The organism is Streptosporangium sp. NPDC050148 (genome assembly GCF_055586505.1).
Genome location: NZ_JBVJIA010000045.1, coordinates 1 through 54300 on the forward strand (window position 1 = coordinate 1; position 54300 = coordinate 54300).

At 74.1% G+C, this 54300-nt stretch carries 56 protein-coding genes and 1 pseudogene (1 of these 57 only partly in view); 32 read left to right on the forward strand and 25 right to left on the reverse strand.

Annotation, left to right across the window (positions count from 1 at the left end; all coding sequences use genetic code 11):
- Window positions 1-1805 (reverse strand): annotated as a pseudogene (locus ACZ6RT_RS33525) (DNA-directed RNA polymerase subunit beta); the annotation flags it as partial.
- 412 nt (window positions 1806-2217) lie between these two features.
- On the reverse strand, window positions 2218-3000 hold the full coding sequence (locus ACZ6RT_RS33530) for an alpha/beta fold hydrolase (RefSeq protein ID WP_399192627.1): 783 nt from the start codon (window positions 2998-3000) through the stop codon (window positions 2218-2220).
- 60 nt (window positions 3001-3060) lie between these two features.
- Between ACZ6RT_RS33530 and ACZ6RT_RS33535 the strand changes: the two genes are divergently transcribed.
- The 4 genes from ACZ6RT_RS33535 to ACZ6RT_RS33550 all read left to right on the forward strand — a co-directional run bounded on the left by ACZ6RT_RS33535 (window position 3061) and on the right by ACZ6RT_RS33550 (window position 5786).
- Window positions 3061-3417, forward strand: coding sequence for a MerR family transcriptional regulator (locus ACZ6RT_RS33535; RefSeq protein ID WP_470157939.1), 357 nt, complete (start codon window positions 3061-3063; stop codon window positions 3415-3417).
- Window positions 3418-3511: 94 nt separating this feature from the next.
- A complete protein-coding gene (locus tag ACZ6RT_RS33540) occupies window positions 3512-4786 on the forward strand; it encodes a cytochrome P450 (RefSeq protein WP_470158019.1) in 1275 nt (424 codons plus the stop codon).
- Entirely contained in the window at window positions 4780-5574 is a 795-nt protein-coding gene (locus ACZ6RT_RS33545; RefSeq protein ID WP_470157941.1) for a TetR/AcrR family transcriptional regulator, read from the forward strand. Before ACZ6RT_RS33540 ends, ACZ6RT_RS33545 begins: the two co-directional genes overlap by 7 nt.
- Window positions 5575-5585: 11 nt before the next feature.
- Window positions 5586-5786 carry a ferredoxin gene (locus ACZ6RT_RS33550; RefSeq protein ID WP_399192631.1) on the forward strand — a complete coding sequence of 67 codons (201 nt, stop codon included), beginning with the start codon at window positions 5586-5588 and terminating at the stop codon, window positions 5784-5786.
- A 75-nt stretch (window positions 5787-5861) separates the two neighbouring features.
- Here ACZ6RT_RS33550 and ACZ6RT_RS33555 read toward each other — a convergent pair whose 3' ends face one another.
- Window positions 5862-6764, reverse strand: coding sequence for an NAD(P)H-binding protein (locus tag ACZ6RT_RS33555; protein ID WP_470157943.1), 903 nt, complete (start codon window positions 6762-6764; stop codon window positions 5862-5864).
- 136 nt (window positions 6765-6900) lie between these two features.
- A complete protein-coding gene (locus tag ACZ6RT_RS33560; RefSeq protein ID WP_470157945.1) occupies window positions 6901-7461 on the reverse strand; it encodes a TetR/AcrR family transcriptional regulator in 561 nt (186 codons plus the stop codon).
- Between the two features lie 56 nt (window positions 7462-7517).
- On the opposite strand from ACZ6RT_RS33560, the gene ACZ6RT_RS33565 reads away from it, so the two are divergent.
- The 4 genes from ACZ6RT_RS33565 to ACZ6RT_RS33580 all read left to right on the forward strand — a co-directional run bounded on the left by ACZ6RT_RS33565 (window position 7518) and on the right by ACZ6RT_RS33580 (window position 11518).
- Window positions 7518-7910, forward strand: a complete 393-nt coding sequence (locus ACZ6RT_RS33565) for a nuclear transport factor 2 family protein (protein ID WP_470157947.1) — start codon at window positions 7518-7520, stop codon at window positions 7908-7910.
- Window positions 7911-8125: 215 nt separating this feature from the next.
- Window positions 8126-9601, forward strand: coding sequence for an ankyrin repeat domain-containing protein (locus ACZ6RT_RS33570; protein WP_470157951.1), 1476 nt, complete (start codon window positions 8126-8128; stop codon window positions 9599-9601).
- A gap of 18 nt (window positions 9602-9619) precedes the next feature.
- A complete protein-coding gene (locus ACZ6RT_RS33575) occupies window positions 9620-10258 on the forward strand; it encodes a CG0192-related protein (protein ID WP_470157953.1) in 639 nt (212 codons plus the stop codon).
- A 111-nt stretch (window positions 10259-10369) separates the two neighbouring features.
- Complete coding sequence (locus ACZ6RT_RS33580; protein WP_399192643.1) at window positions 10370-11518, forward strand: AI-2E family transporter; 1149 nt, start codon at window positions 10370-10372, stop codon at window positions 11516-11518.
- A gap of 48 nt (window positions 11519-11566) precedes the next feature.
- Here the strand turns inward: ACZ6RT_RS33580 and ACZ6RT_RS33585 are convergent, their stop codons facing one another.
- Window positions 11567-12169: a CGNR zinc finger domain-containing protein gene (locus ACZ6RT_RS33585; protein WP_470157955.1), complete on the reverse strand. Its 603-nt coding sequence runs from the start codon at window positions 12167-12169 to the stop codon at window positions 11567-11569.
- A 172-nt stretch (window positions 12170-12341) separates the two neighbouring features.
- Window positions 12342-12719 carry a winged helix-turn-helix transcriptional regulator gene (locus ACZ6RT_RS33590; protein ID WP_470157957.1) on the reverse strand — a complete coding sequence of 126 codons (378 nt, stop codon included), beginning with the start codon at window positions 12717-12719 and terminating at the stop codon, window positions 12342-12344.
- A gap of 130 nt (window positions 12720-12849) precedes the next feature.
- Here ACZ6RT_RS33590 and ACZ6RT_RS33595 point away from each other — a divergent pair, with 130 nt between their 5' ends.
- Window positions 12850-13209 carry a DoxX family protein gene (locus ACZ6RT_RS33595; protein ID WP_470157959.1) on the forward strand — a complete coding sequence of 120 codons (360 nt, stop codon included), beginning with the start codon at window positions 12850-12852 and terminating at the stop codon, window positions 13207-13209.
- Window positions 13210-13256: 47 nt separating this feature from the next.
- On the opposite strand, the gene ACZ6RT_RS33600 is transcribed toward ACZ6RT_RS33595, so the two are convergent.
- Window positions 13257-13814 (reverse strand): TetR/AcrR family transcriptional regulator, encoded by a 558-nt coding sequence (locus ACZ6RT_RS33600; RefSeq protein ID WP_470157961.1) that lies wholly within the window; start codon window positions 13812-13814, stop codon window positions 13257-13259.
- A gap of 111 nt (window positions 13815-13925) precedes the next feature.
- Here ACZ6RT_RS33600 and ACZ6RT_RS33605 point away from each other — a divergent pair, with 111 nt between their 5' ends.
- On the forward strand, window positions 13926-14579 hold the full coding sequence (locus ACZ6RT_RS33605) for a class I SAM-dependent methyltransferase (protein ID WP_470157963.1): 654 nt from the start codon (window positions 13926-13928) through the stop codon (window positions 14577-14579).
- 157 nt (window positions 14580-14736) lie between these two features.
- Window positions 14737-15459, forward strand: coding sequence for a MerR family transcriptional regulator (locus ACZ6RT_RS33610; RefSeq protein ID WP_470157965.1), 723 nt, complete (start codon window positions 14737-14739; stop codon window positions 15457-15459).
- 168 nt (window positions 15460-15627) lie between these two features.
- Here the strand turns inward: ACZ6RT_RS33610 and trpS are convergent, their stop codons facing one another.
- Window positions 15628-16608 (reverse strand): tryptophan--tRNA ligase, encoded by a 981-nt coding sequence (gene trpS, locus ACZ6RT_RS33615; protein WP_470157967.1) that lies wholly within the window; start codon window positions 16606-16608, stop codon window positions 15628-15630.
- A 296-nt stretch (window positions 16609-16904) separates the two neighbouring features.
- On the opposite strand from trpS, the gene ACZ6RT_RS33620 reads away from it, so the two are divergent.
- The gene (locus ACZ6RT_RS33620) at window positions 16905-17726 is read left to right on the forward strand and encodes a GNAT family N-acetyltransferase (RefSeq protein ID WP_470157968.1); all 822 of its coding nucleotides are present in this window, start codon (window positions 16905-16907) and stop codon (window positions 17724-17726) included.
- Between the two features lie 37 nt (window positions 17727-17763).
- Here ACZ6RT_RS33620 and ACZ6RT_RS33625 read toward each other — a convergent pair whose 3' ends face one another.
- The 4 genes from ACZ6RT_RS33625 to ACZ6RT_RS33640 form a co-directional block, all read right to left on the reverse strand.
- The gene (locus ACZ6RT_RS33625) at window positions 17764-18897 is read right to left on the reverse strand and encodes a DUF917 domain-containing protein (RefSeq protein WP_470157970.1); all 1134 of its coding nucleotides are present in this window, start codon (window positions 18895-18897) and stop codon (window positions 17764-17766) included.
- Window positions 18894-20525, reverse strand: coding sequence for a hydantoinase/oxoprolinase N-terminal domain-containing protein (locus tag ACZ6RT_RS33630; RefSeq protein WP_470157971.1), 1632 nt, complete (start codon window positions 20523-20525; stop codon window positions 18894-18896). Before ACZ6RT_RS33630 ends, ACZ6RT_RS33625 begins: the two co-directional genes overlap by 4 nt.
- 73 nt (window positions 20526-20598) lie before the next feature.
- The gene (locus ACZ6RT_RS33635) at window positions 20599-21936 is read right to left on the reverse strand and encodes a purine-cytosine permease family protein (RefSeq protein WP_470157973.1); all 1338 of its coding nucleotides are present in this window, start codon (window positions 21934-21936) and stop codon (window positions 20599-20601) included.
- Window positions 21937-22024: 88 nt separating this feature from the next.
- Entirely contained in the window at window positions 22025-22618 is a 594-nt protein-coding gene (locus ACZ6RT_RS33640) for a TetR/AcrR family transcriptional regulator (RefSeq protein ID WP_470157975.1), read from the reverse strand.
- Between the two features lie 75 nt (window positions 22619-22693).
- Between ACZ6RT_RS33640 and ACZ6RT_RS33645 the strand changes: the two genes are divergently transcribed.
- Entirely contained in the window at window positions 22694-23518 is an 825-nt protein-coding gene (locus tag ACZ6RT_RS33645) for a class I SAM-dependent methyltransferase (protein ID WP_470157977.1), read from the forward strand.
- 131 nt (window positions 23519-23649) lie between these two features.
- On the opposite strand, the gene chrA is transcribed toward ACZ6RT_RS33645, so the two are convergent.
- From chrA to ACZ6RT_RS33660, 3 genes are read right to left on the reverse strand one after another with little or no spacing between them, the layout of a single operon-like run.
- On the reverse strand, window positions 23650-25101 hold the full coding sequence (gene chrA / locus ACZ6RT_RS33650; RefSeq protein WP_470157978.1) for a chromate efflux transporter: 1452 nt from the start codon (window positions 25099-25101) through the stop codon (window positions 23650-23652).
- A 12-nt stretch (window positions 25102-25113) separates the two neighbouring features.
- Complete coding sequence (locus tag ACZ6RT_RS33655; protein ID WP_399192673.1) at window positions 25114-25545, reverse strand: chromate resistance protein ChrB domain-containing protein; 432 nt, start codon at window positions 25543-25545, stop codon at window positions 25114-25116.
- Window positions 25542-26174, reverse strand: a complete 633-nt coding sequence (locus ACZ6RT_RS33660; RefSeq protein ID WP_470157979.1) for a Chromate resistance protein ChrB — start codon at window positions 26172-26174, stop codon at window positions 25542-25544. Before ACZ6RT_RS33660 ends, ACZ6RT_RS33655 begins: the two co-directional genes overlap by 4 nt.
- Before the next feature lie 161 nt (window positions 26175-26335).
- Between ACZ6RT_RS33660 and ACZ6RT_RS33665 the strand changes: the two genes are divergently transcribed.
- The 4 genes from ACZ6RT_RS33665 to ACZ6RT_RS33680 all read left to right on the forward strand — a co-directional run bounded on the left by ACZ6RT_RS33665 (window position 26336) and on the right by ACZ6RT_RS33680 (window position 30790).
- Window positions 26336-27010, forward strand: a complete 675-nt coding sequence (locus tag ACZ6RT_RS33665; protein WP_399192677.1) for an ABC transporter ATP-binding protein — start codon at window positions 26336-26338, stop codon at window positions 27008-27010.
- Window positions 27007-27807 carry an ABC transporter permease gene (locus tag ACZ6RT_RS33670; protein ID WP_470157981.1) on the forward strand — a complete coding sequence of 267 codons (801 nt, stop codon included), beginning with the start codon at window positions 27007-27009 and terminating at the stop codon, window positions 27805-27807. Before ACZ6RT_RS33665 ends, ACZ6RT_RS33670 begins: the two co-directional genes overlap by 4 nt.
- Before the next feature lie 1166 nt (window positions 27808-28973).
- Complete coding sequence (locus tag ACZ6RT_RS33675; RefSeq protein ID WP_470157982.1) at window positions 28974-30128, forward strand: sensor histidine kinase; 1155 nt, start codon at window positions 28974-28976, stop codon at window positions 30126-30128.
- Window positions 30101-30790, forward strand: a complete 690-nt coding sequence (locus ACZ6RT_RS33680; protein WP_470157984.1) for a response regulator transcription factor — start codon at window positions 30101-30103, stop codon at window positions 30788-30790. The genes ACZ6RT_RS33675 and ACZ6RT_RS33680 overlap by 28 nt, the downstream gene beginning before the upstream one ends.
- On the opposite strand, the gene ACZ6RT_RS33685 is transcribed toward ACZ6RT_RS33680, so the two are convergent.
- The gene (locus ACZ6RT_RS33685) at window positions 30769-31197 is read right to left on the reverse strand and encodes a winged helix-turn-helix transcriptional regulator (RefSeq protein WP_470157986.1); all 429 of its coding nucleotides are present in this window, start codon (window positions 31195-31197) and stop codon (window positions 30769-30771) included. The two genes, ACZ6RT_RS33680 and ACZ6RT_RS33685, sit on opposite strands and share 22 nt — an antisense overlap.
- A gap of 92 nt (window positions 31198-31289) precedes the next feature.
- On the opposite strand from ACZ6RT_RS33685, the gene ACZ6RT_RS33690 reads away from it, so the two are divergent.
- Window positions 31290-32147 (forward strand): SDR family oxidoreductase, encoded by an 858-nt coding sequence (locus ACZ6RT_RS33690; protein ID WP_470157987.1) that lies wholly within the window; start codon window positions 31290-31292, stop codon window positions 32145-32147.
- Window positions 32148-32488: 341 nt separating this feature from the next.
- Window positions 32489-33001, forward strand: a complete 513-nt coding sequence (locus ACZ6RT_RS33695) for a hypothetical protein (protein ID WP_399192691.1) — start codon at window positions 32489-32491, stop codon at window positions 32999-33001.
- A 105-nt stretch (window positions 33002-33106) separates the two neighbouring features.
- Here ACZ6RT_RS33695 and ACZ6RT_RS33700 read toward each other — a convergent pair whose 3' ends face one another.
- The gene (locus ACZ6RT_RS33700; protein WP_470157989.1) at window positions 33107-33577 is read right to left on the reverse strand and encodes an STAS domain-containing protein; all 471 of its coding nucleotides are present in this window, start codon (window positions 33575-33577) and stop codon (window positions 33107-33109) included.
- Between the two features lie 377 nt (window positions 33578-33954).
- Here ACZ6RT_RS33700 and ACZ6RT_RS33705 point away from each other — a divergent pair, with 377 nt between their 5' ends.
- Complete coding sequence (locus ACZ6RT_RS33705) at window positions 33955-34518, forward strand: hypothetical protein (protein WP_470157991.1); 564 nt, start codon at window positions 33955-33957, stop codon at window positions 34516-34518.
- Between the two features lie 117 nt (window positions 34519-34635).
- Here the strand turns inward: ACZ6RT_RS33705 and ACZ6RT_RS33710 are convergent, their stop codons facing one another.
- Together ACZ6RT_RS33710 and ACZ6RT_RS33715 are read right to left on the reverse strand one after the other, a co-directional pair.
- Window positions 34636-35859, reverse strand: a complete 1224-nt coding sequence (locus tag ACZ6RT_RS33710) for a sensor histidine kinase (RefSeq protein WP_399192697.1) — start codon at window positions 35857-35859, stop codon at window positions 34636-34638.
- Window positions 35860-35987: 128 nt separating this feature from the next.
- A complete protein-coding gene (locus ACZ6RT_RS33715; RefSeq protein ID WP_470157993.1) occupies window positions 35988-36641 on the reverse strand; it encodes a response regulator transcription factor in 654 nt (217 codons plus the stop codon).
- Between the two features lie 310 nt (window positions 36642-36951).
- On the opposite strand from ACZ6RT_RS33715, the gene ACZ6RT_RS33720 reads away from it, so the two are divergent.
- The 5 genes from ACZ6RT_RS33720 (at window position 36952) to ACZ6RT_RS33740 (ending at window position 42019) form a co-directional block, all read left to right on the forward strand.
- The gene (locus tag ACZ6RT_RS33720) at window positions 36952-38022 is read left to right on the forward strand and encodes a peptidoglycan-binding protein (RefSeq protein WP_470157995.1); all 1071 of its coding nucleotides are present in this window, start codon (window positions 36952-36954) and stop codon (window positions 38020-38022) included.
- Entirely contained in the window at window positions 38019-38759 is a 741-nt protein-coding gene (locus ACZ6RT_RS33725; protein WP_399192703.1) for an ABC transporter ATP-binding protein, read from the forward strand. Before ACZ6RT_RS33720 ends, ACZ6RT_RS33725 begins: the two co-directional genes overlap by 4 nt.
- Window positions 38756-39958: an ABC transporter permease gene (locus tag ACZ6RT_RS33730; protein ID WP_399192705.1), complete on the forward strand. Its 1203-nt coding sequence runs from the start codon at window positions 38756-38758 to the stop codon at window positions 39956-39958. Before ACZ6RT_RS33725 ends, ACZ6RT_RS33730 begins: the two co-directional genes overlap by 4 nt.
- 95 nt (window positions 39959-40053) lie before the next feature.
- Window positions 40054-41064: a LacI family DNA-binding transcriptional regulator gene (locus ACZ6RT_RS33735; RefSeq protein WP_470157997.1), complete on the forward strand. Its 1011-nt coding sequence runs from the start codon at window positions 40054-40056 to the stop codon at window positions 41062-41064.
- 193 nt (window positions 41065-41257) lie between these two features.
- The gene (locus ACZ6RT_RS33740; protein ID WP_470157999.1) at window positions 41258-42019 is read left to right on the forward strand and encodes a class I SAM-dependent methyltransferase; all 762 of its coding nucleotides are present in this window, start codon (window positions 41258-41260) and stop codon (window positions 42017-42019) included.
- A gap of 32 nt (window positions 42020-42051) precedes the next feature.
- Here the strand turns inward: ACZ6RT_RS33740 and ACZ6RT_RS33745 are convergent, their stop codons facing one another.
- On the reverse strand, window positions 42052-42873 hold the full coding sequence (locus tag ACZ6RT_RS33745; protein ID WP_470158000.1) for an alpha-lytic protease prodomain-containing protein: 822 nt from the start codon (window positions 42871-42873) through the stop codon (window positions 42052-42054).
- A gap of 315 nt (window positions 42874-43188) precedes the next feature.
- Entirely contained in the window at window positions 43189-44322 is a 1134-nt protein-coding gene (locus ACZ6RT_RS33750; RefSeq protein ID WP_470158002.1) for a DUF4394 domain-containing protein, read from the reverse strand.
- Between the two features lie 260 nt (window positions 44323-44582).
- Between ACZ6RT_RS33750 and ACZ6RT_RS33755 the strand changes: the two genes are divergently transcribed.
- The 5 genes from ACZ6RT_RS33755 to recD2 all read left to right on the forward strand — a co-directional run bounded on the left by ACZ6RT_RS33755 (window position 44583) and on the right by recD2 (window position 48995).
- Window positions 44583-44777, forward strand: coding sequence for a helix-turn-helix transcriptional regulator (locus ACZ6RT_RS33755; protein WP_344886784.1), 195 nt, complete (start codon window positions 44583-44585; stop codon window positions 44775-44777).
- Window positions 44764-45174, forward strand: a complete 411-nt coding sequence (locus ACZ6RT_RS33760; RefSeq protein ID WP_399192716.1) for a hypothetical protein — start codon at window positions 44764-44766, stop codon at window positions 45172-45174. The genes ACZ6RT_RS33755 and ACZ6RT_RS33760 overlap by 14 nt, the downstream gene beginning before the upstream one ends.
- Window positions 45175-45411: 237 nt before the next feature.
- The gene (locus tag ACZ6RT_RS33765) at window positions 45412-45612 is read left to right on the forward strand and encodes a hypothetical protein (protein ID WP_399192718.1); all 201 of its coding nucleotides are present in this window, start codon (window positions 45412-45414) and stop codon (window positions 45610-45612) included.
- Between the two features lie 279 nt (window positions 45613-45891).
- Window positions 45892-46674 (forward strand): SDR family NAD(P)-dependent oxidoreductase, encoded by a 783-nt coding sequence (locus tag ACZ6RT_RS33770; protein WP_470158004.1) that lies wholly within the window; start codon window positions 45892-45894, stop codon window positions 46672-46674.
- A gap of 107 nt (window positions 46675-46781) precedes the next feature.
- The gene (gene recD2 / locus ACZ6RT_RS33775; RefSeq protein WP_470158006.1) at window positions 46782-48995 is read left to right on the forward strand and encodes an SF1B family DNA helicase RecD2; all 2214 of its coding nucleotides are present in this window, start codon (window positions 46782-46784) and stop codon (window positions 48993-48995) included.
- A 205-nt stretch (window positions 48996-49200) separates the two neighbouring features.
- Here the strand turns inward: recD2 and ACZ6RT_RS33780 are convergent, their stop codons facing one another.
- The gene (locus ACZ6RT_RS33780; RefSeq protein ID WP_470158007.1) at window positions 49201-49869 is read right to left on the reverse strand and encodes an alpha/beta hydrolase; all 669 of its coding nucleotides are present in this window, start codon (window positions 49867-49869) and stop codon (window positions 49201-49203) included.
- Window positions 49870-49995: 126 nt separating this feature from the next.
- Here ACZ6RT_RS33780 and ACZ6RT_RS33785 point away from each other — a divergent pair, with 126 nt between their 5' ends.
- Together ACZ6RT_RS33785 and ACZ6RT_RS33790 are read left to right on the forward strand one after the other, a co-directional pair.
- Window positions 49996-51315: a sensor histidine kinase gene (locus ACZ6RT_RS33785; RefSeq protein ID WP_470158009.1), complete on the forward strand. Its 1320-nt coding sequence runs from the start codon at window positions 49996-49998 to the stop codon at window positions 51313-51315.
- Window positions 51316-51328: 13 nt separating this feature from the next.
- Complete coding sequence (locus tag ACZ6RT_RS33790) at window positions 51329-51973, forward strand: LuxR C-terminal-related transcriptional regulator (protein WP_470158011.1); 645 nt, start codon at window positions 51329-51331, stop codon at window positions 51971-51973.
- A gap of 90 nt (window positions 51974-52063) precedes the next feature.
- On the opposite strand, the gene ACZ6RT_RS33795 is transcribed toward ACZ6RT_RS33790, so the two are convergent.
- The 3 genes from ACZ6RT_RS33795 to ACZ6RT_RS33805 all read right to left on the reverse strand — a co-directional run.
- Window positions 52064-52867 carry an ArsR/SmtB family transcription factor gene (locus ACZ6RT_RS33795; protein WP_470158013.1) on the reverse strand — a complete coding sequence of 268 codons (804 nt, stop codon included), beginning with the start codon at window positions 52865-52867 and terminating at the stop codon, window positions 52064-52066.
- Between the two features lie 151 nt (window positions 52868-53018).
- Window positions 53019-53348: an STAS domain-containing protein gene (locus tag ACZ6RT_RS33800; RefSeq protein WP_470158014.1), complete on the reverse strand. Its 330-nt coding sequence runs from the start codon at window positions 53346-53348 to the stop codon at window positions 53019-53021.
- A gap of 6 nt (window positions 53349-53354) precedes the next feature.
- On the reverse strand, window positions 53355-54300 hold the 3' portion of the coding sequence (locus ACZ6RT_RS33805; RefSeq protein ID WP_399192734.1) for a B12-binding domain-containing protein. It continues 113 nt past the right edge of the window; only the last 946 of its 1059 coding nucleotides appear in the window; its start codon lies off the right edge, out of view; the stop codon is at window positions 53355-53357.

Consider the following 54300-nt stretch of genomic DNA (forward strand, 5'->3'; position numbering starts at 1 on the left):
TCGCTCTTGAGCAGCGGCACCGACTGGCGCTGCATGTTCGAGCCCATGAGCGCGCGGTTGGCGTCGTCGTGCTCCAGGAACGGGATCATCGCGGTGGCGACCGACACCATCTGGCGCGGCGACACGTCGATGTAGTCGACCTCCGCGGCCCGGGCGATCTCGGTCTCACCGCCCTTGGTGCGCACCAGGACGCGGGCGTCGGCGAACGTGCCGTCGGCGTTGAGGACCGTGTTGGCCTGCGCCTTGACGTAGCGGTCCTCCTCGTCGGCGGTCAGGTAGTCGATCTGGTCGGTCACCTTGCCGTCGACGACCTTGCGGTAGGGGGTCTCCACGAAGCCGAAGGCGTTGATGCGGGCGTAGGAGGCCAGCGAGCCGATCAGGCCGATGTTCGGGCCTTCCGGGGTCTCGATCGGGCACATCCGGCCGTAGTGCGAGGGGTGCACGTCGCGGACCTCGAAGCCGGCCCGCTCGCGGGACAGGCCACCGGGGCCCAGGGCGTTCAGGCGCCTCTTCTGCGTCAGACCGGCCAGCGGGTTGATCTGGTCCATGAACTGCGACAGCTGCGAGGTGCCGAAGAACTCCTTCATGGACGCCACCACCGGGCGGATGTTGATCAGGGTCTGTGGCGTGATCGCCTCGACGTCCTGGGTCGTCATCCGCTCGCGGACCACACGCTCCATCCGGGCCAGGCCCAGGCGGATCTGGTTCTGGATCAGTTCACCGACGCTGCGCAGGCGGCGGTTGCCGAAGTGGTCGATGTCGTCGACCTCGACGATCACTTCGCCACCGGCGCCCGGCATCGACTCCTCGCCCGCGTGAAGGCGCACGATGTACTCGATGGCGGCGACGATGTCGTCCTCGGTCAGGGTGCCCTGGGTGATCTCGGCGTCCACCCCGAGCTTCTTGTTGATCTTGTATCGGCCGACCTTGGCGAGGTCGTAGCGCTTGGAGTTGAAGTACAGGTTCTCCAGCAGCGTCTGCGCCGACTCCTTGGTCGGCGGCTCGCCCGGGCGCAGCTTGCGATAGATGTCGAGCAGCGCGTCGTCCTGGCCGGCCGTGTGGTCCTTCTCCAGGGTCGCGCGCATGGACTCGTACCGGCCGAAGCGTTCCAGGATCTGCTCGCCGGTCCAGCCGAGGGCCTTGAGCAGCACCGTGACGGGCTGCTTGCGCTTACGGTCGATGCGCACACCGACGCTGTCGCGCTTGTCGATCTCGAACTCCAGCCAGGCACCCCGCGACGGGATGACCTTGCAGCCGTACAGGTCCTTGTCGGAGGTCTTGTCGGCACTGCGCTCGAAGTAGACACCGGGCGAGCGGACCAGCTGGGAGACCACCACGCGCTCGGTGCCGTTGACGATGAACGTGCCCTTCGGCGTCATGAGCGGGAAGTCGCCCATGAACACGGTCTGGCTCTTGATCTCACCGGTGGTGTTGTTGATGAACTCCGCCGTGACGAACATCGGGGCGGAGTAGGTCATGTCCTTGTCCCTGCACTCCTCGACGGAGTGCTTGGAGGGCTCGAACCGGTGATCGCGGAACGACAGGGACATGGTTCCGGAGAAGTCCTCGATGGGACTGATCTCCTCGAAGACCTCCTCCAGGCCCGACTGGGCCGGGACGTCCCTGCGCCCGGCCTGGCGGGCCGCCTCGACCCGGGCCTTCCACCGCTCGTTCCCGATGAGCCAGTCGAAGAACTCGGTCTGCGGGGCGAGAAGGTCGGGAACCTCGAGAGGCTCCTGGATGCGGGCGAAAGAGACACGATGAGGACCTGCGGGTACGGCGGAGGCATTGCGCGAGACTGCCAACAGCTGTCCTTCCGGAAGGGCACGGATGGAATCGAACTGCGCGCACGCCAAACGCCCCGGCAGAATCCGGGGCGTGGAGAGACAGCGCGAGGGAGCAGCATAACCCAAATGAGAAACGAATGTCTACACTTAGTATGAGCGTCAACCTCGGTGCCACGATCAGGATTGCACAGCCGCGTGAACTCGTCAACTTCACCGGTCGCGGCACACCGGCCCGCGTCGGCGTACGACCCGATCCCGTCCGCCGCGACCGGCGCTCTCCCGGAGGGGGCACGGGCCGCGGCGCCGGCCTCCGGTCCTCGACACCGTCCTTCCCGGTGGGGAGCGGCGGCGAACCACGGGGGGGGCGGGACCGGCGGCGACGTCACCCCGGTGAACCGTCGCCACGAAGCGGCCCGTGCGGTGAGCGTCCTCAGAGGTCGTGCTCGGCCAGGAACTTCTCGATCAGCTCCTGCCACTCGGCGGGACGCTCGGCCATCACCACGTGCCCCGCGTCCACCTCGGCGTAGCGCGCCCCGGGGATCCGGTCCGCCAGGTAGCGGGAGTTGGCCGGGGCGACCAGGAAGTCGCGGGTCGTCGCGATGACCAGTGTCGGTACCGTGATCGCGGCCAGGTCCCCGCGGGTGTCGGCGGTCCGGCCCAGGGCCGCCTGCTCCACCACCCCGAGCGGCAGCCCGGCGGGGCCCAGGTCGAGCAGCTGGGCGAACTGCTCCTCGGGCAGCCCGTTGAGGAACTCGACGCTGAAGCCGTTCACCGTGCGCATCCTGGCGAAGCCCTCGGCGTCGCCGCGCTCCAGCAGGTGCTGCCAGAGTCCCAGGGAGAGCTCGATCTGGTTGTCGGCCTTGGCGAAGCCCGCCGTCAGCACGAGTCCCCGTACCCGTTCCGGGTGGCGGGTCGCGACCCGCACGGCGACGGTGGTGCCCAGGGAGAAGCCGATCACGGTGAAGGTCTCCACCCCGGCGCCGACCGCGGCGGACACCACCGCGTCGGCCAGCTCGTCCAGGGTGAAGCCCGAGGCGGCCCGGGGGGTGGCGCCCGACCCCGGGTAGTCGGAGCCGACGACGGTGTGCCCCTCGGCCAGGACCTGCGTCAGCGCGCCGTAGTTGTCCGCGACGCTGCCGCTCGCGCCGTGGGCGAGCAGGATGCCGGGGCCGGAGCCCACGACGGTGGTGGCGAGTTCAGGAATCTGTGTCATGCCCACGAGGTTGGGGTCTCACATCGGTGTGAAGGTCAAGTTCTCCCGGGAGGAACCGCGATGTGGATCGGCGAGCTGTCCCGGCGGACGGGTGTGAGCACCCGTCTGCTGCGCTACTACGAGGAACAGGGTCTCCTGCACCCGGAGCGGGACGGCAACGGCTACCGCCGCTACGGCCCCGAGTCCGTCGAGCGGGTCGGGCGCATCCGCGAGCTCCTCGCCGCGGGCCTGCCCACCGAGACGATCCGCCGGTTCCTGCCCTGCGCCGAGAACGGGCCGGACCCCGTCTCCGGGTGCACCCGCTACATCGACATGCTGGACTCCCAGCGCTCCCGCCTCGCCCGGGAGATCGCCGAGCTCCAGCGCCGCCACGAGGCCCTGAGCGCCTACAGTGCCGCCCTGCGCTCGGACGGATGACCCCGGGCCTTTGCGCGGCCGGGAGAACCCCCGGGCGGGCGTGGTCGTGCCCGTCGCGCGACACGCCGATTGAGTCGCTTGACTTAATTAAGTGATGCGACTTAAATGCGGGGACCGTCGTCCCGGAGGAAGAGTGGTCGTGAGCGAGCCCAGCGCCGAGATCCCCGAGTACCCCTTCCGCAACCCCACCGCGCTGGAGCCGCCGCCGGAGTGGGCCGAGCTGCGGGAGGGCTGTCCGGTCGCGCCGATCCGGCTGGCCAGCGGTGACACCGCGCTGCTGCTGACGCGCTACCAGGACGTCAAGGAGATCCTGTCGGACCCGCGTTTCACCCGCCGGCTCGACGCCGAAGGGGCGGCGCGGGTGACGGCCAACGAGTCGGGCGGCGTGTTCGGCGGCGGAGGCGACGGCGGAGGCGACGGCGGCACCGCCATGACGGCCGACACGCACCGGGCGTGGCGGCAGCTGGTGGGCAGGGCGTTCACCGCCAAGCGGGTCACCGGGATGCGGCCCGGGATCCAGGCGATGACCGAGCGGCTGGTCGAGTCGATGATCGCCCAGGGCGAGCCGGCCGACCTGGTGGACGCGGTCGGTTTCCCGCTGCCGGTGTGGGTGATCTGCGACCTGCTCGGGGTGCCCGACTCCGACCGGGAGTCGTTCGCGTACTGGTCGGACACCATGCTCAGCCTGACCAGGTTCTCCCAGGAGGAGATCGACGCCGCCCAGGGCGAGTTCGACGCCTACCTGCTGGCGCACGTCACGGCCAAGCGGGCCGAGCCGGGTGAGGACCTGCTCAGCGAGCTGGCCTCGCTGGTGGAGGGGCTGGACGGGCGGCTGACCGAGCAGTTGCTGATCATGACGGCCAAGGGGCTGCTGGTGGCCGGTCACGAGACCACCGCCAACATGATCGGCAAGATGGTGTCGATGCTGCTGGCCGACCGCTCCCGCTGGGAGGCGCTGCTGGCCGACCGCGCATTGGTCCGCCCGGCGGTGGAGGAGGTGCTGCGCTTCGACGCCAACCCCGGCTTCGGCATGCCGCGCTACCTCACCGAGGAGGTCGAGGTGGCGCACCGGACGCTGCCGGCGGGCACCACGGTCGTGTGCAGCATGGCCTCGGCCAACCGGGACGAGCGGCAGTTCGAGGGGGCCGGCGAGATGCGGCTGGACCGCTCGCCCAACCCGCACGTGGCCTTCGGCGCCGGCCCGCACTCCTGCCTGGGGCAGGCGCTGGCCCGTACCGAGCTGCAGGTCGTGCTCGACGTGCTGCTGGAGCGGCTGCCCACGCTGGAGCTGGCCGTCCCGGTCCCGGAACTCAGGCGCCGCGAGGGTCTCGTGGTCGGCGGGCTGGAGCAGGTCCCGGTCCGATGGTGACCGTCCCGGGAAAGAGCACCCCGGAAGAGAACACCCCGGGAAGGACCGTCCTGGAAAGGACCGTACCGGGGAAGGCCGCGACCGGCAGGGTGGAGCGGGCCCAGGAGACCCGCGAGGCCATCCTGGACGTCGCCGAGCGGCTGTTCGCCGAGCGCGGGGTCGGCGAGGTCTCCAACCGGCAGATCGGCCAGGCCGCCGGGCAGGCGAACAACTTCGCCGTCGGCTACCACTTCGGGACCAGGGCCGACCTGGTACGGGCGATCGTGCGCCGCTACGCCGCCGACACCGAGGAGCGGCGGCTGCGCATGCTGGAGGAGATCGGCGACTCCGCCGACCTGCGCGCGTGGATCTCCTGCCTGGTACGCCCCGCCACCGACCACCTCGACGCGCTGGGCGTGCCCAGCAGGCGGGCCCGCTGCCTGGCCCAGGTCACCACCGTGCCCGCCCTGCGCCAGATCGTCACCGAGGAGTCCACGGCGACGCCGTCGATGCGGCGCACCCTGCAGGGCATGCTGCGGCTGCTGCCCGACCTGCCCGAGCAGGTGCACCGCGCGCGGGGCGACATGACCTACCTGCTCATCGCGCACACCCTGGCCGAGCGCGAGCGCGCCCTGCACGAGGGCGAGCCGACCGCCCACGCGAGCTGGGAGGCCGTCGCCGTCGGGCTCGTCGACGCCCTGACCGGTCTGTGGCAGGCCCCCGTCACCCCGTACCCCCTGTCCGGCGACGCCGGCCGGATCAACGGCCGGAGCCGGTCCGCCGACGGCGGCGGCCGGCCGCACGACTGAGGAGATCACCCATGGACATCACCGTCGACACCACCCTGTGCTGTGGCGCGGGACAGTGCGTGCTGCTGGCCCCCGACGTGTTCGACCAGGGCGACGACGACGGCATCGTCGTCCTGCTCGACCCGGCCCCGGCCGGGCCGCTGCACGCCGCCGTCCGCGAGGCGGCCGCCGTCTGCCCGACCGGCGCGATCTCCCTGCGGGAGCGGCCCTGACGGGGGCGCTCCGGGCGAGCGTCAGGCCGGGCGGAAGTCGTCCGAGCGGTCGGGCCGGGGCGCGCCCAGCGCGCGTCAGGCGGGGCGGAAGTCGTCCGCGTGGTCGAGGGCCCATCGCGAGAAGGGGCGCGGCGGGCGTCCGGTGACCTGCTGGAAGGTGGTGGTGGGCGGGAGCGCGCCGGGTCCGTCGACCGCCGCGGCCAGCAGCTCGATCAGCCAGTCGGCCGTCTCCGGCGGGCAGCCGTCCCGCAGCCACTGCTCGCGCCCCTGTTCCGGCGTCAGCTCCTCGAAGCGGATCTCCTGCCCGATCGCCCTCGCGATCGCCTTCACCTGCTCGGCCTGCGTGACCCTCTCCGGGCCGGTGATCGTGTACGCGGCGCCGACGTGGGAGTCCTCCAGCAGGGCCGCGACCGCCACCTCGGCGACGTCGGCCTCGTGGACCAGCGGGTATCCGGAGGTGGCGTAGGGCTCACGCACCACCCGCTTGGTGCGGATCCGCTCGGCCCAGCCCAGGGCGTTCACCGCGAGCAGCCCGGGCCGCACGTGGGTCCACTCGGCGTCGGTGGCCTCCACCATCAGCTCCAGCCCCCGGTGGGCCTGCCGTTCCTCGGCGAGGTGGCGCCGGAGCGCGCCGATGCCCGGGTCGCCGGGCTCGTCCCCGGGGGCGAACCCGGCGGCCGCGGCGGAGTGCACCACGAACCTGCGCGCGCCCGCCTCCACCGCCCGCTCGACGAACCCGGCCCCGGGCTCGGAGGTGACGTAGGCGAAGGGGAACAGGTGGACGCGTTCGACGCCGTCCAGCGCGTCGCCCCAGGTCGTGGGCCGCTCGAAGTCCCCGTACACCACCTCGGCCCGGTCCGGGAGGCGCGCGGCCCGCGGATCGCGGGTCATGGCCCGCACCTTCCGGCCCGCCGCCACCAGCCGGTCCACCACGTGGCGGCCGACGTTGCCGGTCGCGCCCGTCACGAGAATCGTCATGCGCTCTCCTTCGATCGCCCGGCGGACCACGCACCGGGCCGTCGCCGCACCCCGGCCTCGTCGCGGGGGCGGTCGTCGCCGGGATGCTAGGTGAGCGGCCGAAGGGCCGCATATGGACCGCTCCACGTACGACCCCTCAGGGGGCCAGGACGGCGCGGCAGGCCCGCAGGACGAGGGCGTCGACCGCGGGGGGAGGCGCCTTCCCGGCGGCGAGGTGGCGGCGTACGGCGCCGTAGGGGACGTCGACCAGGGCGAACAGCAGCCGCTCCCGCTCGGAGGGGTCGCCGGCGGCGGCCGTCAGCGCGCTCGCCGTCCTCGCGTCGAGGGCGGCCAGTTCCTCCCCGAGCTCGGCGGGCCAGCGCGCGACCAGGTCGGCCGGGCGGTGGAGCAGGAGCACGCGGGCCTCGGCGAGGTGCTCGCGGCACCAGCGGGGCGTGTGGACCGCCGCGCGCTCCAGGTCCCGCGCGGCCAGGGCGTCGAGGAAGCCCTCCTGGAAGCGGTGGACGCAGCGGATCCAGAGCCTGGCCAGCAGCAGGTCGCGGGAGGGGAAACGGTGGTAGATCGAGCCGGCCGGCGCTCCCAGGCGCGCCGCGATCGCCGCCACGGTGGCCCCCGCCACCCCCTCCAGTGCCACGGTCTCCAGCGCGGCGTCGAGGATCCGCTCCTCGGTGAATCTGGCCGGTCTTCCCACGACCACCCTCCCATGATATTAGTGAACACGTTCTAGAATATAACCACTAAAATGGAGGCGCCATGTCCCCGCTGGTCAAGGATCTCTATCGCGCCCTGCGGGAGCGCGACGTCGACGCCCTCGCCCGGCTGCTGCACCCCGACTTCGAGGGCCACGTCGCCCCGGGCATGCCGTGCGGCGTGGGCGGCATGCACCACGGCTCCCGATCGATGATCTTCGAGGTGTGGGGGGAGGTGGCCCGCGTCTACGACACCGCCCCGTACGAGGAGGACTACCGGGAGGCCGCGGGCGGCGACGTCCTCGTCACCGGCCACTACCGGGGGACGGCCGTCGCCACCGGCCGCTCCTACGAGGCCGAGTTCGCCCACCTGTGGCGGGTCGACGACGGCAGGCTCGTCTCGCTGCACCAGTACACCGACACCGCCAGGTGGCACGAGGCCCTGCTGCCGACCTGAGGGAGCGCCGCCCGGCGCGGCCGACGCGACCGCGAGGACGGGTCCCGCCCGGCCGCGGCCGCACGGCCGCCGCAGTAGGCTGGGCGGCGTGCGCCCAGGGCGCCACCGGTCCGCGGAAAGGGTCACCACCCACCTGACGCTCGTCGAACACCCCGGCCTCACCTCTTTTCCAGCCTGATCGTGCGGACGCCAGGCCAGACGGAAAGGAGGCTTCCATGCCCGTCCATCACCTGCCCGACGCCCCCCGTCTCGACCGGCTCCGCAAGCAGGCCAAGAGACTCCTGCGGCGGATGAGAGCACAGGTCCCCGAGGCGCTGGAGCTCGTCACCGAGTTCCATCCCCGCCCGCCGCAGACGCCCAGGCTGTCCGACGCTTACCTCGTCACCGCGCGCATGTACGGCTTCGCGAGCTGGCCCCGGCTGAAGGAGCACATCGGCACCGTCGAGCGGTACTCCCGCTCACCGCACCGGGTCGCGCCGAGCGGGCAGCTGCCTGAGGAGTTCCTGCGGCTCGCCTGCCTCACCTACGGCGCGGACCACCCGGACCGGGCCGCGCGGGCCGATCTGCTGCTGGCCCGGCATCCGGAGCTGTCCGTCGCGAACGTCTTCACCATGGCGGCCACCGGCTCGGCCGCCGCCCTGGCCGAAACGCTGGCCGCGAACCCGGGGGCGGCCCGCGCGCAGGGCGGCCCCTTCGGGTGGGAGCCGCTGCTGTACCTGGCCTACGCGCGTCTCGGCACGCCCGGCGAGTACGTGGAGGCGGCCCGGCTCCTGTTGCGACACGGCGCCGATCCGGACGCCGGATACCTGTGGGACGGGCTGACCTCGCCGTTCACCGCGCTCACCGGGGCGTTCGGCGGGGGAGAGGGCGAGCAGCCGCCCCATCCGCAGGGCCCGGCGCTGGCCAGGCTGCTGCTGGAGGCCGGAGCCGACCCCAACGACGCCCAGACCCTGTACGACCTCGGGCTCGGCGGCTCGTTCTCCGACGACACCGCCCACCTGGAGCTGCTGCTGGAGTTCGGCCTGGGCCGCGGCGAGGGCGGGCCGTGGCACGCCCGGCTGGGCCCGACGCTGCCGTCCCCGCGGCAGCTGCTGCGCGACGAGCTGGCCACCGCCGCGCTGCGGGGCGGCCCGCGCCGGGCCCGGCTGCTCCTGGCGCACGGCGCGGAGGTGGACGGCCTGGGCGGGCATCCGGCGTACGGCGGGCGCACGCCCTACGAGCTCGCCCTGCTGAACGGGCACACCGAGGTCGCGGAGATCCTCGCCGCGGCGGGCGCCTCGGCGGTGCTGGACGAGACGGAGGCGTTCGCCGCGGCCTGCATGCGCGCCGACGCCGACGCGGTGGCCGCGTTCGGCCCCCGGGCACCGGCACGGGCGATGGCACGGTTCCCCGAGCTGGTCAACCACGCGGCCGAGCGGCGCAGGCCCGCGGCGGTACGGTTGCTGGCCGGGCTCGGCTTCGACGTGAACCACCTGCGCCGTTCCACCCCGCTGCACGCGGCGGCCTGGAACGACGACGTCGAGACGGTCAGGACACTGGTCGAGCTGGGCGCCGACCCGGCGATCAGGGACACCGAGCACGGCTCGACCCCGCTCGAATGGGCCGAGCACGGCGGCCGGGACGACGTGGCGGCGTACCTGCGGGCCGCTTCCCGTCCTGGTCGGCCGGAGCCCCGCGGAGAGGTGGTTTGATCAAGCTACGATGAGCGCATGGCCCTGATCCATCGCGCCACGCTGCGGCCCACCAAGCTCGAACTCCTGGCCACCTGGCTGCCCGGCCGCGACTGGTACGGCGGGCCGGCCGGTGAGGTGGAGCGGGTGGCGGGCTTCCGTTTCGACGACCCCGCAGGCGAGGTCGGGATCGAGACGCTGCTGGTCCGGACCGGCGACGGGCCGGTGCACCAGGTGCCGCTCACCTACCGCGAGGCCCCCCTGGCCGGTGGTGAGCGGTGGCTGCTGGGCACCGTCGAGCATTCGGTGCTGGGCAGGCGCTGGATCCACGACGGGACCGGCGACCCGGTGTACGCCGCGGCGCTGGCGAGCGCGATCCTCGCGAACACCGGCCAGGCCGAGGAGTTCATGCAGGTCGGCGACCGCCTCGAACCCCGCGGGCTCAGCATGGACATCGTCGGCGACACGACCGGGGGCACGGGGGCGCCCGCCGTGGGCGCGATCCGCCGCGTCGTCGAGGACGACCCGACGCTGATCGTGACCGACACCCTCGAGCTGGCCGTCCTGCGCCGTCTCGACGGCGGCACCGCGCTCACCGGCGCCGTACTGACCGGCACCTGGCCAGGCCGGGCGGCACCGGCGCCGCTGGCGTCGGCGGCGCCCCGCCACGGGTCGTGAACGCCCGCCGTGCCCGCGGACGGACGCTGAGGACACCGGGACCGCCCGCACCGGCCCGCATCGGCACAGGCGACGCGGCACCGCGGCGAGGGCCATGACTAAGGTGTTCTCGTGCCTGCCACGCTGAACACCAAGAAGACCCGCTCCGCGCTGCGCACGTCGGCGCGCATCTCCCTGGAGATGCTCCTCGTCGTGCTGATGGCCACGGTGGTCATATGGATCCTGGGCCAGATGTGGTCCATCATCTGGCCGCTCGTGATCGCCCTGCTGCTCACCACGCTGACCTGGCCGGTGACCCGCTTCCTGCGCCGGCGCGGCTGGCACCCCACCCTGGCCGCCTCGGTCGTTACCCTGCTCTTCCTGCTGGTCGCCGCAGGCATCGTGGTGCTGATCGCCGTCCCGGTGGCCTCCCAGTCCGGTGAGCTGGTCACCGGCGTGGGCAACGGCATCCAGCGCCTGCGCGACTGGGCCGCCGGGCCGCCGTTCAACTTCGGCGACAACCAGGTCAGCAACGTGTTCGACACCGCGGTCGCGCGCATCCAGTCCAGCGTGGGCAGCATCGTCTCCGCCACCCTCAGCGGGGTGGGCACCGTGGTCAGCGGCCTGGTCACGACCGTCCTGGCGCTCTTCCTGATGTTCTTCTTCCTCAAGGACGGCCCGCGGTTCCTGCCCTGGCTGGCCCTCCAGCTCCCCGGCCGCCTCGCCAGGGACGTGCCGGCCGTGGCCAAGCTCGGCTGGACCACCCTCGGCTCGTTCGTCCTCTCCCAGGCGTTCGTGGGCCTGCTCGACGCCGTCTTCATCGGTATCGGCCTGTGGATCGTGGGGGTGCCGCTGGTCCTTCCCCTGGCCGTCCTGACCTTCGTCGCGGCGTTCGTCCCCATCATCGGGGCCCTGTTCGCCGGCTTCGTCGCGGTCCTCATCGCGCTGGTGTCCAACGGCCTGACGGACGCGCTGATCGTGCTCGCCATCATCGTCGCCGTGCAGCAGCTGGAGGGGAACGTGTTCCAGCCCATGGTGCAGAGCCGCGGCCTGGGCCTGCACGCGGCGGTGATCCTGCTGGCCGTGACGCTGGGCGGCAGCCTGGCGGGCATCGTGGGCAGCCTGCTCGCCGTACCGGTCGCCGCCCTGATCGCGGTGGTGTGGCATTACCTGCGCGAACAGCTCAGCGACCCGATCCCGGAGCCGGGACCGGAGACCGCCGAACCGGGCCCCGCCGAACCGGGCCCCGGCACGGCCGCCCCCGCGCCGAAGCCCACCTGACGCACGGTCCGGGCCACGCGCTCTTTCCCCGCCGTACCCGGGACCGGGTCAGGGGTCCGTGGCCCGGCGGGCGCGCAGGGCGCGGAGCTTGTGGCGGTTGCCGCAGCGCTCCATCGCGCACCAGCGCCGGGCGCCGGGACGGGACGAGTCGACGAACACCAGGGGGCAGTCGTCGCTCGCGCACTCGCGGAAGCGCCCGGAGAGCGGACCGGACAGCAGCTCGATCATCTCCCGCGCCAGCGTCGACAGCGCCTGCGCGGCCCGTACCGGAGCCGCCCACCCGGCGGTCGTGCCGTCGGCGGCGAGCTCGGGGACCAGCGGAGCCTCGGCCGCGGCCCGGTTGAGGGTCGCGACCGCCCCGGCGGGCAGGGGGCGGCTCGCCGCCCGGGCGTGCGCCGCGTCCCAGATCGCCCGGCGGAGGAGCGTGGCCGCGGCCAGGTCGTCGTCCGTCACGGGGACCGTCACGGTCGCGGCCGGGGACGAGCGGGCCAGCCATTCTGCGAGGTCGGCGGGCTCGTGGAGGGTCTCGAACACCGCGTACCTGCCCTCGCCGCCGGTGTGGGCGAAGTCCAGGCAGGCGGCGCCGGCGTCGAACCAGAACGATCCCCCCCTGGGGTCGTGCAGTACCCGTCCGGTCGTGCTCGCGCGCATGAACCCACCATAACCGGTGTCGTTCAGCGGAGGGCTCAGGGGTGTCGGCTGGGCCGGTCACCGGGACGCGCACGCCGTGACCGTGGCCGGTGACGACGGCACCGGTTCTCCCCTCGTACGGCGGGACGCGCGCCGTGACCGTGGCCGGCGACGACGGCCGGGTCACGTCGGGTCATCGCTCCCGGGTCCGGTAGGCGTCCCGGCTGGCCTCGATGTGCGGGACGTGCTCGATGGCCCATCCGGCGAGGGCCAGCGCGGGGGAGATGAGGCTCTTGCCGGTGGGCGTCAGCGCGTACTCGACCCGTGGCGGGACCTCGGCGTGCACCGTCCGGGAGACCAGGCCGTCGCGTTCGAGGTTCCGCAGCGTGAGGGTCAGCATGCGCTGGGAGATCCCGGCGACCTGCCGGTGCAGGTCGGTGAAGCGCAGGCTTCCCTCATCGAGGGTCGCCACGACCAGCAACGTCCACTTGTTGCAGATGCGGTCGAGGACGGCGCGGATCGTCCGCCCTCCGTCGCCCCGGATCATGCAGGTGTGCTCGTACTCCGACATGACAGTCCTCTGTGCGTAAGGCACATGGATGTGCCTTTTGTATGGCTTTCAATAGTGACGCATCATGGGGCTCCTTACGAGTGGTAACCATCGTGGCCCGCGCCACGTCCCAGCCTCCGAGGTGTCCTTCATGCAGCTCTCCTACTGGATCGTCGCGGCACTCCTGGCCGGCCTCTACCTCTACGCCGGGGGCAAGAAGATCGTCCAGAGCCGGGAGCGGCTGCGGCCGATGATGGGCTGGGTCGACGACCTTCCCATGCCGCTCGTCCGCGTGGTCGGCGTCCTGGAGGTCCTGGGCGCGGCCGGTCTGATCCTGCCGCCGCTGACCGCGATCGCGCCCCGGCTCGCCGTCGCCGCGGCGATCGGCCTCGTCCTGGTCCAGGTGGGCGGTATCGCGGTCCACCTCAGGCGCGGCGAGGCCCGGCTGATCGGGTTCAACGTCGTCCTCCTGGTCGCCGCCGCGGCGGTGGCCTGGCTCGGCACCGCCTGACCGTGAACCGTCCGGCTTCCGACCGCCCACGCGTCCGGCCGGGGCCGTCACTGCCGGGCCAGCATCGCCCGCACCCCCGGTCCCACCGCAGCGTGGAAGGCCTCGTCCAGTTCGGCCGGGGTGGCGGTGATCTCCTCGTCCACCCAGCGCGCCAGCAGGGCCATGAACGCCCCGACGACGCAGGTCACCGTCAGCTCCAGCGACGTCGAGGCCCGCGCGCCCCGGGCGAGCAGTTCGTCGCGGACGAGGTCGCGCAGCACCTGCTCGCCGTGGGCCGTCACCGCCCGGCCGCTGCGCCGCCCGAGCAGCGCCCGCACCAGCCTGCGCCGCTCGAGCACGTGCTCGAACATCGCCCGGCTGAAGGCGAACGGCGGGCCGTCGGCGCTGATCGCCGGTCGCAGGAAGGCCATCTCCGACAGGTTGGCGAACAACACGGCCTGCTTGCCGTCGAAGTGCGCGTAGAAGGTGGAGCGGCCCACGTCGGCACGGTCGATGACGTCGGTGACGGTCACCGCCTCGTACCCCTTCTCCAGGATGAGTTCCACCAGCGCGCGCTGGATCGCCTGCCGGGTACGCCGCACCCGCCTGTCGGGGTTTCCGGGCACTTCACCGCTCCCTGTTCGGTACCGCACGGAGGGGCCGAAGTGATCGTTGACCCCGCCGGTCCAGTGAACACACCATACATAACGGAACAGGTCGTTCGAGAGGAGAGGTTCATGGGACTGGGCAGACTGCTGCACGAGCACGCCGAGCACGCCGACGAGGGAGGGACGATCGACCACCCGCGTGCGTACGAGGTCATGGCGGAGGTCGGTTTCCTCGGGCGGCGGCGTGAGATCTACACCCGGCTGGCCGCGCTGTCCGAGGTCCGTCCGGGTGACCGGGTGCTCGACGTCGGCTGCGGAACCGGCTATCTGACCCGCATCCTGGCCCCCGTCGCCGGCCCGTCCGGGCAGGTGACGGGCGTCGACCTGTCGGCCCCCATGATCGAACGCGCTCGTCGTGACGCCCCGGGCAACTGCTCCTATCTGGTGGGCGAGGGACAGGCCCTGGACCTGCCCGACGCCTGCTTCGACGTGGTGGTCTCCAGCCTGGCCATCCACCACATCCCGGCCACCGAGCGCGGCGCGGCCGTACGGGAGATGTTCCGGGTGCTCCGGCCGGGCGGACGCCTGCTGATCGCCGAGTTCCGCCCGCCGTCCAACCGGCTGCTCTCCCACCTGCTCACGATGCTGACGGGCCCGGCGATGCGGCACGGCCTGCCGGGCCTGCTCGCCGACCAGATCCCGCGGGCCGGCTTCCACGTCGAGGACGAGGGCGACCTGCCGGTCATGGTCTCCTACGTCCGGGGCTCCCGGCCCGCGCCCTGACCTTCGCCGGACGGCAGGACGCGGGCGCGGCGGGCGTGATCGAGGGGGCGCGGCGAGACGACCCGGATCGAGATCGTCACGTGGTCGGCGCCGTCGCCGGACGCCGAGTGTAGGGTTCGACGGTACTCATCGAGGATGACGAGGACGTACCTTCACCATGCGGTTGCGGCCCATCGACCTGGCGCGCGAGCACGGCCTGTCCACGCAGGCGGTGCGCAACTACGAGGAGGCCGGGTTCCTCCCCCCGGCCGGACGCTCGCCGCACGGCTACCGCGTCTACGCTCCGCGCCACGCGGTGGCGCTGCGGGCGTTCCTGGCGCTGATCCCCGCGCACGGCCACGCGACCGCGGGGGCGATCATGCGGGCCGTGAACGACGGCGCGGTCGAGGAGGCGCTGCGGCTGATCGACGAGAGCCACGCGCAGCTGGCCGACGACCGGCGCACGCTGGAGGCGGTGGAAGGGGCGCTGCGCGACCTGGCGCCACCGCGTGAGCCGGAACCGGAACCGGAACCGGGGACGGGGACGGGGACGGGGGTGACGTTCATCGGGCCGCTGGCACGCAGGCTCGGCATCCGGCCGGCGACGTTGCGCAAGTGGGAACGGGCCGGGCTGATCACCCCGCGGCGCGACCCGCGGACCGGCTACCGCGTCTACACCTCCGCCGACGTACGCGACGTGCTCCTGGCCCACCAGCTGCGGCGCGGCGGGTACGGGCTGGAGCAGATCGCGCGGGTGCTGGAGCGGGTACGGGCGGCGGGCGGGCCGGAGCCGCTGCAGGCGACGCTGCGGGAGTGGCGCGACCGGCTGACGGGACGGGGCCTGGCGATGCTGGCGGCCGCGGCCGCGCTCGACGCCTGCCTGGGACCCCGTGACGGCTGACGGCGCGCTCCCGGCCGGTCCGGGCGGACCGGCCGGGAGGTCAGGGCTGCGGTCAAGGCGGGTGACGCCGCCGATCGGGTGGTCTTCCGAGCGTGCGTGCCCGCGGGACGGGCGCGCGCTCCTGAAGGTCGCCTGCGGGTGAAGGCGGTGGGTGACGCGGGCGTGGTCTCAGCCGGGGAGCAGGCCAATCGCCGCCTTGGCCTGGCGTACCTTCACGCCGGCCGACTCGCGGGCACGCTCGGCACCGGCCCGCAGGACCTTCCGGACGTGCCCCGGGTCCTCGGCCAGCCGCAGGTACCGCTCCCGGACGGGCGCGAGGGTGGCCACCACCGCGTCGGCGATCGCCTCCTTCAGCTCGCCGTACCGGTCGAACCGCCCGGCCAGCCGCCGCGGCTCGTCGCCGGTGCAGGCGGCCAGGACGGCGAGCAGGTTCGACACCCCCGGTTTGCGGTCCGGGTCGTAGCTCACCACGCCGTCGGTGTCGGTGACCGCGCGCATCACCTTGCGCCGCAGGACGTCCGGCTCGTCGAGCAGCCGCAGCGTCCCGGCCGCCGAGGGGGCCGACTTGCTCATCTTGTCGCCGGGTGAGGTCAGGTCCATGATGCGGGCCGCGACCGGCGGGTTGACCGCGCGGGGGACGGTGAAGGTGGGGCCGTAGCGGGTGTTGAACCGCTGGGCGATGTCGCGGGCCAGCTCCACGTGCTGGCTCTGGTCCTCGCCGACGGGCACCTCGTCGGTGTCGTACAGCAGGATGTCGGCGGCCATCAGGATCGGGTAGGTCAGCAGCGACATCCGGACCTGGCTCTGGCGGCCGGCCTTCTCCTTGAACTGGATCATCCGCTGGGCCTCGCCGTACCCGGTGGCGCACTCCAGCAGGTAGTGCAGCTCGGTGTGCTCGGGGACGTGCGACTGCACCAGGAACAGGCACGTGTCGGGGTCGGCGCCCGCGGCCAGCAGGACGGTGGCGAACTCCAGCGTCCGCCGCCGTACGTCGGCCGGGTCGTGTTCCAGGGTCAGGGCGTGCAGGTCGGAGATGAACACCACGGTGTCCGTGGTGGCCTGCCCGGCGACGATCGGTGCGATCGCGCCGATGTGGTTGCCCAGGTGCAGGTCGCCGGACGGGGTGAAGCCGGTGAGTCGTCGTGGCATGGGTGTGGCTCCCTCGGGATCGGGAGACCGCCCGGACGGGCCACCGAGGTACGAACACACGAAACGGCCGCCCGTATCGGGCGGCCGCGTCATCAGGTCACGCGAATGAACAATGCCGCCCCCTCAGGGGCGCCACCAGCAAAGGAACGAGTGGATCATCCGCACGTCGCGACGATACCACCCGGCGGCCGTCCGCAGGGCCCGGCGGCCGCGGCGGTCCCGGAGCGCGCGGTCGCCCGACCGGGGCGGATGTCAAGGCGTCCGGACCCGCGCCGGTCTCGTGCCACGATACAGAAATGATCTCTGTCGCCGATCCGCGTCTGGTCAGGGGCCTTCAGGAGAGGGCGGCCCGGGCCCTGCCCGCCGAGCACGTCGAGCGCCTGGGCGGATGGTGGCTGCGCCTGGCGCCCGGCTGCTCCTGGTGGGTGGGGACGGTGCTGCCGCACGGCGAGGCCGGGCCGGGAGGGCTGGAGGCCGGGGTGAAGGCGGCCGAGGACTTCTACGCCCGCCACGGCCTGGACACCCGCTTCCAGATCACCCCGGGGGCCTGCCCCGACGGCCTCGACGCGTTCCTGGCCGAGCGCGGCTACCAGCGCGGTGGCCGGGTGTCACTCCAGGCGGCCCCGGCCGCACGGGTGCTGGAGCGGACCAGGGAGCAGGCCCCGGCAGCGCGGGTGCCGGAACGGGCCCGGCAGCAGGCGCCGGCCGAGCCCCTGCGGGTGCGGGTGGACGGGCGTCCGACGGACGACTGGTTCGAGGGCCTGCGCGCCGTGCACGGTCACGACGGCGAGCGGGAGCTGCTCGGCCGGGTGGAGGCGCCGAGCGCGTACGCCTCGGTGATCGCCGGAACCGAGGTGGTCGCGGTGGGCCGGGCGGTCGCCGACGACGGCTGGGCGGGGGTGTTCGGGATGGCGACGCTCCCGCGGGCGCGGGGCAGGGGCGCGGCCCGCCGGGTGCTCGCCGCACTGGCCGCCTGGGCCCGCACCCGGGACGCGGATCGGATGTACCTGCAGGTGGAGTGCGGCAACGACGCGGCCGTGCGGCTGTACGCGCGGGCGGGCTTCGAGGAGGTGTGCGGCTACCACTACCGCGCGGCGAAGGCGCCCGCCGCCCGGTGAGGCACGGGGCGGGACGCCGGGAAGCGGGCGCGGCTCGTCAGGGGGTGGCGGGGGTCAGCTCCTCGAGCGGCGTGTAGGGCCGGTCCAGGCCGAAGGCGGACGGGCCGAAGCACGCCAGGGCCTCGGGGCTGCGCATGATGGCGGGGGTGGAGATGGCGTAGACGGTCAGGCGCTGGCCGTACGCCAGGGCCTCGGTGGTGACCGGCCTGCCGGTCTCGGTGTTCAGCGTGCAGATCAGGTCGGGGACGATCGCGGCGACCTGGCCGTCGTGCCCGTGCTCGCCCGCGCGGACCGCGACCAGGTGCTCGTTCTGGAAGGTGATGACGATCCGGTCACCGGGGTCGCCGGGGTCGCCGCTCGCGGCCAGGGTGACCTGGCCGCGGGCGAACCCGCCGACGGTGGTGCGGTCGACGTCGACGACCTTGCCGCGGAACAGGACGCGGCCGTGGGAGTAGAAGGTGCCGCGCAATGCGTCGGTCAGCGCGTCGAACGGGTCGCGGTGGCGCTCGCGGGCGGTGCGCAGCGCGGTGCCGATCTTCAGGGCCAGGCCCAGGGTGCCGGGCACCGCGGTCTCGCGCACGGTGGCGGCGCTCATGGGGTAGCTGGCGGTGTAGGCGGCGCCGCCCATCCGGATGGTCAGGCCGCGGGCCAGCCACTCCATCCGGTCGTTGTCGGCGGCCTCGATGACGGCGCTGTCGCCGTGGTCGGAGGCGATGCCCATCGGGGAGCCCGGCACTCCCGCCACGTTGAACGTGACCATCTGGATCTCGGGGAAGGCTCGGCCCATCCCGTCGGCGTCGACGACCGGCAGGTCCGCCGCCGCGGCCGCCACCAGCGGCATCATGCTGTTCAGGCCGCCGGCCTCGAGCGGCATGATCGCGTCCACGGCGCGGCCCAGGTGCCTTTCCAGGGCGCGCAGCGCGGCCACGCTGCCCTCGGGGGAGGGGAGTTTCTCGATGAAGACGGTGGGGGCTCCCATCATCGCCACCGCGACCACCAGGGCGTCGTCGCGCAACGTGTCGAGGTCGACGATCCGCACCTCGCGGCCCGCCCGCAGCTGCCGCTCGACGAGCAGCCGGCCGATGTAGGGGTCGCCGCCCCCGCCGGTGCCCAGCACGGCCGCGCCCTCGGCCAGATCGCCGAGATTCTCCGGGGTCAGGGTGAAACTCATCGCCTCGCGTCCTGTTCGTGTCCTCGTGCGGTGCCGGCCTCGGCGCCGGGTCCGTCTCCGGCGGGGCCGCCCGCGGAACGGTGTTCCAGGTCCAGGTCGCCCACCGCGCGGACCTGGACGCGTCTGCCGCCGGGCAGGTAGGCCACGTGCACCTCGGTGACGTCGACGATCCTGACGGTGCCGGGGGCGGCGCCCGCGGAGACGGCGATCCGTTCGGCCTCGGCGCGGGCGGCGGCGATGGCCTCCTCGCGGGCGCGGGGGCCGTCGACGGCGACGACCCGGTCGACGTCGCCGCCGATCTGGCCGATGGCGGCGCCGATGGCGTTGGCGACCGCGTGGTGCGGCGGCCGGTGCACGGTCAGGTCCCCGGGGAGCAGCTCGGGCATGAGCACGCCGCCGCCGCCGACCACGACGATCGGCAGCGGCGCGGCCGACACCCTCATCCGGTCGACCAGCTCGACGACCCGGCCGGCCATCCACTCCAGGCCGCTCCGGACCAGGCCGGGGTCCAGGTGCCGTACCAGGGAGGGGTCTCCGATCTCGGCCAGGCCGCCCGCGACGGCGAGGTCGGTGGCGGTGAGCACGTCGCCGCCGAACACCAGGGCCTGGCGGGTGAGCCGGAACCCGACGCTGTCGGGTCCGGCCGACACAGAGGGGCCGGTGGTGACGAGGCTGCCGCCGCCCAGGCCGATCGACAGCACGTCCGGCATCCGGAAGTTGGTGCGCACCCCGCCGATGTCGACCTCGCCGGTGGCCTGGCGCGGGTAGCCGCGGCCGATCACGCCGACGTCGGTGGTGGTGCCGCCGATGTCGACGACCGCGCAGTCGGACAGTTCCCCGGCCAGGAACGCCGCGCCGCGCATCGAGTTGGTCGGGCCGGAGGCGAAGGTGCGTACCGGGTAGCGGCGGGTGTACTCGGCGTCCATCAGGGTGCCGTCGTTCTGCGACAGGTACAGCGGCGCGGAGATCCCGGCCGTGCGCAGGGCCCCGACGAACGCCTCGACGATCTCGTCGGCCAGCTCGCGCAGGCAGGCGTTGACGACGGTGGCGTTCTCGCGTTCCAGCAGCCCGATCCGGCCGAGCTGGTGCGACAGGCTCACGTGCAGGTGCGGCAGCTCCTCCAGCAGGATGTCGGCGGCCTGTTCCTCCAGCTCCGCAGCGGCGGGGGAGAACACCGAGCCGATCGCGACCGTGCGGATGTCGTGTGCCTCCAGGTCCTCGGCGACGCGCAGCAGCTCCTCGCGGCGCAGGGGGGCGATGGCCCGGCCGTCGAACTCGTGTCCGCCGTGGCACAGGTGGACGCGCGGGTCGATCGCCGCGTGCAGGGCGGCGGGCCAGTTGACCAGGGGAGGGAGGCCGGAGGTGGCCGGCAGCGCCAGCCGCACCACTCCGGTGCGGGCCAGACCCCGCCCGGTCACCAGCGCGTTGGTGAAGTGGGTGGTGCCGATCATCACCGCGCCGATCCGGTCGCGGTCGATGCCGGCCGAGCCGACGAGGTCGTGCAGGGCGGTGACCACCCCGCCGGTGACGTCCTGGGTGGTGGCGGTCTTGACCGACGCCACCACGGTGGCCGCGTCCATCAGGACGGCGTCGGTGTGGGTGCCTCCCACGTCGATCCCAACGCGCACGGGTGACTCCTCGGGAAGGTCGGGCGATGACGCCGGGACGGGGGAGCGGGCGGGCCTTTCGATCCGGCGGGGGTCAGCCGGTGGTGGCCGTCCGCGTCCCGGGGCCGCCGGTCAGGCCGAGCCTGCCCGCCACGGCGTAGGCGGCGAAGGCCACCGCCAGGGCGTTGAGGGCGGGGATGCCCCAGGTGAGGTACTTGCCGACCAGGGCGGCGGCCAGCCAGATCACCAGTGCCGCCGGGACCCATCCCGGCGCGGAGTCCGGCAGGGTGCCGGTGGCCGCGGAGGCGTCCAGGGCGGGGCGCCAGCGGCGTACCAGGTAGTACTCGGCGATCATGATGCCGGCGATCGGCGGGATGCCCACCCCGAGCAGGACGAAGAAGTCGATCAGGTGGTCGAGGATCCCGGCGGCGGCCAGGGCGGTGCCGATCACCCCGAGGGCGACGGTGAGGAGCGCGCGGCCGGGCCGGGCGCCGAAGGCGGTGTCCAGGGCGTTGGCCGTGCCCAGGCTGGCGGCGTACAGGTTCCAGTCGTTGATCTTCAGCGTCGCGGTGATCAGCACGATCGTGCCGATCACGCCGGAGGTGGTGGTGACGATGGCGATCACGTCGCCGGTGCGCAGCGCGTGGGCCAGCAGCACCCCCACCAGCGCGATGACGTACTCGCCGAGCGTGATGCCCACGACGGTCTGCTTGACCACGTCGGCGGCGCTGCGGTTCCACCGGCACATGTCCGGGCTGATCACCGCGCCGACGATGAAGCCGCCGGCCACGATGGTGGCGCCCTCGGCCAGGCCGATGGCCGGTCCGGCGGGCGCGGAGGCGACCAGCGCGCCCAGGGAGTGCTCCGAGAGCTGGTCGGCGATCGCCCAGCCGGCCAGCGCGAGGAAGGCCGGGACGGTGATCCAGGCCGTCCACGCCATGCCGGCGAAGCCGTGCACCACGATGGCGGTGACGGCCAGGCCCGCCACGATCGACCACACCCAGACCGGTGGCCCGCCCAGCAGGGAGGCCAGGCCCTGGGCGAGCACGGCCGACTGCACGCCGAACCAGCCCAGCAGCGCGGTGGCGACGACCAGGCCGACCACGGTCGCGCCGTGCCGGCCGAAGCCGGTCCAGCGGGCCAGCACGGCCGTCGACAAGCCCTCGCGCATCCCGGCGATGCCGATCGCGATCGCGACGACCTCCAGGATCACCGCGCCGAGCGTGATGGCCCAGACCGCGTCCCAGAACCTCATGCCCATGCCGAGGGTGGCGCCCAGCAGGAACTGCGACAGGGCGCTGAGCATGCCGAACCGCTGCACCGCGACGGTGACCCAGCCGTAGCGGGCCTCGCGCGGCACCCGTTCCAGGGCGTAGTCGTCGCGGGCCAGCCCGGCGTCGGCCGGGTCCCTGACGGTCGTCGGATCGGCCATTCCCAGGCTCCTTCTTCACCGGTGAAGAGCATCTGGGGCATGACGCTAGGCGCCTTGTGGATCTTTGGGAAGAGGTGATCTTCTTCCGTTACGTTCGCGGTACGGCGCCGGACAGGACCGTGGTCACGATCTTGCGGACGGCCTCGGTCTCCGGCGGGGTGCCCTCGTGTCCGGCGTAGAGCAGGTGCGTGGTCCCGATCAGCATGGCCGCGAGCGTGTCGACGTCGGCGTCCGGCGCGATCCGGCCCAGGTCGCGCTCGGCGGCCAGGTAGGCCGCGATCATGATCGCGGCCTCCGTCAGCACCGGGACGCCGGCCGGCAGGTCCCGGCGCAGGCGGGCGCGGAGTTCGTCGCGGGCGGCGATGAGGCCGACGAGCGCCAGCGCGACCGACTCGAACAGCGACGTCAGCGCGCCGGTGAGGTTGCCGGCGACGGTGCCGGCGCCGGCGGACTCGCGCAGGGCGGCGGTCCGGCCGTCCATCCGGCCGACGCGGTCCAGCACGAGCTCGGCGAGGAAGGCGTCGAAGTCGGCGAAGTGCCGGTGCAGGACGCCCTTGGCGCAGCCCGCCTCGGTGGTGACCGCCCGGCTGGTCAGCGCGTTCGCGCCGTCCCGGAGCAGGACACGCTCGGCGGCGTCGAACAGCTGCGCGCGCGCGTCGCGGATGTGTACCCCTGTCGGCACGGGGTGCCTCCCCTTCGCTCGCCGGGCCCTGACTCGATTATTGACGAGTGGGCACGTGCCCACTACGGTGGGCGCATGCCCACTACGTCACAGGCGGCGGAGCCCGGCCGCGAGCAGGACATCCACCGGAACCGGCAGGTGGCCGAGTCGTTCGGCGCCGATCCCGAGCGCTACGACCGCACCCGGCCCCGCTACCCCGACGCCCTGATCGAGCGGATCACCGCCGCCGCACCCGGACGCGACGTCCTCGACGTCGGCGTCGGCACCGGCATCGCCGCCCGGCGGTTCCGGGCGGCCGGCTGCACCGTGCTCGGGGTCGAGGCCGACGCCCGGATGGCCGGATGGGCGCGAGAGCGCGGGCTCGACGTCGAGGTGGCACCGTTCGAGACCTGGGACGACGCCGGCCGCACGTTCGACGCGGTCGTCGCCGCCCAGACCTGGCACTGGGTGGACCCGGTCGCCGGAGCGGTCAAGGCCGCACGGGTGCTGCGGCCCGGTGGCCGGCTGGCCCTGTTCTGGAACGTGAACCAGCCCCCGCCCGAGATCGCCGAGGCCTTCCTGGAGGCCTACCGCCGGGTGCTGCCCGACCTGCCGATCTACGACCGGGTGCTGCCCGCCCTGGAGGCGTACGGGGTGATGTTCGACAAGGCCGCCGACGGGATCCGGCAGGCGGGCGCCTTCGACGAGCCGGAGCAGTGGCGCTTCGACTGGGAGCGGTCCTACACCCGTGACGAGTGGCTGGACCAGGTCCCCACCTTCGGCGGCCACAGCCGTTTGCCCCAGGACAAGCTGCGAGAGGTCCTGGACGGGATCGGGGCGGCGATCGACGCGGCGGGCGGCGGCTTCACGGCGCGCTACGCCACCGTGGCGGTCACCACGGCACGGACCGGCGCCTCCTGACCCGTCGCCCCTGCACCTCCTGACCCGGCGTGCCGCTCTCACGGCCTTCGGAAAGGCGAGCCGGGAGAGCGGCACGGCGGGGTCGGGCGGGTCAAGGGGGTCGGGTCAAGAGGGGTCGAGGGGGTGCCGGGTCAGGGCAGCAGCAGTGAGGCGATGCCGAGCAGAGCGCAGACGCCCAGGATGCGCAGCATCGGCCAGCGCAGCACGAACGTCATCACCAGCGCCGCCGCGGTGATGGCCAGCGCCAGGAGGTCGAGGCTGCCGACCTCGGGCACCTGGACGTGCAACGGTCCCCAGCTCCACACGTGGGTGACGTCGAACAGGGTGTGCTGGGCGAAGTACACGGCGAGGTTGGCGATGACGCCGACGACGGCGGCCGTGATCCCGGTCAGCGCGGCACTGATCGCGGCGTTGTGACGCAGCCGCTCGATGTAGGGGGCGCCCAGGAAGATGAACAGGAAACACGGCACGAAGGTGACCCAGGTGGTCAGCAGGGCCCCCAGCAGCGCACCCGCCCAGGGCGTGAGCGGGCCGGGGTCGCGGAAGGCGCCGAGGAAGGCGACGAACTGCACGACCATGATGAGCGGTCCGGGGGTGGACTCGGCCAGGGCCAGGCCGCGCACCATCTCACCGGGGGTGAGCCAGCCGTAGGTCTGCACGGCCTGCTGGGCGACGAAGGCCAGCACCGCGTACGCGCCGCCGAAGGTGACCAGGGCGGTGCCGGAGAAGAACAGCCCCTGGGTGGTGAAGACGCTGTCGGTGCCGGTCAGCAGGGCGACGGCGGCCACCGGCAGCCACCAGGCGGCCAGTCCCACGGCCAGGATCTTGCCCGCCGAGCGCCGGCTGGGGGTGGCGTGGTGCAGGGCGTCGTCGGAGATCAGCGGGGCGGGCCCGTCGTCGGCGCCGTGCCCGCCGCCCTTCTTCACCAGGGCGGGCCTGAAGCGGTGGATCGCCCAGCCGACGAGGGCGGCGACGGCGACCACGACGGGGAAGGGCACCGCGAACAGCGCGAGCGCGGCGAAGGCGGCCACCGCGAGGGCGACGTAGACCGGGTGGGTCAGCGAGCGTTTGGCGACCCGGATGACGGCCTGGGCGACGATGGCCAGCACGGCCGGGGCGATCCCGGCGAACAGCGCGACCACCAGGGAGGTTTCCTGCCAGATGACGTAGACGGCCGACAGGGCGAGCAGGGCGAGCATGCCGGGCAGCACGAACAGGGTGCCGGCGACCAGGCCGCCGCGGGTGCCGTTCAGCAGCCAGCCGACGTAGATCGCCAGCTGCTGGGCCTCGGGTCCGGGCAGCAGCATGCAGTAGTTGAGGGCGTGGTTGAAGCGCTGCTGGCCGATCCAGCGCTTCTCCTCCACCAGGGTGCGCTGCATGACCGCGATCTGCCCGGCGGGGCCGCCGAAGGTCTGCAGGGAGATCCCGAACCAGGCGCGCACCGCCTGGCGGAACGGGATCACGTCCCCGGAGGTCCCCGGGCCTCCCGGGGTCGTGGAGTTCGCAGGGCCCGCGGGGGTCGCAGGGCCCGCGGGGCTGGCGGGATTCGCGGGGATCGCGCCCTGCGTCTGTGGGTCGGTCATGCTCTCTCCGGTTCAGGCGGGCGGTCGGCCGAGCAGGAACGCCCGCCGGTAGTACTCGTACAGGCCCTCGAAGATCGGGCCGGTCAGCTCCAGGACGCGTTCGTCGTGGCAGGTCATCGACAATCCGCGCAGGATCACGTCCAGGCCGGGCGCCTCGGGGGCGTCGTAGCGCTCGTCGTCGATGTCGGCCTCGTGCACGATCTCGGCGATCTTCCACAGCACCGGGTCGGTCAGCTCGTGGCGGCGCAGGATCGTCTCGAAGCTGCAGTCGGCGCCGTGGTGCGACAGCTCCACGCCGCGCATGTCGAACGGGGTGGCGTCGGGTGGGACCTGCTCGGGGGAGTCGACGAACACGAAGTGCGCCTCGGGATCGAGGTGGCGCCGGATGAGCCAGGCGCACGCCGCACGGTCGATGTGCACGCCCGCGCGGGTCGCCCACCTCATCGGGTCCCTCCCCGGTGCGCCGCCGTCTTCCCCGCGCCCCGCGCGCCGTCCACCGGCCCGCCCGCGGCCTCGGCGACCTCACGCGCCGCCGGACCGTCCGCCTCGTGAGCCTCCACGGACTCCGCCAGGTCGGGGCCGGAGGCCGGTCCGGGCGCGTTCAGGGCGCGTACGGCCTGGTGGGCCGGGTCACGCTCGGCGGGCGGGAAGAAGTCGCGGCGCCCGATGCGGCGCAGCTCGGCGCGGAGCCGGCCCGCCACGCGTGAGCGTTCCCCGCCCCTGGTCCCCTCGGCGGCCCGGGCCGCGGCGATGACCGCCCGGTACTCCTCCCGGCGGGCCTGTTGCATCTGCGTGGCGATCGCGCGTTCCTGGGACGGGCTCGCGGGGGTGGCCAGCCAGACCGTGGCGGTGCCGTCGGCGGCGACGATCTCTTCTGCGATCCAGTCCAGTTGCTCGCGCGTACGCGCGTCGGCGGGCAGCGCCACCAGCCCGTCTCCCAGCCGGGCCACCCCGAGGCGCTCCAGCCTGCGCCAGACGGCGATGCGCGGCGCCGAGGGCAGGCTCGGTATCCGGTAGGCCAGCAGCACCCACTGCCCGGCGTGCCCGGGCGGGGCCGAAGGATCGTGATTCACGGGCCACTCCTGATTTTCGTAACCGTGGTTACTGTAACGATTGTTACCCTCACCGAGAAGAGGTGGGGTGGGCCCGGCCGTCGTGGAGCGGTGGCGCGACGGCAGAATATGGCGGGAGACCACCGGGAAGACGGCAGGCGGATGACGGGAAGGTGGCTCGCGTGTCACAGGCGGGGTTCGTGCTGGAGGGGGTCGGCCTGCGCCGCGGGGGAGCGCCGGTCCTGACCGACATCTCCGCGCACCTGCCGAGGGGGTGCTGCACGCTGGTGACCGGGCCCAGCGGGGCGGGCAAGTCCAGCCTGCTGCGGCTGCTCAACCGCCTCGCCGAACCCGACACCGGGCGGATCCTGCTGGACGGCCGGCCGCTGAGCGGTCACGACCCGCTGCTGCTGCGCCGCCGGGTCGCCCTGGTGGCCCAGCACACCGCGCTGCTGACCGACTCGGTGGCGAGGGAGCTGGCCGTGGGACGCCCCGCCCTGGACGCCGCCCGCGCCGCCGACCTGCTGGAGCGGGTCGGACTGGGCGCCTCCTTCCTGTCCCGCTCCACCGAGGGCCTGTCCGGCGGCCAGGTCCAGCGCCTGGGCCTGGCCCGCGCGCTGGCCACCGGCCCGGAGGTGCTGCTGCTGGACGAGCCCACCTCGGCGCTGGACGACACCGCGACCGGTCTCGTCGACGACCTGCTGGCCGCCTTCGTCGCCGACGGCGGCAGCGCGGTCCTGGTCAGCCACCGCACCGCGCACGCGCGGCGGCTCGCCGGCCACGCGCTGGTGCTGGAGGCCGGACGGCTGACCGAGGCCGGCGACCCGGCCGGCCTGCGCTACCTGGCGGCGCCGTGACCGCCCCGGCGGTCCCCGGCTGGCCGGGGGTGGCCGCCTCCGCGGCGCTGGTGGCGCTGGCCGCCCTCCTGGCCGGCCGGGCCCGGCTGGGTCTGGCCGCCGACATGCTCGTCGCCTCGGCGCGGGCCCTCGGCCAGCTCGTCGCCGTCGCCGCGGTGCTGGCGGCGGTCTTCGCCCACGGCGGCCTGCCCGGCTCGCTCGCCTGGATCGCGGTGATGGTGCTCATCGCCGGCCGGGTCGCCGCCCGCCGCGCCCGCGGCCTGCCGCGCGCCCCCGCCGTGGCCACCCTGGCGGTCGGCATGGCGACCGTCGTGACCGTGGCCACGCTGGTGGTCTTCGCGGTGATCGACACCCGGCCGCACGTGCTGATCCCGGTGTCGGGCATGGTGGTCTCCGGCGCCATGCAGGCCACGGCCCTGACGCTGACCCGCCTGCACGAGGAGGTCGAGACCGCCCGCCCGCGGATCGAGGCCCGCCTCAGCTTGGGCCTGGACGCGGCCGCCGCCTTCGCCCCGCACGCCCGTACCGCCCTGCGGACCGCGATGCTGCCCGCCGTCGACGCCACCAAGGTCGTCGGCCTGATCAGCCTGCCCGGCGCCATGACCGGCCTCATCCTGGCCGGGGTGGAACCGCTGACCGCGATCCGCTACCAGATCGTGGTCATGTACATGCTATTGGCGGCCGCCACGCTGGCCGCCGTGGCCACCGCGCGCCTGGCCCGGACCGCCCTGTTCGACGACGCCCACCGGCTCCACGAGCTCCCCGCCCCGCCGGGCGGCCGATCGTCCCCGCGCTGACCCCGGCCTCCCGGATCCGGACTCCCGGCCGGTCCCGGCCGTGCGGCGCAGCCGGTAGGCCAGGACCGCGGCGGCCAGCAGCAGTCCCCAGACCGGGTACGGCCACAGCAGCAGGAGCAGCGGCCGACCCCACTGCACGGCGTTGACGGTGAGGCCGGGCGAGGCCAGGCAGCAGGCCCCCGCGACCAGTCCTCCCGCGGTCACCGGCAGCCGCACCGGCACGGGACGGCCGTGCAGGACCGGCACCCAGCGCGGCCACACCTCCCCCCACCTGGCGATCAGGCCGAGCGTCAGCACGGACCCGCCCAGGGCGCCGAAGCCGATGGCCAGGCCCTGCATCCTCAGGCCCGGGTTCGCGGCCAGCTCGGCCGCGCCGATGTCGGTGGGCCACGGGGTCAGCCAGGTCAGCCGGTAGAGCGCGTACGGCAGCGGGCACAGCGCCGCCGCGATCGTGACCGGGCGTCCCCAGCGGGCGGCGGCCGCGGGCCGGGCCCAGCGCGGCGTGCCACCGGCCCGGAAGGCCGCCACCGCGACGACCGCCCACAGGGCGCAGGCCAGCGCGTCGGCCAGCGTCCACGCCACGCGCCCGGCGTAGGAGGAGAAGCTCGCGGCGAGGTTGGCGAGCAGGCGGTCGAACGGGACGAGCCCGGTGAGCGTACCGCCCGCGACCAGGACGAACAGCGACACCAGGACCACCAGGGCCGCGATTCCCGCCCGTCCGCGGTGCGCGCAGGCCATGACCAGGACCGCCACCAGCGCGAGCGGGCCGATCAGTGCCATGCCGTAGCCCAGCAGGGACATGATGCCCGCGTCGGACATCACCACGCCGAAGAACAGGACCTGCGCGACCGCGCCCGCCTTCAGCGCCGCGCCCGAGGTGAAGGCCGTCACCAGCCCGGCCAGCCCGGCCACGACGGTCATCGGACCGCCCACGTCGTGCTCGAACAGGTGCGACAGCGACACGGTGACGCGGTCGAGCGCACCGAAGGGGTAGCTCGCCGGGGTGGTCCACCACCACAGACCGACGGCCGTCACGGCGATCGACAGCAGGGCGCTCGCGATCCGGAGGTTTCTCGTCATGGCGCTCACCGTAGGAACGTCCCCGCCGCGCCACCTCCCCCTGACGGGGGAGGGTTCCCGGCGGCGCCGTCACTAGCATCGTCGTCGTGAGCGGACACATGGCACGCGCCCTGCGGGCGGCGATCTACCCGTTGCTGGGCGCGGCCCTGCTCACCCCGGTGGCCGGGGCGCTCAGCCTGGTGATCCTCACCGAGGTGACGCCGGCGCGTGTCCTGACGCTGTGGGCGGCGTGCCTGCCCGCCTCCGTGCTGCTGGCCGCCGCGCCGCTGGTGCGGCGCATCGAGACCGTCGCGCTGTCGGAACTCCTCGACGTCGACGTCCCGGGCAGGGCCGACCCGCTCTACCTGGTGGCCCTGACGAGCCTGCACCTGTACGGCGGCGCCACGCTGGGCGCCGGGCTGCTCCTGCTGTCCCCGGGGCTGGCGCGCGCCGGCGACCTGGCGGGCTGGCGCGAGAGCCCCGCGCAGACGGCGGAGCCGTTCCTGCTGGCCGGTGCGGTGGTGGCCGCCATGGTCGTCGCCGGGCTCGGCCAGCGGCAGGCGGCGCGCCGGCTGCTGCGCGCCGAACCGTCCCGGGCGCTGGAGGTGCTCGGCCGCCGCCAGAGGCTCGCGCTGGAACTGCACGACGCGGTGGGGCACGCGCTGAGCGTGGTCCTGGTGCAGGGCATGGCCGCGCAGGCGGCGCTGGAGCGGCCCGAACCCCGGGTGGGCCAGGCCGCGGACTCGCTGGGCCACCTGCTGGACACCGCCCGCGCCGCCCAGGAGGAGCTCGACGTGCTGCTCGGCGTGCTGGACGAGGACGACACCGCGCGTACCCCCACGCTCGGCGCGCTCGGCGCGCTCACCCGCGGTCTCGACGTGCGGGTACGCGCCGCGGACCTGGACAGGGTCCCGGCGGCGACCTCGCGCGCCGCGTACGCGATCGCCAGGGAGGCGCTCACCAACGCCCTGCGTCACGGGCGCGGCCCCGTCACGCTCGACGTGGCGATCGCCGGCGACCTGGTGCTGACGGTGGAGAACCCCACCGGCGCCCGTACCGGCACCGACGGCACCGACGGCACGGACGGCATCGACGGGACCGGCCGGGATCCGGCGGTGAACGGGCGGGGCCTGGCGGGCATGCGCATGCGGGCCCGCCTGGTCGGCGGCACCTGCACGCTGGAGGAGGCGGGCGCCACCTGGCGCGTGCGGGCGAGGCTGCCGCTGAGATCCGCGTGGTCCTGGCCGACGACGACCGGCTGATCCGTACGGGGTGGTCGGCGATGCTCTCCGCCTGTGACGACCTCACCGTCGTGGGCGAGGCGGCGGACGGCCACGAGGCCGTCGAGGCCGGAACCGGGGCTGACGTCGTGCTGATGGACGTCCGCATGCCCCGGATGGACGGCCTGGCCGCCACCGCCGAGCTGGCCCGCCGCTCGCCCTGCACCCGTGTCGTCGTGGTCACCACCTTCGAGAGCGACCAGCTGGTCTGGGGGGCGCTGCGCGCGGGAGCGGCCGGGTACGTGCTCAAACGCGCTCCAGCGGCCGAGCTGGTGTACGCCGTCCGGCTGGTGCACTCGCGGGACGCGGTGCTCTTCCCCGACGCGTTGCGGCGCATCGCCTCGCCGCACCACGGCAGCGCCACGCCGCGTCACCCGGTGAACCTGACCCTGCGCGAGCTGCAGGTGCTGCGCCAGATCACGCTCGGGCAGGCCAACGCGGAGATCGCACAGGTGCTGCACGTGTCGCGGGAGACGGTCAAGACCCACGTCACCAACGTCCTGGACAAGCTGGGCGCCCGTGACCGCACGCAGGCGGCGGTCCTGGCCTACGAGCTCGGCCTGGTCGTGCCCGGCCTCGAGCTCCGCGAGCTCCGCGAGCCCCGTCAGCTCCGCGAGCCTCCTCAGCCCTGGCGGCGCTCGTAGGAGCGCCGGGCCGCCTCCACCTCGGGGGCGGTCTCCTCCAGCAGGTCGGCCAGGGCGCGCAGGTGCCCGGCGACCCGGGCCCCCAGCGGGGTCAGCGAGTACTCCACCCGGGGCGGGATCGCGCTGAGGACCTTGCGGGTGAGCAGGCCGTCGCGCTCCAGGGCCTGCAGGGTCTGCGACAGCATCTTCTCGCTCACCCCCTGGACCCGGCGGCGCAGCGCGTTGAAGCGGTAGCCGCCCTCGCCCAGGGCCAGCAGGGCGAGCGAGGCCCATTTGGCCGTCACGTCCTCGAAGGCGGCGCGGGAGGTGCAGGCGCTGGCGAAGACGTCGGTGACGAGCTGCTGGGAGGGCTCCGCCGAGGGTTCCGTCGAGGGCTTCGTCGGGGACTGCGCGCGCTGTTCGGACACACCGTCACCCTACCCCAGTCGCTGCGGAACAGCGGGTGCTGTACTTTGGTTAGTGCTTTCTAAAACACAGTACTGATCGAAGGGATCCGCGCATGCCCGCCTATGCCGTCACCGGAGCCACCGGCCACCTCGGCCGCCTCGTCATCGCCGACCTGCTCGCCCGGGGCGTGCCGGCCGGTGACATCGTCGCCGTCGCCCGTACCGAGGCCAAGGCCGCCGACCTGGCCGGGCGCGGTGTCGAGGTGCGCCAGGCCGACTACTCGCTGCCCGAGACGCTGCCGGCCGCCCTGGCCGGGGTGGGCCGCCTGCTGCTGATCTCCGGCGACGAGCCGGGACGGCGCCCGGCCCAGCACGCCGCGGTGATCGAGGCCGCGCGGGCCGGTGGCGTCGAGCGCATCGTCTACACCGGCATCCTGCGCGCCTCCACCAGCGCCAACCCGCTGGCGCCCGACCACAAGGCCACCGAGGAGACCCTGGCCGCCTCCGGCGTGCCGTACACCCTGCTGCGCAACGGCTGGTACACCGAGAACTACACCGACCAGCTCGACGGCTACCTGCAGCGGGGGGAGATCCTCGGCGCCGCGGGTTCCGGCAGGGTCTCCGCCGCACCCCGCGCCGACTACGCCGCGGCCGCCGCCACGGCACTGACCGGCGACGGGCACGACGGCGCCGTGTACGAACTCGGCGGCCCCGCCTTCACCCTCGGCGAGCTGGCCGCGACCGTCACCGAGGTCACCGGCACGAAGGTCGTCTACCGCGACCTCCCGCCGGCCGAGTACGCCGAGGCGCTGCGCCGCAGCGGGCTGGACGCGGGCACCGCCGCCTTCGTCGCCTCGCTGGACGAGTCCATCGCCCGCGGCGACCTGGAGACCGGCACCGGCGACCTGGCCCGGCTGCTCGGCCGCCCGGTCACCTCACTGGACGAGGCCGTCCGGAACGCCCGCCCCTGAGCCCGTCACCGCCCTCCCGCCGGGTGCGGGCGAGTGGCCCGCACCCGCCGCCGGGCCGCCGGGGATCGGCCGGGGATCGGCTCGATGCGCGAGACACCACGCCGATCTCCATCCGGTTCACCTGATCGAAGAACGCCATTTAAAGGCATATACCGGCATATCAGCGTCCAATGTACGGGTGGCGTTCCCGGTAACGCCGGGCGCCTTCCCCGGCCCCGTATCCCCACCTCGGGGGCCTGAGGAAACGCGCACGACATGTGCGCACAATGACGCAGACGGCGACGCGGAAAAGCGGTTCCCTGAGACTCGTCCGAACGACACGTCTTCAAAAGGATTCCATCATGTCGCGTATGCGTCGCCACATCGCCACCCTGTCCCTGACCGCGGCCGGACTGGCCACCAGCGCCGTCCTGGCGGCTCCGGCCCACGCCGCCGGGGCCACCGTCACGGTGGGCTCGTTCCAGAACATGTCCGTCGTCGGCACGACCGGCAACGACAGCATCGACATCAGGCCCCTCAACGGCAAGATCACCGTCTCGTCCGTCCAGCACTCGGTGACCGCGGGCGCCGGGTGCGTCCAGCAGGGACCCAGCACGGTCTCCTGCGCGGGGGTCACCACCATCCTGGTCAACGTCAGGACCGGGGACGACGTCGTGCGCAACAACACCTCGCTGTTCGCCGAGATCTTCGGCTCGGCCGGCTCCGACCGCCTGTCCGGCGGTTCGGGCCGCGACATCCTGGTCGGCGGGAGCGGCAACGACTTCCTGACCGGCAACCTCGGCAACGACACCACCGACGGCGGGGCCGACTTCGACACCTGCAGCGGCGAGTCCGAGCCCAACTGCGAGGCATAGGAGGAGACCCTCGCCACCACGGCCCGCCCGGGCACCGGCGGGCCCCGTCACGGTGACCGTCCCGCCTCGAGCGCCACGGCGATCAGAGGACGGTCACCGCTGTGGTCAGGTGCGGTGGCGACGGGCCCGCAGGCCCGCGGGCACGGCACGGCCGGCGCCCAGGCCGCGGAAGGACGGCAGGTGCCGGGATGCGGGCGGCGGACCGGCGAAGTCCTCACCGCCCGGCTCGGCGCAGGCCCTCAGGGCCTCGGTGACGCCGGCGAAGTGCACCGGCGCGTCGGAGGGGCTCCCGGCGACCAGCGGCGTCAGCCGCCGCATCGAGCCCGACGCCCCGGCGATGGCCAGGCCTCCACCGGTCTCGCTCAGGGTCCGGTGGGCAGAGGTGAGCAGACGCAGCCCGGCCACGTCGCAGAAGCTCAGGCGGGACGCGGCCAGCACGATGTGGCAGGGCCCGGGTCCCGGAGGGGGGATCAGGGACGGCGACAGCAGCGGCGCGGTGTACAGGTCCAGGTCACCGGCGACGGTGACCACGAACGTCGCCGCCCGTACGCGGAAAAGATGCACCGACAGGTTCAAGGGCTCTCCGTTCCGCTTCGGTTCTGGGGGTGGTCCTGGAGGTCTGCGGCCGGCGGATCGCCGGGCGGGGCGGTCGCCGTGAGCGGACGACCTCTCCGATCGGGTACGCACCGTGGACCGGCCGTACCCTTCCGTTCTACGGCATTCGAGGGCTGCCGTGGGTTTCCGGCCGGAAACATCAGCCTTGCCGTCATGTGATTCGTTCCTCAGGCGCATACGGATGCAGGCAGGGAGAAATTTCCCTGTCGCTCTGATCGGGCGCCGGGCCGGGCCGATCCGGAGGGCTTGCCGGGCTTACACCTCGCTAACCTCCGCCTCCGTAGACAGGGTGCACCTCCGGGAGGCGTCCGACCTCCCGGGGACGGAGGTGCATCCACATGACTTTCCGGCGTGCGGCACTGCTCGTCGGGGTGCTCGCGGCCCTGGCCCCGGCCGGCTGCGGTCAGGCACCCACAGGGGGCGGTGTCGCCTCGGTGGCCGACACCGTCCGGCCCTCGTCGGGGGCCTCGCCCTCGGTGTCGCCCTCGGCGTCCCCCGACCCTCTCGCGTTCGCCCGGTGCATGCGCGAGAACGGGATCGACATGGCCGACCCCGAGCCCGGCGGCCCGGCCAGGATCCACGTCAGGGGCAAGGACAAGGGCGCCGTGGAGAAGGCGCACAAGGCCTGCTCGAAGTACATGGGGGGCGGGGAGGGCAAGGCGCGTGTCGACCCCGAGGCCCACGACCGGCTGCTGGCGTTCGCCAGGTGCATGCGTGAGCACGGCGTCGACATGGCCGACCCCGTGCCCGGTGACGGCAGGGTGATGATCAAGCGTCCCGAGGGGGGTGAGGCGGCCTCGGAGAAGGCCCACAAGGCCTGCGAGCATCACCTGCCGGGACGGCCGGGCGGCGGCCCGGGGGGTCCGGAGGGCTCGGAGGGCTCCGGCGACGGCGCCGGGTGAGCGGCTGAGCCCCGCGGTCCCGTTCACGTGAGGAGTACCGGGTGACGCGACGGCCGGAACACCGGGGCCCGGCCGGAACACCCGTCCAGAGACCGGGGCCGCGCGGGCCGGGGCCGCCTACGCGGCCGATCCCGGCCCGGCCAGGCGCGCGGCACGGGCCGCCTCGTGCGCCAGGGGCAGCCGTACCGTGACGGACAGGCCGCCGCCGGGGCGCGGCACGGCCGTCACGGTGCCGTCGTGCGCCACCACGATGGCCCGTACGATCGACAGGCCCAGACCGGCTCCCTGGGCCGAGCCGATCCGGTCGTGCAGACGGCGGAACGGCTCGAACAGGTCACCGGCCTCGTGGGCGGGGACGAGCGGGCCGGTGTTGTCCACGACGAGCGTGAGCTCCTCGCCGCTCGCGGCCAGCCGTACCTGCACGTGACCGTCCGGGACGTTGTACTTGAGGGCGTTCTCGACCAGGTTGAACACGCAGCGTTCCAGCAGCAGCGCGTCGCCGCGGGTAGGGGCGGGCGACAGGTCGGCCCGCAGCGCGACGCCGCGCCGGCGCGCGGTGGCCCCGAGCTGTTCCAGCGCCGACGCCGCGACGTGCTCCAGGTCCACCGGCCTGCGGGCGACCAGCTCGTTCTCCGAACGGGCCAGCAGCAGCAACCCCTCGATGAGCCGCTCGTGGCGCGCGTTGACGCCGAGCAGTGCCCGGCCGAGCGCGTGCACGTCGCCGGAGGCGTCCGGCTCCTCCAGCGCCACCTCGATCAGCGTCCGGTTGACCGCGATGGGCGTGCGCAGCTCGTGGGAGGCGTTGGTGACGAAGCGGCGCTGGGCGTCGAAGGAGCGCTGGAGGCGGTCGAGCATCGCGTCGAAGGTGTCGGCCAGGCGTTTGACGTGGTCGGGCGGGCCGTCCAGCGCGATGCGCTCGTGCAGGGTGCTCTCCGACAGGCGTTCGGCGGTACCGGTCACCCGCTGCAGGGGGCGCAGTGCCCGGTCGGTCATCAGCAGGCCGAGCAGGGTCGCGACCACGCCGATCACCACGAGCCCGATCACCGAGTTGCGCAGCAGCTCCGCCAGCACGTCGGCCTTGCCGGCCTCCACCTGATGGAGCAGGTCTCCGGCGGTGCGCAGGAAGAACTCCTCCTGCGGCGGCGGCAGCGGTCTTTGCAGGGGGTCGTCCTTGGGGACCGACGAGATGCGGGTGACGATCCGCTGCTGCATGGTCCGGGCCGTCAGCGCGTAGGTGACCCAGAGCAGGATCGCGCCCGCGCCGAAGAACAGGCCGCCGTACAGGAGGGTCAGGCGGGTGCGCAGCCCGAACCCGCGCCAGGCCCGGAGCCGTTCCCGCACCCGTCCGGCCGCCCTTCCCGCCCGTGCCTTCCTCTCCGCCCGCGCGCTCCCTCCCCGCGACCGCGACGACGGTGACGACGGTGACGGCTGCGAGGGCCGCGGGCGCGGGGGCCGGGGGGCGAGGCCGGTCACAGGCGGTATCCCCGTCCCGGGACGGTCTCGATGACCGGCGGGTCGCCGAGCTTCCTGCGCAGCGTCGTCATCGCCACCCGCAGCGCCCCGGTGCCCGACTCGTAGTACTCGTCCCAGGCCCGGGCGAGCAGGTCGCGGGTGCGCACCACCTCGCCGTCGGCCAGCAGCAGCACCTGCAGCAACGCGAACTCCTTGCGGGTCAGGGCCAGGTGCGCGCCGTCCCTGGTCACGGTCCGCCCGGCCGGGTCCAGCCGCACCCCGGCGCGCTCCAGCACCACGGGCCTCACCGAGGCCGTGCGCCGGGCCAGCGCGCGCACCCGGGCGGCCAGCTCGGCGATCGCGAAGGGCTTGGGCAGGTAGTCGTCGGCGCCCAGCCCGAGCCCGTCCACCCGCTCGCCCACCCCGCCCATCGCGGTCAGCATCAGGATCCCCCCGCCGCCGCCCATCGCGACCAGCCTCCGGCAGACCTCGTCGCCGTGCAGCCCCGGCAGGTCGCGGTCCAGCACCACCACGTCGTAGCCGGTGTGTCCCAGCCGCTCCATGGCCTGCGCGCCGTCGTAGGCGACGTCCACGGCGATGGCCCGCCGCCGCAGGGCACGGGCGATGGCGTCGGCCATCTCGTCCTCGTCCTCGACCACCAGCACGCGCATGCCCGCACCTCCGCCGACCAGCGTGGGCCATCGGATGTTAGGCCGCGATAAGCCCGCGCGCCGCCGCGACGCCCGGCCGCTCCCGGGGCGTCCGTACACCGTCCGTACACCGTCCGTACACCGTCCGTACGCGTCCTTGGGCGTCGTCCGCACGACGTCCTTCGCCGTCGGTACGCGATGGGCCCGCGCGGCGGGGCTTACGGGCCGCTAACCCCGGCCGCCGTAGACATCGGACCGTGCCGCGGGCGTGCGTCCCGCCGGTACGGAGGTGAGCACAGATGACGACTCCCGCAGGTGGCGGAGGCGGCGGATGAGACGTGGCAGAGCGGTGCTGGCCGGGACGGTGGCCGCCGTGGTGCTCGGCGGGGCGGCCGCCGCGGCGGTGGGCCTGGACGGCACCGGGGAGGCGGCCGGGCCGTCGGCGCCACCGGTGCCGCCGACGGCGGAGATCACCCGTGGCGACGTGGTGGACACCACCTCGGTCGCCGGCAGGCTGACCTACTCGGGGGAGTACACGGCGGTCGCGGGTGCCGGCGGCACGGTGACCACGGTGCCGGCCGAGGGGCGGGTGATCCGCCGGGGCCGGGCGCTGCTGAGGATCGACCGCAGGCCCTTGACGCTGATGTACGGCCGGGTGCCGCTGTACCGGCCGCTGCGGTCCGGCGTGGACGACGGGCCCGACGTCGAGCAGCTCGAACGCAACCTCAGGGCGCTGGGGTACGGCGAGGACCTGACGGTGGACGAGGAGTTCACCTCCCTCACCTCCTCGGCGGTCCAGGAGTGGCAGCGAGATCGCGGCCTGCCGCAGACCGGTGTCGTCGACGCCGCCCAGGTGGTCTTCCTGGACGGCCCGGTACGGGTGGCCGAGGTGGCCGCGAAGGTGGGCGACCGGGTGCGTGCCGGCGCGCGGGTCCTGACCCTGACCGGTACCCGCCGGATCGTGCAGGTCGACCTGGACACCGAGGACCAGCAGATGGCCCGCAAGGGTGCCGGGGTGCGGGTGGAGCTGCCCGGCGGGCGCGAGCTCAAGGGGAGGATCACCTTCGTCGGCTCGGTCGCCAAGGCCGCTCCGGGCCAGGGGGAGGAGCAGGAAGGGGCCTCGACGATCGACGTCGAGATCACCCTGGCCAAGGGCTCCACCGGAAGGCTGGACCAGGCGCCGGTGACGGTGGAGATGGAGAGCGAACGGGTGCGCGACGTGCTGAAGGTCCCCATCGAAGCGCTGCTGGCGCTGCGCGAGGGCGGTTTCGCCGTCGAGGTCGTGCAGGGCTCGGCGACCCGGCTGGTGCCGGTGCAGACCGGCGCGTACGGCGGCGGGGACGTCGAGATCGAGGGCGCGGGCCTGGCGCAGGGCATGAAGGTCGGGGTGCCGCGCTCGTGAACATCGTCGAGCTCACCGGGGTGACCAAGCTGTACGGGCAGGGGGTGGCCGCATTGCGCGGGGTGGACCTGCGGATCGGCGCGGGCGAGCTGCTCGCGATCGTCGGCCCGTCCGGTTCGGGCAAGTCCACCCTGCTGCACATGATCGGGACCCTGGACCGGCCCACGGCCGGCACGATCAGGATCGCCGGCCACGACGTCGGCGCGCTGGGCGACCGCGAGCTGTCCGCGCTGCGCTCGCGTCACCTGGGCTTCGTCTTCCAGCAGTTCCACCTGGCCGCGGGGGTGAGCGCCCTGGACAACGTCGCCGACGGCCTGCTGTACGCCGGTCCGCGTCTGCGCGAGCGGCGCGAGCGGGCCGCGGCCGCGCTGGAGCGGGTCGGGCTGGGCCACCGGCTCGGGCACCGGCCCCACCAGCTGTCGGGCGGGGAGCAGCAGCGGGTCGCGGTGGCCAGGGCGGTGGTCGGCGAGCCGCCCCTGCTGCTGGCCGACGAGCCCACCGGCAACCTCGACAGCGCCTCAGGCGCCGAGGTGCTCGGCGTGCTGGGCGCCCTGCACGCCACGGGCACCACGATCGCGGTGATCACCCACGACGACGGGATCGCCGCGTGGGCGCCGCGCCGGGTGCGGGTCAGGGACGGCCTGATCGTCTCCGGCGCCGGCCCCGCGGCCCGCGACCACGACGACCACGACGACCACGCCGATCACGCCGGGGACGCCGGGCAGGTGACCCGGTGAGCGGCGCGAACGAGCGGCTCCGGCCGCCGCGGCTGCGCGTGGGCGACGTGCTCAGGGTCGGCGCCGCCGGGTTGCGCGCCCGGCCGGCGCGGGTGACGCTGTCGGCGCTGGGCATCGCGATCGGCATCGCCACCATGGTCGCGGTGATCGGCATCTCCTCCTCCTCCCGGGAGGACCTGCTGCGCAGGCTCGACGGGCTCGGCACCAACCTGCTGACCGTCGAGGCCGGGCAGACCGTGTTCGGCGGCCAGACCCGGCTGCCGGTCGGCGCGCCCGACATGGTCCGCAGGATCGCGCCGGTCACCAGCGCGGCCGCCACCGGGACCGTGGAGGCCACGGTCCGGCGTACCGGCAAGATCTCCAAGAGCGTGACCGGGGGCATCGCGGTGCGGGCCGCCGACGTCGAGCTGCTCACCACCCTGCAGGGGACGGTACGGGCGGGCACCTGGCTCAACGCCGCGACCGCCCGCTATCCGGCGGTCGTGCTGGGGCCGGTGGCCGCCGAGCGGCTCGGCCTGACCGGGCCGGGTGCCCAGGTGTGGATCGGCGGGCGGTGGTTCAGCGTCATCGGCGTCCTGGACGCCCTGCCGCTGGCGCCGGAGATCGAACGCTCGGCTCTGGTCGGGTTCGAGGCCGCCGAACGCTACCTGGACTTCGACGGCCACCCGACCACCATCTACGAGCGCTCCGCGGACGCGGCCGTGGAGGCGGTACGCGAGGTGCTGCCGCGGACGGTCGATCCGCAGAACCCGGAGGAGGTGAACGTCAGCCGTCCCTCGGACGCCCTGAGCGCCAAGGCGGCCGCGGCCGGCGCGTTCACCGGTCTCATGCTGGGCCTGGGGGCGGTGGCGCTGCTGGTCGGCGGCGTCGGCGTGGCCAACACGATGGTGATCTCCGTGCTCGAGCGGCGCAGGGAGGTGGGCCTGCGCCGCTCGCTGGGGGCGACGCGGGGGCAGGTGCGCGTGCAGTTCCTGGCCGAGTCGCTGCTGCTGTCGGCGCTCGGAGGGGTGGCCGGGTCGGCGCTCGGCGCGCTGGCCAGTACCGGTTACGCGCTGTCCAAGGGCTGGCCCGCGGTGGTGCCGCCGTGGGCGTTCGGCGGCGCGATCGGCGCGACGCTGGTCATCGGCACGCTCGCCGGGCTGTATCCGGCGATGCGCGCAGCCCGCCTGCCGCCTACCGAGGCGCTGGCGGCGACCTGAGGTCTCGCGTGCAGTGCCGGGGCGCTTGGTACGATTCCCGCCCAGGAGATCGCGTCTCCGGCCGGTTCCGGTGCGCTTTGCGTCAGGGGTGACACGTGGCGGACCGCACGACCATCTACGACGTCGCCGGCGCGGCGGGCGTCAGCATCTCCACCGTCTCCCTGGCCCTGAACTCCCCGGCCAGGGTCAGCCAGGAGACCCGCCGCAAGGTCCTGGAGGCCGCCGACGCGCTCGGTTTCGTCCCCAAGCAGGACGCGGTCGCCAAGGCCCGCCGGGGCGTGGGGCGCGTCGGGGTGATCGCCCCCTTCACCTCCTACCCGTCGGTGGCCCGGCGGTTGAACGGCATCCTGGCAGCCGTCGGCGACCGGCCCCTGGAGGTCGTGCTGTTCGACCAGGAGTCGGCCGCGCAGAGCTCCTCGCCGCTGCTGGCCGGGCTGCCCATCACCGGGCGGCTGGACGGGCTCGTCGTCGTCAGCCTCTGCCTGGAGAAGGCGGTGGCCGATCGCCTGGTCGCCGCGCGGCTGCCCACGGCGCTGGTCGACGTCCGCCACGCGGGCTTCGACTCGGTGCACACCGACGACGCCGCAGGCGGCCGGATGGTGGCCGAGCACCTGCTCGCCGCGGGTCACCGCCGGTTCGCCTTCCTGGGCGAGGCGCAGCGGTCGGGCCTGTACGTCTCGCCGTCCCAGCGGCGCCTGGCCGGCTACCGTGAGGCCCTGGCCGAGGCGGGCCTTCCCCTGGCCGAGGGTGACGTGCGGCTGAGCGGGCACGACCTGGCCGCGGCCCGCGCCGCGGCCGGGGAACTGCTGTCGGGGCCGGGGCGCCCTTCGGCCGTCTTCGCCGCCGACGACACCCTCGCGGCGGGGGTGCTGCGGGCCGCGGGCGACCTGGGCCTGGCCGTGCCCGGTGACCTGGCGGTGGTCGGCTTCGACGACGGCGACCTGGCCGAGGCCCTGGACCTCACCACGGTGCGCCAGCCCCTGGAGGACTCCGGCCGTACCGCGATGGAGCTGCTGCTGCGGCGGCTGGAGCGGCCCGGGACCGCCCGCCAGGTGACGCTGGAGCTGCACCTGATCACCCGGGGCACGAGCGCGCCCGGACACTGAGCCTGCACCGGGCCTGCACCGGGGATGTTCGCCCCGACGCTTCGGTGGTGACCACGGGTCCCCTGGCCGAGCTCGCCGGCGACGGGCGCTGGAGTTCGCCAGGCGCCCGCCCGGGCGCGAGCCGGCAGGGGGCCCCGGGGCGGGAGGGGAATATTCGATGGCCCGGCCGCGCCCCGGCCGGGATCATGAAGGCATGTCACGAACATTCGAGGACCTGGTGGCCGAGGCCGAGGCCGTTTCGGTGGACGGCTGGGACTTCTCCTGGCTGCGCGGCAGGGCCGAGGAGCAGCGTCCTTCGTGGGGGTACCAGCGCCTGATGAGCGAGCGGCTGGGCCGGGTCTCGGCCGCGCTGGACATCCAGACCGGTGGCGGGGAGGTCCTCGCCGGGGCGCGGCGGCTGCCGCCGGTGATGGCGGCCACCGAGTCCTGGCCGCCGAACATCGCCCGGGCGACCAGGTTGCTGCACCCGCTGGGCGCGCTCGTCGTCGCCGACGCCGACGAGCCGCCGCTGCCGTTCGCCGACGAGGCCTTCGACCTGGTGACCAGCCGCCATCCGGTGACCGTCTGGTGGCAGGAGATCGCCCGGGTGCTCCGGCCCGGGGGGACGTACCTGTCGCAGCAGGTGGGGCATGCCAGCGTCGCCGAGCTCGCCGAGTACTTCCTGGGCCCGCCGCCACCGGGAGCCGCCCGTCACCGCCACCCCGACGACGCGCGCCGGGAGGCCGAGGCGGCGGGGCTGGAGGTCACCGACCTGCGTTTCGAGTCCCTGCCGATGGCGTTCTTCGACGTCGGCGCGGTGGTCTACTTCCTGCGCAAGGTGATCTGGATCGTCCCGGGCTTCACCGTCGAGCGCCACCGCGACCGGTTGCGGGAGCTGCACGACAGGATCGAGGCCGAGGGACCGTTCACGGCCCGGTCGACGCGCTTCCTCATCGAGGCGCGCAAGCCCGCCTGAGCGCCCGCGCCGCACCGGCCGGGGCCGCGGGACTACGGGCGCACCCGCTCCGCGGGGGACGGGGGGACGGCTTGCGGGCGCACCCGCTGCGGGACCGACGACGGCCGGGAGGCCGGCCCCGGCTGCTCGGTGGAGGGCAGCACGACCACCGCGGCCGAGTTCACCCCGATGGACTTGATGATCCTCTCGGTCGTCGTGGGCCTCTGGGAGAGCACGACGACCCTGTTCAGCCTCACGTCGATGTAACGCACGCTGGCGCCCGCGGGATGGGCGGACAGGACGGCGTCGATCCTCTTGCGGATCGGGATCAGCTGCGCCAGCGACCACCTGACCACCGTGGGGCGGGCACCGGCTGCGGTGATCCTGGGGACGTCGGCGGCGCTGACGGTGGCCACCACCAGCGTCTGGGACAGCAGCCCGCTGAACCAGGACCCGGCGAAGCGGGTGCCCAGCTCCTCGCGCAGCCGTGCCTCGACCGAGGACAGCGCGATCTCGTTCAGCAGCCGTTCGTAGACCTGTTCCCTTCTGAGGCCGAGGTCGCGCTGGAGCGCGGCCAGCATGTCCGGCGGCACCCACGGCACCTTCGGCGGCGGGGTCACCGCCTGCAGGCGGGACGGCCGGGCGCCGGGCGCCGTCCGTGCCGGGGACGCGGGGGTCACCACAGGCGCGGGGGCCGCCTCCGGTGCCCGGGTCGCGCGCGGGGAGGGCGGGGCCTGGGGCGGGCCGGCCCGGCCCACGGCCGTCGCGGCCAGGGGGAGCACGCCCGGCCCGACGATGGCGGCCAAGGCGGCCAGGGCGGTGAGCGCGATGAGCGTCAGGGCACGTCCCATGCTGGCGGTGTGGTTGCGCGACATGCGTGCTCTCCTGGGCCTCGGCTTTCACAGCGGGAGGGGGAGCGTCCGCGCGTCGCTGGTCGATCGCACGACGCGGGCGAGGCCACCCTAGAACAACCGGTGCCCCCGGGACCGGTGGAGGCCGTACGCCACGCGGGTGAAGCCCTCCGGCGGGCACGCGGCCGCAGCGGGAGCGGGGCAGGGGCCGCAGCGGGCGCGGGACCTGCGGCGGTGCCGGGCGCGGGGTCGTGGCAGGACCGGCCGCAGGACCCGCGGCGGACCCGCGGCGGGGTCGTGACGCGGTCGTGGCGGGGTCGCGGCGGGGCCGGGTGCGGGTCAGCCGCGGTCGAGCCGGATCGCGATGTCGATGACCTGGCGGCGGGCGGGAAAGACGCCGTAGCGGTAGTTGACGGCGCCGGTGAGCAGGTTGAGGCCGTACAGGCCGTAGCGGCCGGCGACCTTCAGCGTGGCGAAGGCGCTGTTGGAGACGGTGATCCCGCCGCGCAGCGAGCTGTGGACGTCGAACCCCACCGGGCCGCTCGCGGCCACCCGCAGGTTGCCGGTGGGGGTCAGCACGCCGGTGTCGGCGGGTGACTGCAGGCTCAGCCGGTCGGCGACGGTGTCCACGGTGAAGAGCGCGGTGGCGGTGGCGGGGCTGAGGTCGTTGTTGATGTGCGCGGCGCCCGAGACGCCGAGCACGACGGCGAGCGCGGCGGCCGGTGCGGTCGGCGGTGCGGTCGGCGGTGCGGGCACGGCGGTGGTGGCGGTGGTGGCGGGAGGCACGGCGGGCGGCGCGGGCACGGCGGGCGGCGCGGGCGGCGCGGTGGGTGACGGGAGGGACGGGGCGGTCAGCGGCCTGCCGGTCACGGTCCGGCCCGCGGCCGTCACCCCTTCCGGGCCGCCGGCGGCACCGAGACCCTCCAGGTCGTGCCGCAGGTTCTGCCCGGTGTCGCCGACCACGCGCAGCACGTCGGCGACCGGATCGAAGTCGACGCCGAAGGACGAGCCGCTGAGCGCCACCGTCAGCTGGGAGGCCTTGGTGGCCCTGGCCGACCCGGTGAGCCTGTACACGCCGCCGTGGTCCCCGACGCCGTACAGCTCGCCGTCCTGGACGCGGTGGTCGATGCCGACGATCCTCGTGTCGTCCCGGAGGCCGTGGATGCGGCCCAGGTCGCGAAGGCGGGCGGGGAAGCGGATGTCGAAGGCCACCAGGCGCTGGTCCGGGGTCAGCCCGACGACGGTGATCCCTCCCTTGGCCCGGGCCGCGTTCCCGCTCGTGGCGCCCGCCGTACCGGACGCGGCGGTGCCCCTGGCACCGTCCGGCGTGCTCCCGGGGATGGTGCCGGCGCTGGTGCCGATCACGCCCTGACGGCCGGGCCCGGCCGGGGCCGGTTGCGAGGCGGGCCCCGGGACCGGTACGGCCGCCGCCGTGCCCAGCGCCAGCAGGACGGTGGTCAAGCTCCTTCGCATGTGCCTCTCCTTCGCGATGGGGCGCGTGCCGCCCGGGCACCGACGGTCACCTGACGGATGGTAGGTCCTCCGTCACACAGGGCGATGGCGCGATCCGGCCAAGGGATCCCCAAAGGGCCCGCCGCCCGGCCCCCTCGCCGGTGCCGCGCCCCCCTTCTCGCGGTCGCGACGGCGCTCCGGGCGCCCCCGGCAGACCCGGGACGACCCCCTGGATGTAAAGCACGCTTGACACTTCCCGTGCTGTAAAGCATGCTTTACATATGCGCAACACGGTGCGGGAACTACGGACGCGGCGCGGCCTGTCGCAGGGGGACCTCGCGACGGCCATGGGCGTCTCGCGCCAGACCATCAACTCGATCGAGACAGGACGGTACCTGCCGTCCCTGCCGCTCGCGATCGCGTTGTCACGCTTTTTCGGTACAACGGTGGAGGAGGTCTTCGATGTCGACCGATGAGGGTACGACGCACGAGACACGGTCATGGAAACGATGGATCACCCCCGGGGCCGCCGTCCTGGGCGGCCTGGTCTACCTGGCGAGCGGCCTGTCCGGGGGGGATCGCACCTTCGCGCTCGGCGGGCTCGCCGTCATGCTCGCCCTCGCGCTGGCGCTGGTCATTCTGGCCCGCAGGAGCGAGACGGTCGCGGGCCTGCTCGACCGCAAGGACGAGCGGATCAACCACATCGACGGCGAGGCGACCGGCATCGCGGGCATGACGCTGATGGCCGCCGTCGTGATCGGTTTCGTCGTCGAGATCGCCCAGGGGCAGGACGGCCACCCCTACGGCGTGCTGGCCATGATCGCCGGGGTCGCCTACGTCCTCGCGCTCGTCGTGCTGCGCATCCGCCGCTGATCACACCCGGACGGGCCGCGACGGCGTGCCCCCGGCCCGGCCGGGCGGCCGGACCCCCGTACCGGATTCCTTTCCGGTACGGCGGACACCGGCCGGGCCCTGGTCCCGCGGCCCCGGGAGGGCCGTGAGCACCGCGGATGCGGGGGAGCGGTGATTGGGCGGGCCGGACCGGGGCAGGCACAGCGCGATCACCTTTCCGCCCGTCCACCACGGGCGCCGTCATATTCGGGAGGAACCATGTCGCACTCCGAACCCACCTCCGACCAGGACGTTCCGCTGGCGGACCGCCGGGCGGACCAGCAGGACCTCCACGAGGAACCAGACTTCGCCGACGAGTTCGCCCCTTCGCCGACCGACCCGGCCGGCCAGCCCGAGGACGACCCGAACACCGCCGTCCACGGGGAGGACGAGGGCTACGACAGGCCCACCTCGTCCTGAAGGGGCTCGACCCCCTTTCCCACCCGGCCGTCCCGCCCGCACGGGCAGGACGGCCGACCCCTGCCCAGCGCCCCCGGCTCCCTCACGGTATCGAAGTGCTTCGATAGAAGCAATTGACAGGAGGGTGGGTGATCCCTTCTCATGGGGGGCGGCCGGTCCCGCCACCGAAGGGCACCGGCCACCGGCGCCCTTCGCCCGAGACGGCCGGGAGTCCGGGACGACCGAGGCCGAGGACGGCCGAAACGGCAGGGGCGCCCCGACCGGAAGGGGACTGTGAGCATGAGCCGTTCGTACGTGGTGACCGGAGGGGGCCGCGGCATCGGCCGGGCGGTGGTCGAGCGCCTGCTCGCCGACGACCACGGCGGCGGCGGCGGTGTGGTCGTCGTCGAGCGCGACCCGGCCGCCCTGGCCTGGCTGGGCGACCACCCCGCGGCGGCGCGCCTGAGCGGCGTGGCCGGGGACGCCGCGGACGAGACCGTGGCCGAACGCGCGGCCGACCTCGCCCAGGCGGCCGGCACCCTCACCGGCTGGGTCAACAACGCGGCCGTCTTCCAGGACGCCCGCCTGCACCGCGATCCGCCCCGGCGGGTGCTGGAGCTCATCGGCGCCAACCTCGACGGCGCCGTCGTCGGCTGCGCCGTCGCGATCCGCCGCTTCCTGGCCGGCCAGGGCCCCGGGGCCATCGTCAACGTCTCCTCCCACCAGGCCCGCCGGGCGGTACCGGGCTGCCTGCCCTACGTCACGGCCAAGGCCGCCGTCGAGGGGATGACCCGGGCCCTGGCGGTGGAGTACGGCCCGCACGGCATCCGCGTCAACGCCGTGGCGCCCGGCTCGGTGCGCACCGAGCGCTACGAGGACCTCCTCGCCTCCCAAGGGCCCGAGGCCGCCGCCCGCATCGAGCGGCAGATGGCGCAGCTGCACCCGCTGGGCCGCGTCGCCCGCGCCGAGGAGGTCGCGTCCGCGATCGTCCACCTGCTCGGCGACGACGCCGCCTTCATCACCGGCGCCACCGTTCCCGTCGACGGCGGACGATCGGTCCTGGCCCACGACCCCGAGGCGTAGCGGCCCGGGTTCCCGGCGGTGATCAGGCCGCGCGGCCGCTGGCCTACACTTGCGCCAGCGGATCCGCAGAGCTCCGCGGGGCGGGGACCCGGGGGAGGGGAGGGGGCGTGCAGTCAGCCGAACGCGGCGTCTCGGCCACGCTGGACGCGGTCCTGGAGCGCATCACCTACGCCAACGAGGAGACCGGCTACACCATCGCGCGGGTGGCCACCGACCGCTCCGGCGCCGACCTGCTGACCGTGGTCGGCCCCCTGCTGGGCGCCCAGCCCGGCGAGTCACTGCGGCTGACCGGCCGCTGGACCTCCCACCCCCGCTACGGCAAGCAGTTCGAGGTGTGGTCCTACACCACCGTGCTGCCCGCCACCGTGCAGGGCATCCGCCGCTACCTGGGCTCAGGACTGATCAAGGGCATCGGCCCCAAGATGGCCGACCGCATCGTCGACCACTTCGGCGTCGACACCCTGGAGGTCATCGAGACCACCCCCGAACGGCTCGTCGAGGTCCCGGGCCTGGGCCCCAAGCGCACCAAGATGATCGGCGTCGCCTGGGAGGAACAGAAGATCATCAAAGAGGTGATGATCTTCCTGCAGGGCGTCGGCGTCTCCACCTCCATCGCGGTGCGCATCTTCAAGCAGTACGGCGACCGCTCCATCACCGTCGTCAGGACCGAGCCCTACCGGCTGGCCGACGACGTGTGGGGCATCGGCTTCAAGACCGCCGACACCATCGCCCAGGCCGTCGGCATCCCGCACGACAGCCCCGAGCGCGTCAAGGCCGGCCTGCGCTACACCCTGTCGCAGGCCGCCGACGACGGCCACTGCTACCTGCCCGCCCCCAACCTCGTCGCCGACGCGGTCAAGATCCTGGAGGTCGGCGCCGAGCTCACCACCCGCTGCCTGGAGGAGCTCGTCGTCGAACAGGGCGTCGTCCGCGAGGACGTCCCCGTCGGCGAGGGAAGCGTCCCCGCGGTCTACCTGGTGCCCTTCCACCGCGCCGAGCTGTCCCTGGCCGGCGCGCTGCGCACCCTGCTGACCTGCGAGCACGACCGCCTGGGCGTCTTCTCCGGCGTCGACTGGGACACCGCCCTGAAATGGCTGCGCACCAGGACCGGCGCCGACCTGGCCGAGGAACAGGCCCACTCGGTACGCCTGGCGCTGACCCGCAAGGTCGCGGTGCTCACCGGCGGCCCCGGCTGCGGCAAGAGCTTCACGGTGCGCTCCATCGTCACCCTGGCCCGCGCCAAGAAGGCCAAGGTCATCCTGGCCGCCCCCACCGGCAGGGCCGCCAAGCGCCTGGCCGAGCTGACCGGCCACGAGGCCACCACCGTGCACCGGCTGCTGCAGCTGCGCCCGGGCGGGGAGGCCACCTTCGACCGCGACAACCCCCTCGACGCCGACCTCGTCGTGGTCGACGAGGCCTCCATGCTGGACCTGCTGCTGGCCAACAAGCTCGTCAAGGCCATCGCCCCGGGCACCCACCTCCTGTTCGTCGGCGACGTCGACCAGCTGCCCTCGGTCGGCGCCGGCGAGGTCCTGCGCGACCTGCTGGCCGCCGAGGAGGAGATCCCCCGGGTACGGCTGACCCACATCTTCCGCCAGGCCCAGGAGTCGGGGGTGGTCGTCAACGCCCACCGCGTCAACACCGGCCTGCCCCCGGCGCTCGCGGGCATGAACGACTTCTTCCTGTTCCCCTGCGAGGAGCCCGAGGAGATCGCCGCCCTCACCGTCGACGTCGTCGCCAACCGCATCCCGCGCCGTTTCGGCCTCAACCCGCGCCGTGACGTGCAGGTCCTGGCCCCGATGCACCGCGGCGCCGCCGGAGCCGGCAACCTCAACAACGCCCTGCAGGAGGCCCTGACCCCCTCCCGCGAGAACATGCCCGAACGCCGCTACGGAGGACGGGTCTACCGCATCGGCGACAAGGTCACCCAGCTGCGCAACAACTACGAGAAGGGCGCGGCCGGGGTGTTCAACGGCACCGTGGGAACCGTCGTCGACATCAGGCCCGACGAGCACAAGCTGACCGTGCTGACCGACGAGGACGAGAACGTCGAGTACGTCTTCGACGAGCTCGACGAGCTCGCCCACGCCTACGCGGTGTCGATCCACCGCTCCCAGGGGAGCGAGTACCCGGCCGTGGTCATCCCGCTGGCCACCAGCGCCTGGATGATGCTGCAGCGCAACCTGCTCTACACCGCCATCACCCGCGCCAAGAAGCTCGTCGTCATCGTCGGCTCACGGCGCGCGCTGGCCCAGGCGGTACGCACCCGCGGCGCCGGGCGGCGCCACACCAGCCTCACCCACCGGCTGCGCCACCCCTGAGCCCGCACGTGGGCCCGTACGTGGGCCCGCCGGCCCGGCTCGCCATCTGGCCCCCCTTGAAGCCCTTCCGAGCCCTCCCAGCCCCCGGATCAACCGGGATGCCCGGCTCCCGACACGCCGCGGTGCCGGGACCGCCCCGCCAAGGGCCGCCCCGGCACCGCCCACCGCCCCACCGCCACCTCGGTGCCACCGGGCGACGGTGAGGTCATTCGGCCGGGCAGACCGTGCCCGGCGCGGGCAGCGTCAGATCGATCAGGTAGGCGGTGGCGTACCTGATCGGGCACTTCCTGCCCATCAGGTACAGGGCATGCCCGGGGCCGTCGTAGGCCACCGTGACCGAGCCGGGGATCATCGCGGTGAAGCTCTCGGTCCACACCTGGTCACCCGGCATGGCCCAGACCCGCATGTTGCCGACGATCATCTCGGCGAAACCGGACCCGTCGCCACCCCGGGCCCGCTTCACCGCGTCGGCGAACGCCAGCCATCCGGAATGGCCGGGTCCCGGGTCGGGCGGGAAACCGAGGGAGCGCAGATGCCACCCTGTCAGCTCCGCCTTCCCGAACCCGGCGGTGGTGACCGCGATCGGCTCACGGTCGGCGTCGGCGGTCAGCTCGCGCCACAGGGCCCCGGCGTCCTGACCGTGCAGCGCGCAGGCCGGTGTGGCCGCGCACCAGCGGGTGAAACCGGCGAACACCCTCTCCGCCGGGCGCAGCCACATCGTCATCTGATCGAAGAACCCCCGGGTCTGGTTGATCACCCCGTCGAGGTACACGGCGCGGATGCGCCGCGGGAACAGCCGGGCGTAGGCGGCCGAGGCCACCCCGCCGTAGGAGTTGGCCATGAAGCTCAGCCTCTCCTCGCCCTCCACTCTCATCCGGCCCGGCGGACGGCACCACCGGGATGTCCGCCGTATCGGTGCGGGGGATGTCCCGGTGGGGACGACCGGCTGGTGCGGCCCGTCCGTGATCGGTCACCCTGGAGGCGACATCGGAGGAGGGGCATGGACGAGCGCGCGGGTCACGGTGTGCCGCCCTGGCGGGTGCTGCTCGGCGCCCCGCTGCGGGCATGGGCGTGGCGCGAGCTGGCGTACACGCTGGCGATCGTGCCGATGGCCGTCGCCGGGACGCTCTACCTGCTCGTCGTGGCACTGAGCGCGTTGATGACGACCAGCCTCGTCGGGGTACCGCTGCTGGCGCTGTGCGTGCTGGGCGCCAGAGGCCTGGGCAGGGTCAACCGCGCGCTGGCCGTGACGCTGGCCGCGGTGGCGATCCCCGCCCCTCCCGCCCCGCGCCCGGGGCCGGGCCTGCTCGACCGGCTCGCCGCGGCGCTCGGCGACGTCACCGGGTGGCGCGCCGTCGCCCACGGCGTGGCGCGGCTGCCGGCGGCGGTGCCGGCGCTCGCGGCCGCCGCCGGGCTGTGGGGCCTGGGCGTGGTCCTGCTGACCTGCCCGCTGTGGTGGCGCGGCGGCGTCTTCCCCGCCCTGACGCCCGGCACCTGGGCCGGCGCGCTGCTCATGGGCGTGGCCGGGGCGGCGCTGCTGGTGGCGGCCCCGTGGGGGCTTCACCTGGCGCTGGCGCCCGAGCGGTGGATCGCGCGTGCCCTGCTGGGACCCACCCGCGGCGCCCTGCGGATCCGCGCGCTGGAGGAGACGCGCACGCGCGCCGTGGACGACGCGGCCGCCGAGCTGCGCCGTATCGAACGCGACCTGCACGACGGCACGGCGGCCCGGCTGGTGACGCTGGCGATGACGCTGGGCATGGCCCAGGAGGACCTCACCCACGCTGCCCACGCTGCCCACGCAGCCCGCACCGCCCGTACGGCTCACGACGGGAGCGACGGGAGCGAGCACCTCGAGCGCGCCCGCGCGCTCGTCGACGGCGCGCACCGCAACGCCAAGGACACCCTGACCGAGCTGCGCGAACTGATCCACGGCATCCACCCGGCCGCGCTGGACAAGGGCCTGGAGGTCGCCCTGACCACCCTGGCGGCGCGCAACCCGCTGCCCGTCACCGTGCGGGCCGACCTGCCGCGGCGGCCCTCGCCCGCGGTGGAGAGCATCGTCTTCTTCTGCACGGCGGAACTGCTCGCCAACGTCGTCAAGCACAGCGGCGCCCGGCGGGCCCGCGTCGAGGTAGGGGCGCACCGTGGCCTGCTGCGCCTGCTGGTACGCGACGACGGCACCGGCGGCGCCGTGATGGGCGCCGGAACCGGGCTGAGCGGCCTGGCCGGCCGGATCGGCGTGGTGGACGGAACGATCACCGTTCACAGCCCGCACGGAGGGCCTACGGTGGTCACCGTCGAGCTGCCCCTGCACATCTGAACGGAAAAGCCGCATGCGCATCGTGATCGCCGAGGACGCCGTGATGCTCAGGGACGGCCTGTGCCTGCTGCTGACCTCCCGCGGCCACGAGGTGGCCGCGGCCGTGGGGGACGGCGAGGCGCTGCGGGCGGCGGTGGACGAGCACCGCCCCGACCTCGCGGTGATCGACGTGCGCATGCCGCCCACCCACACCGACGAGGGCCTGCGCGCCGCGATCGAGATCCGCCGCGCCCACCCGCGGGTGGGCCTGCTGGTGTTCTCCCAGTACATCGAGACCCACTACGCCGCCCGGCTGCTGGCCGGCGGGGCCCACGGGGTGGGATACCTGCTGAAGGAACGCGTCGCCGACGTCAAGGACTTCCTGGAGGCCCTGCGGCGGATCGCGGCGGGGGAGACCGTCCTGGACCCGCAGGTCGTCACCCAGATCATGGGCGCCGCGAAACGGGCGGAGGCACTGCGGGACCTCACCCCCAGGGAGCGCGAGGTGCTGTCGCTGATGGCCCAGGGGCGCTCCAACAGCGCGATCGCCGAGGCGTTGTTCCTGTCCTACGGCTCGGTGGAGAAGCACGTGACGCAGATCTTCACCAAGCTCGGCCTGCCCCCGTCCGACAACGACCACCGCCGGGTGCTCGCCGTCCTGCACTACCTGCAGACCTGAGCACGCCCGGCCCGCCGCCGTGCTCTCGTTCCCGTGCTCTCGTTCCCGTGCCCGAACAAGGCGTGCCCGGCGTGGTCCCGGGGCGCGGGGTCACGCGGGCGCGGTGCCGTGCTCCGGTGACAGGCCCAGCAGATCTTGCAGGGCCCGCTGCCCGGCCGCGCTGACGGCCAGGGCGCGCTCGGAGCCGATCCGGGTCACCCACCCGCGCTCCAGCGCGGTCGCGCACAGGACCGCTCCGGCGCTGCCGGCCAGGTGCGGGCGGCGTTCGGTCCAGTCCAGGCAGGCCCTGGCCATCGGACGGCGGCCGCCCGCGGGCAGCCGCGCGCCGAGGTCGGTGGCGAACCATTCCAGCCCGGCCCGGCTGAGCGCGAACCCTCCCTCCTGCCACAGCAGCCCGCGCGCGGTGAGCGCGTCGGTGATCGCCACCCCGAGCCGGCCGGCCAGGTGGTCGTAGCAGGTACGCGCCTGCGCCATCGCCCGTGCCGCTCCGGCGGCGCGCAGCGTCCCCGGCCGGGCGGCACCACCCGTACCGCTCCGGCCCCCCGCCCCGTGACCGGACCCGCCGGTACGGCCGGGTTCGCCGGGTTCGCGGGGTTCGCCGGGGCGGCCGGTCGTCAGGGCGCAGGCGGCCAGGTCCTCCACGAGCTGGGCCACCTGCGGCGAGGCCAGGCGCACGTACCGGTGACGCCCCCGGCGCTCCTCGGCCAGCAGCCCGCCGCCGACGAGCCGCGACAGGTGCTCGCTGGCGGTCGAGGCCGCCACCTGCGCGTGCGCGGCCAGCCGGCCGGCGCTCCAGGCCCGCCCGTCCAGCAGGGCCAGGCAGAAACGGGCACGGGTGTCGTCGGCGAGCAGGGCGGCCAGGGCCGCCAGCGGCACCGGGGCGGTGGAGCTCATCGCCCCATCATCGGCCCACCCCGCCCGGCCCGTTCACCCGCCCCCACCGAACGCCCCGACGGCGCCCGCCCGGCCCGCTCAGCCCGCCCGGCGGGCCTGGACGTCCTCGGCCGGCCCCGGCCGGTCGCGGCCGGAGCGCGGGGAGCGGGCCTCACTCCGGCGGCAGCCGGAAGACCTGGTCCAGGGCCGTCACCCGGAACAGGTGACGCAGGTAGGACGTCAGCGCGACGATCCGCATGCTCGCCCGGTGCTCACCGGCGCAGTTGTAGACGTTGATCAGCGCCGCCACCCCGGAGGAGTCGACGAAGTCCAACCCTGACAGATCCAGCGCCAGATCGCTCACCTGCCCGGAGAACAACTCCCGCACGAAGGCGAACAGCTCCGGCGCGGTGTCGTAGTCCAGATCACCGGTCAGCACGAGCAGGGTCGTGTCCGGAGGAACGGCACGCACCTCGGTACGGAACGGGGTCTTTTCCAGCATCTGTCGTCAGATCTCCTGATCGGCGCGGGTGAAGCGCGCCACCTCGATCCCCTGGGCCAGCATGCGGCGGGCCCGGGGGAAGTCTCGTAGTTCGTCGTGAAGGACACCCAGTCCCACCCGCAGTGCCTCGGCCGTGACCCCGCGCGCGCCCAGCACCGACCCGGTCCAGCCGACGAAGTCGGTGAACACCGGCGCGTCGTCGACGTACAGCGCCGCGCCCAAAAAGTCGATCAGGTGGCCCAGGTCCTCGGCGGTGGCCTCCAGCTGCTGGGGATCGTAGGCCGCCACCGGCGGGTAGGTGCGGGCCAGGGCCGCCATCGCCCGCTCCAGCAGCTCGGCGCGCCGGCGCCGCAGGTGGGTGTACTCCTCGTCGCCCAGGTGGGCCAGCGCGCCGGGCACCGCCGGCAGCGCGGGCACGCCCTCGCGCTCCAGCCGGTCGGCGGCGGCGTCGGCGGCGGGCGCCCAGGCGTCGGCGCCCAGCAGCCGCGCGTAGCGGCCGTCGCGGCCGAACCCGCCGCCCCCGGCCATCACCGGCACCCCGGCGCTCTGGCAGGCGGTGATCGTGGCGTGCGCGCGGGGCAGGCGGGTGGCCAGCGCGCAGCCCAGCGCGACGACGTCGGGACCGCTCTGGTGCAGATGGGTGATCAGATGCGGGCCCGGCACGTCGGCGCCCAGGAAGTCGACCCGCCAGCCGCGCAGCCGCAGCACCTCGGCCAGCAGGCGGGTGGGCAGCGCGTGGTACTCGCCGTCGGTGCAGGCCACGGTCACGCGCCCGCGGGTGGGCCGGGGGCGCACGTACGTGGCGATCGCGGCGACGGCGCGTTCGCTGACGGCGGTGGCGCCGTGCTCGCGGGCCACCGACCACTCGTTGGCCGCCCACAGCTCCCCGATGCGCCGCTGGGCGGGCGCGATGAGCTCCAGCAGCAGCCGCTCGGGATCGGCCCCCGCCCGC

Coding starts and splice junctions, on each gene's coding strand:
- ACZ6RT_RS33530 (WP_399192627.1), bottom strand. CDS start 3,000: ATGACACAGATTCCTGAACTCGCCACCACCGTCGTGGGCTCCGGCCCC.
- ACZ6RT_RS33535 (WP_470157939.1), top strand. CDS start 3,061: ATGTGGATCGGCGAGCTGTCCCGGCGGACGGGTGTGAGCACCCGTCTG.
- ACZ6RT_RS33540 (WP_470158019.1), top strand. CDS start 3,512: ATGCGACTTAAATGCGGGGACCGTCGTCCCGGAGGAAGAGTGGTCGTG.
- ACZ6RT_RS33545 (WP_470157941.1), top strand. CDS start 4,780: ATGGTGACCGTCCCGGGAAAGAGCACCCCGGAAGAGAACACCCCGGGA.
- ACZ6RT_RS33550 (WP_399192631.1), top strand. CDS start 5,586: ATGGACATCACCGTCGACACCACCCTGTGCTGTGGCGCGGGACAGTGC.
- ACZ6RT_RS33555 (WP_470157943.1), bottom strand. CDS start 6,764: ATGACGATTCTCGTGACGGGCGCGACCGGCAACGTCGGCCGCCACGTG.
- ACZ6RT_RS33565 (WP_470157947.1), top strand. CDS start 7,518: ATGTCCCCGCTGGTCAAGGATCTCTATCGCGCCCTGCGGGAGCGCGAC.
- ACZ6RT_RS33570 (WP_470157951.1), top strand. CDS start 8,126: ATGCCCGTCCATCACCTGCCCGACGCCCCCCGTCTCGACCGGCTCCGC.
- ACZ6RT_RS33575 (WP_470157953.1), top strand. CDS start 9,620: ATGGCCCTGATCCATCGCGCCACGCTGCGGCCCACCAAGCTCGAACTC.
- ACZ6RT_RS33585 (WP_470157955.1), bottom strand. CDS start 12,169: ATGCGCGCGAGCACGACCGGACGGGTACTGCACGACCCCAGGGGGGGA.
- ACZ6RT_RS33590 (WP_470157957.1), bottom strand. CDS start 12,719: ATGTCGGAGTACGAGCACACCTGCATGATCCGGGGCGACGGAGGGCGG.
- ACZ6RT_RS33595 (WP_470157959.1), top strand. CDS start 12,850: ATGCAGCTCTCCTACTGGATCGTCGCGGCACTCCTGGCCGGCCTCTAC.
- ACZ6RT_RS33605 (WP_470157963.1), top strand. CDS start 13,926: ATGGGACTGGGCAGACTGCTGCACGAGCACGCCGAGCACGCCGACGAG.
- ACZ6RT_RS33610 (WP_470157965.1), top strand. CDS start 14,737: ATGCGGTTGCGGCCCATCGACCTGGCGCGCGAGCACGGCCTGTCCACG.
- trpS (WP_470157967.1), bottom strand. CDS start 16,608: ATGCCACGACGACTCACCGGCTTCACCCCGTCCGGCGACCTGCACCTG.
- ACZ6RT_RS33620 (WP_470157968.1), top strand. CDS start 16,905: ATGATCTCTGTCGCCGATCCGCGTCTGGTCAGGGGCCTTCAGGAGAGG.
- ACZ6RT_RS33625 (WP_470157970.1), bottom strand. CDS start 18,897: ATGAGTTTCACCCTGACCCCGGAGAATCTCGGCGATCTGGCCGAGGGC.
- ACZ6RT_RS33635 (WP_470157973.1), bottom strand. CDS start 21,936: ATGGCCGATCCGACGACCGTCAGGGACCCGGCCGACGCCGGGCTGGCC.
- ACZ6RT_RS33645 (WP_470157977.1), top strand. CDS start 22,694: ATGCCCACTACGTCACAGGCGGCGGAGCCCGGCCGCGAGCAGGACATC.
- chrA (WP_470157978.1), bottom strand. CDS start 25,101: ATGACCGACCCACAGACGCAGGGCGCGATCCCCGCGAATCCCGCCAGC.
- ACZ6RT_RS33655 (WP_399192673.1), bottom strand. CDS start 25,545: ATGAGGTGGGCGACCCGCGCGGGCGTGCACATCGACCGTGCGGCGTGC.
- ACZ6RT_RS33690 (WP_470157987.1), top strand. CDS start 31,290: ATGCCCGCCTATGCCGTCACCGGAGCCACCGGCCACCTCGGCCGCCTC.
- ACZ6RT_RS33695 (WP_399192691.1), top strand. CDS start 32,489: ATGTCGCGTATGCGTCGCCACATCGCCACCCTGTCCCTGACCGCGGCC.
- ACZ6RT_RS33705 (WP_470157991.1), top strand. CDS start 33,955: ATGACTTTCCGGCGTGCGGCACTGCTCGTCGGGGTGCTCGCGGCCCTG.
- ACZ6RT_RS33715 (WP_470157993.1), bottom strand. CDS start 36,641: ATGCGCGTGCTGGTGGTCGAGGACGAGGACGAGATGGCCGACGCCATC.
- ACZ6RT_RS33720 (WP_470157995.1), top strand. CDS start 36,952: ATGAGACGTGGCAGAGCGGTGCTGGCCGGGACGGTGGCCGCCGTGGTG.
- ACZ6RT_RS33740 (WP_470157999.1), top strand. CDS start 41,258: ATGTCACGAACATTCGAGGACCTGGTGGCCGAGGCCGAGGCCGTTTCG.
- ACZ6RT_RS33745 (WP_470158000.1), bottom strand. CDS start 42,873: ATGTCGCGCAACCACACCGCCAGCATGGGACGTGCCCTGACGCTCATC.
- ACZ6RT_RS33750 (WP_470158002.1), bottom strand. CDS start 44,322: ATGCGAAGGAGCTTGACCACCGTCCTGCTGGCGCTGGGCACGGCGGCG.
- ACZ6RT_RS33755 (WP_344886784.1), top strand. CDS start 44,583: ATGCGCAACACGGTGCGGGAACTACGGACGCGGCGCGGCCTGTCGCAG.
- ACZ6RT_RS33760 (WP_399192716.1), top strand. CDS start 44,764: ATGTCGACCGATGAGGGTACGACGCACGAGACACGGTCATGGAAACGA.
- ACZ6RT_RS33765 (WP_399192718.1), top strand. CDS start 45,412: ATGTCGCACTCCGAACCCACCTCCGACCAGGACGTTCCGCTGGCGGAC.
- ACZ6RT_RS33770 (WP_470158004.1), top strand. CDS start 45,892: ATGAGCCGTTCGTACGTGGTGACCGGAGGGGGCCGCGGCATCGGCCGG.
- ACZ6RT_RS33780 (WP_470158007.1), bottom strand. CDS start 49,869: ATGAGAGTGGAGGGCGAGGAGAGGCTGAGCTTCATGGCCAACTCCTAC.
- ACZ6RT_RS33785 (WP_470158009.1), top strand. CDS start 49,996: ATGGACGAGCGCGCGGGTCACGGTGTGCCGCCCTGGCGGGTGCTGCTC.
- ACZ6RT_RS33790 (WP_470158011.1), top strand. CDS start 51,329: ATGCGCATCGTGATCGCCGAGGACGCCGTGATGCTCAGGGACGGCCTG.
- ACZ6RT_RS33795 (WP_470158013.1), bottom strand. CDS start 52,867: ATGAGCTCCACCGCCCCGGTGCCGCTGGCGGCCCTGGCCGCCCTGCTC.
- ACZ6RT_RS33800 (WP_470158014.1), bottom strand. CDS start 53,348: ATGCTGGAAAAGACCCCGTTCCGTACCGAGGTGCGTGCCGTTCCTCCG.